At 47.1% G+C, this 57,671-nt stretch carries 53 protein-coding genes, 1 tRNA gene and 1 rRNA gene (1 of these 55 running past the window's edge); 28 read left to right on the forward strand and 27 right to left on the reverse strand.

Features of this window, described 5'->3' with window-relative positions:
• Positions 1 to 83 (forward strand): 5S ribosomal RNA (gene rrf / locus AACU59_RS18210); the annotation flags it as partial.
• Between the two features lie 29 nt (positions 84 to 112).
• Positions 113 to 189: transfer RNA gene (locus tag AACU59_RS17060), tRNA-Asp, on the forward strand.
• Between the two features lie 198 nt (positions 190 to 387).
• Here AACU59_RS17060 and add read toward each other — a convergent pair.
• The 6 genes from add to glnA form a co-directional block, all read right to left on the reverse strand.
• Positions 388 to 1,392 (reverse strand): adenosine deaminase, encoded by a 1,005-nt coding sequence (gene add / locus AACU59_RS17065; protein ID WP_094145040.1) that lies wholly within the window; start codon positions 1,390 to 1,392, stop codon positions 388 to 390.
• Between the two features lie 91 nt (positions 1,393 to 1,483).
• Positions 1,484 to 4,033 (reverse strand): EAL domain-containing protein, encoded by a 2,550-nt coding sequence (locus tag AACU59_RS17070; protein ID WP_443280678.1) that lies wholly within the window; start codon positions 4,031 to 4,033, stop codon positions 1,484 to 1,486.
• A 105-nt stretch (positions 4,034 to 4,138) separates the two neighbouring features.
• A complete protein-coding gene (gene glnG / locus AACU59_RS17075) occupies positions 4,139 to 5,542 on the reverse strand; it encodes a nitrogen regulation protein NR(I) (RefSeq protein WP_088731466.1) in 1,404 nt (467 codons plus the stop codon).
• A gap of 39 nt (positions 5,543 to 5,581) precedes the next feature.
• Positions 5,582 to 6,628 (reverse strand): nitrogen regulation protein NR(II), encoded by a 1,047-nt coding sequence (gene glnL, locus AACU59_RS17080; RefSeq protein WP_026028990.1) that lies wholly within the window; start codon positions 6,626 to 6,628, stop codon positions 5,582 to 5,584.
• 134 nt (positions 6,629 to 6,762) lie between these two features.
• Entirely contained in the window at positions 6,763 to 7,320 is a 558-nt protein-coding gene (locus tag AACU59_RS17085; RefSeq protein ID WP_237666572.1) for a DUF4124 domain-containing protein, read from the reverse strand.
• A gap of 172 nt (positions 7,321 to 7,492) precedes the next feature.
• Positions 7,493 to 8,902 carry a glutamate--ammonia ligase gene (gene glnA / locus AACU59_RS17090; protein ID WP_017043509.1) on the reverse strand — a complete coding sequence of 470 codons (1,410 nt, stop codon included), beginning with the start codon at positions 8,900 to 8,902 and terminating at the stop codon, positions 7,493 to 7,495.
• A 500-nt stretch (positions 8,903 to 9,402) separates the two neighbouring features.
• Here glnA and typA point away from each other — a divergent pair, with 500 nt between their 5' ends.
• The 4 genes from typA (at position 9,403) to AACU59_RS17110 (ending at position 13,685) form a co-directional block, all read left to right on the forward strand.
• Positions 9,403 to 11,226, forward strand: coding sequence for a translational GTPase TypA (typA, locus tag AACU59_RS17095; RefSeq protein ID WP_010319743.1), 1,824 nt, complete (start codon positions 9,403 to 9,405; stop codon positions 11,224 to 11,226).
• A 133-nt stretch (positions 11,227 to 11,359) separates the two neighbouring features.
• Positions 11,360 to 12,274: a virulence factor BrkB family protein gene (locus AACU59_RS17100; RefSeq protein WP_017045688.1), complete on the forward strand. Its 915-nt coding sequence runs from the start codon at positions 11,360 to 11,362 to the stop codon at positions 12,272 to 12,274.
• A complete protein-coding gene (gene dtd / locus AACU59_RS17105; protein ID WP_013855445.1) occupies positions 12,246 to 12,680 on the forward strand; it encodes a D-aminoacyl-tRNA deacylase in 435 nt (144 codons plus the stop codon). The genes AACU59_RS17100 and dtd overlap by 29 nt, the downstream gene beginning before the upstream one ends.
• Before the next feature lie 72 nt (positions 12,681 to 12,752).
• Positions 12,753 to 13,685 carry a bifunctional GNAT family N-acetyltransferase/hotdog fold thioesterase gene (locus AACU59_RS17110; protein ID WP_017043511.1) on the forward strand — a complete coding sequence of 311 codons (933 nt, stop codon included), beginning with the start codon at positions 12,753 to 12,755 and terminating at the stop codon, positions 13,683 to 13,685.
• On the opposite strand, the gene AACU59_RS17115 is transcribed toward AACU59_RS17110, so the two are convergent.
• The 4 genes from AACU59_RS17115 to hslR all read right to left on the reverse strand — a co-directional run bounded on the left by AACU59_RS17115 (position 13,646) and on the right by hslR (position 18,947).
• Positions 13,646 to 15,580, reverse strand: coding sequence for an AsmA family protein (locus tag AACU59_RS17115; protein WP_094145038.1), 1,935 nt, complete (start codon positions 15,578 to 15,580; stop codon positions 13,646 to 13,648). The genes AACU59_RS17110 and AACU59_RS17115 overlap by 40 nt on opposite strands.
• 107 nt (positions 15,581 to 15,687) lie before the next feature.
• On the reverse strand, positions 15,688 to 17,316 hold the full coding sequence (pckA, locus tag AACU59_RS17120; RefSeq protein WP_013855443.1) for a phosphoenolpyruvate carboxykinase (ATP): 1,629 nt from the start codon (positions 17,314 to 17,316) through the stop codon (positions 15,688 to 15,690).
• A gap of 337 nt (positions 17,317 to 17,653) precedes the next feature.
• A complete protein-coding gene (gene hslO / locus AACU59_RS17125) occupies positions 17,654 to 18,529 on the reverse strand; it encodes an Hsp33 family molecular chaperone HslO (protein ID WP_094145037.1) in 876 nt (291 codons plus the stop codon).
• Between the two features lie 31 nt (positions 18,530 to 18,560).
• Positions 18,561 to 18,947 carry a ribosome-associated heat shock protein Hsp15 gene (gene hslR / locus AACU59_RS17130; RefSeq protein ID WP_026028320.1) on the reverse strand — a complete coding sequence of 129 codons (387 nt, stop codon included), beginning with the start codon at positions 18,945 to 18,947 and terminating at the stop codon, positions 18,561 to 18,563.
• Positions 18,948 to 19,284: 337 nt separating this feature from the next.
• Here hslR and gspC point away from each other — a divergent pair, with 337 nt between their 5' ends.
• The 12 genes from gspC to AACU59_RS17190 are packed head-to-tail and all read left to right on the forward strand — an operon-like array spanning position 19,285 to position 30,508.
• Positions 19,285 to 20,181, forward strand: a complete 897-nt coding sequence (gspC, locus tag AACU59_RS17135) for a type II secretion system protein GspC (protein WP_228376488.1) — start codon at positions 19,285 to 19,287, stop codon at positions 20,179 to 20,181.
• A 38-nt stretch (positions 20,182 to 20,219) separates the two neighbouring features.
• Positions 20,220 to 22,250: a type II secretion system secretin GspD gene (gspD, locus tag AACU59_RS17140; protein WP_094145036.1), complete on the forward strand. Its 2,031-nt coding sequence runs from the start codon at positions 20,220 to 20,222 to the stop codon at positions 22,248 to 22,250.
• On the forward strand, positions 22,247 to 23,746 hold the full coding sequence (gene gspE / locus AACU59_RS17145) for a type II secretion system ATPase GspE (RefSeq protein ID WP_094145035.1): 1,500 nt from the start codon (positions 22,247 to 22,249) through the stop codon (positions 23,744 to 23,746). Before gspD ends, gspE begins: the two co-directional genes overlap by 4 nt.
• Positions 23,746 to 24,966 (forward strand): type II secretion system inner membrane protein GspF, encoded by a 1,221-nt coding sequence (gspF, locus tag AACU59_RS17150; RefSeq protein ID WP_094145034.1) that lies wholly within the window; start codon positions 23,746 to 23,748, stop codon positions 24,964 to 24,966. Before gspE ends, gspF begins: the two co-directional genes overlap by 1 nt.
• Before the next feature lie 50 nt (positions 24,967 to 25,016).
• Entirely contained in the window at positions 25,017 to 25,460 is a 444-nt protein-coding gene (gene gspG / locus AACU59_RS17155; RefSeq protein WP_010319321.1) for a type II secretion system major pseudopilin GspG, read from the forward strand.
• Positions 25,461 to 25,494: 34 nt separating this feature from the next.
• Positions 25,495 to 26,073: a type II secretion system minor pseudopilin GspH gene (gene gspH, locus AACU59_RS17160; RefSeq protein ID WP_013855434.1), complete on the forward strand. Its 579-nt coding sequence runs from the start codon at positions 25,495 to 25,497 to the stop codon at positions 26,071 to 26,073.
• Positions 26,057 to 26,419, forward strand: a complete 363-nt coding sequence (gspI, locus tag AACU59_RS17165) for a type II secretion system minor pseudopilin GspI (protein ID WP_017045697.1) — start codon at positions 26,057 to 26,059, stop codon at positions 26,417 to 26,419. Before gspH ends, gspI begins: the two co-directional genes overlap by 17 nt.
• Entirely contained in the window at positions 26,406 to 27,059 is a 654-nt protein-coding gene (gene gspJ / locus AACU59_RS17170) for a type II secretion system minor pseudopilin GspJ (RefSeq protein ID WP_088731482.1), read from the forward strand. The genes gspI and gspJ overlap by 14 nt, the downstream gene beginning before the upstream one ends.
• Positions 27,046 to 28,065 carry a type II secretion system minor pseudopilin GspK gene (gene gspK / locus AACU59_RS17175; protein ID WP_017048718.1) on the forward strand — a complete coding sequence of 340 codons (1,020 nt, stop codon included), beginning with the start codon at positions 27,046 to 27,048 and terminating at the stop codon, positions 28,063 to 28,065. Before gspJ ends, gspK begins: the two co-directional genes overlap by 14 nt.
• Positions 28,034 to 29,245, forward strand: coding sequence for a type II secretion system protein GspL (gene gspL / locus AACU59_RS17180; RefSeq protein ID WP_094145033.1), 1,212 nt, complete (start codon positions 28,034 to 28,036; stop codon positions 29,243 to 29,245). Before gspK ends, gspL begins: the two co-directional genes overlap by 32 nt.
• A 10-nt stretch (positions 29,246 to 29,255) precedes the next feature.
• A complete protein-coding gene (locus tag AACU59_RS17185) occupies positions 29,256 to 29,753 on the forward strand; it encodes a type II secretion system protein M (RefSeq protein WP_013855429.1) in 498 nt (165 codons plus the stop codon).
• Entirely contained in the window at positions 29,750 to 30,508 is a 759-nt protein-coding gene (locus AACU59_RS17190; protein WP_094145032.1) for a type II secretion system protein N, read from the forward strand. Before AACU59_RS17185 ends, AACU59_RS17190 begins: the two co-directional genes overlap by 4 nt.
• Positions 30,509 to 30,588: 80 nt before the next feature.
• Here AACU59_RS17190 and cysQ read toward each other — a convergent pair whose 3' ends face one another.
• The 4 genes from cysQ to AACU59_RS17210 form a co-directional block, all read right to left on the reverse strand.
• The gene (cysQ, locus tag AACU59_RS17195; RefSeq protein WP_010319313.1) at positions 30,589 to 31,416 is read right to left on the reverse strand and encodes a 3'(2'),5'-bisphosphate nucleotidase CysQ; all 828 of its coding nucleotides are present in this window, start codon (positions 31,414 to 31,416) and stop codon (positions 30,589 to 30,591) included.
• Between the two features lie 24 nt (positions 31,417 to 31,440).
• Positions 31,441 to 31,986 (reverse strand): ADP compounds hydrolase NudE, encoded by a 546-nt coding sequence (gene nudE, locus AACU59_RS17200; protein WP_047688019.1) that lies wholly within the window; start codon positions 31,984 to 31,986, stop codon positions 31,441 to 31,443.
• A 155-nt stretch (positions 31,987 to 32,141) separates the two neighbouring features.
• Positions 32,142 to 32,729: a Fe-S biogenesis protein NfuA gene (nfuA, locus tag AACU59_RS17205; protein WP_013855425.1), complete on the reverse strand. Its 588-nt coding sequence runs from the start codon at positions 32,727 to 32,729 to the stop codon at positions 32,142 to 32,144.
• 99 nt (positions 32,730 to 32,828) lie between these two features.
• On the reverse strand, positions 32,829 to 33,530 hold the full coding sequence (locus tag AACU59_RS17210; RefSeq protein WP_019282843.1) for an amidophosphoribosyltransferase: 702 nt from the start codon (positions 33,528 to 33,530) through the stop codon (positions 32,829 to 32,831).
• A 146-nt stretch (positions 33,531 to 33,676) separates the two neighbouring features.
• Here AACU59_RS17210 and bioH point away from each other — a divergent pair, with 146 nt between their 5' ends.
• A complete protein-coding gene (gene bioH / locus AACU59_RS17215; RefSeq protein ID WP_094145031.1) occupies positions 33,677 to 34,441 on the forward strand; it encodes a pimeloyl-ACP methyl ester esterase BioH in 765 nt (254 codons plus the stop codon).
• Between the two features lie 267 nt (positions 34,442 to 34,708).
• The gene (locus AACU59_RS17220) at positions 34,709 to 35,179 is read left to right on the forward strand and encodes a hypothetical protein (protein ID WP_026027513.1); all 471 of its coding nucleotides are present in this window, start codon (positions 34,709 to 34,711) and stop codon (positions 35,177 to 35,179) included.
• A 149-nt stretch (positions 35,180 to 35,328) separates the two neighbouring features.
• Here AACU59_RS17220 and AACU59_RS17225 read toward each other — a convergent pair whose 3' ends face one another.
• Positions 35,329 to 37,659: a Tex family protein gene (locus AACU59_RS17225; RefSeq protein WP_094145030.1), complete on the reverse strand. Its 2,331-nt coding sequence runs from the start codon at positions 37,657 to 37,659 to the stop codon at positions 35,329 to 35,331.
• A gap of 343 nt (positions 37,660 to 38,002) precedes the next feature.
• Between AACU59_RS17225 and greB the strand changes: the two genes are divergently transcribed.
• Positions 38,003 to 38,485 (forward strand): transcription elongation factor GreB, encoded by a 483-nt coding sequence (greB, locus tag AACU59_RS17230; RefSeq protein ID WP_010319306.1) that lies wholly within the window; start codon positions 38,003 to 38,005, stop codon positions 38,483 to 38,485.
• Positions 38,486 to 38,532: 47 nt separating this feature from the next.
• Here greB and AACU59_RS17235 read toward each other — a convergent pair whose 3' ends face one another.
• Genes AACU59_RS17235 through AACU59_RS17240 form a run of 3 tightly spaced genes read right to left on the reverse strand, consistent with a single transcriptional unit; the run spans position 38,533 to position 40,040 of the window.
• On the reverse strand, positions 38,533 to 39,573 hold the full coding sequence (locus tag AACU59_RS17235) for an AbrB family transcriptional regulator (protein WP_094145029.1): 1,041 nt from the start codon (positions 39,571 to 39,573) through the stop codon (positions 38,533 to 38,535).
• An 11-nt stretch (positions 39,574 to 39,584) separates the two neighbouring features.
• Positions 39,585 to 39,686: an NUDIX domain-containing protein gene (locus AACU59_RS18215; protein ID WP_158006725.1), complete on the reverse strand. Its 102-nt coding sequence runs from the start codon at positions 39,684 to 39,686 to the stop codon at positions 39,585 to 39,587.
• A 3-nt stretch (positions 39,687 to 39,689) separates the two neighbouring features.
• A complete protein-coding gene (locus tag AACU59_RS17240) occupies positions 39,690 to 40,040 on the reverse strand; it encodes a GlpM family protein (protein WP_019282840.1) in 351 nt (116 codons plus the stop codon).
• A 181-nt stretch (positions 40,041 to 40,221) separates the two neighbouring features.
• Between AACU59_RS17240 and AACU59_RS17245 the strand changes: the two genes are divergently transcribed.
• Both AACU59_RS17245 and AACU59_RS17250 read left to right on the forward strand, forming a co-directional pair.
• Positions 40,222 to 40,959, forward strand: coding sequence for a tRNA (adenine(22)-N(1))-methyltransferase (locus tag AACU59_RS17245; protein ID WP_094145028.1), 738 nt, complete (start codon positions 40,222 to 40,224; stop codon positions 40,957 to 40,959).
• Positions 40,960 to 40,968: 9 nt separating this feature from the next.
• The gene (locus tag AACU59_RS17250; protein WP_094145027.1) at positions 40,969 to 41,901 is read left to right on the forward strand and encodes a LysR family transcriptional regulator; all 933 of its coding nucleotides are present in this window, start codon (positions 40,969 to 40,971) and stop codon (positions 41,899 to 41,901) included.
• A 7-nt stretch (positions 41,902 to 41,908) separates the two neighbouring features.
• On the opposite strand, the gene AACU59_RS17255 is transcribed toward AACU59_RS17250, so the two are convergent.
• Complete coding sequence (locus AACU59_RS17255) at positions 41,909 to 42,199, reverse strand: putative quinol monooxygenase (RefSeq protein ID WP_013855414.1); 291 nt, start codon at positions 42,197 to 42,199, stop codon at positions 41,909 to 41,911.
• 3 nt (positions 42,200 to 42,202) lie between these two features.
• Positions 42,203 to 42,856: an oxygen-insensitive NAD(P)H nitroreductase gene (gene nfsB / locus AACU59_RS17260; RefSeq protein ID WP_094145026.1), complete on the reverse strand. Its 654-nt coding sequence runs from the start codon at positions 42,854 to 42,856 to the stop codon at positions 42,203 to 42,205.
• Positions 42,857 to 43,138: 282 nt separating this feature from the next.
• On the opposite strand from nfsB, the gene AACU59_RS17265 reads away from it, so the two are divergent.
• The 3 genes from AACU59_RS17265 to envZ all read left to right on the forward strand — a co-directional run bounded on the left by AACU59_RS17265 (position 43,139) and on the right by envZ (position 46,381).
• Positions 43,139 to 44,125 carry a DUF3187 family protein gene (locus AACU59_RS17265; RefSeq protein ID WP_088728569.1) on the forward strand — a complete coding sequence of 329 codons (987 nt, stop codon included), beginning with the start codon at positions 43,139 to 43,141 and terminating at the stop codon, positions 44,123 to 44,125.
• A gap of 151 nt (positions 44,126 to 44,276) precedes the next feature.
• Positions 44,277 to 44,996: an osmolarity response regulator transcription factor OmpR gene (gene ompR, locus AACU59_RS17270; protein ID WP_010319303.1), complete on the forward strand. Its 720-nt coding sequence runs from the start codon at positions 44,277 to 44,279 to the stop codon at positions 44,994 to 44,996.
• An 80-nt stretch (positions 44,997 to 45,076) separates the two neighbouring features.
• A complete protein-coding gene (gene envZ / locus AACU59_RS17275; RefSeq protein WP_094144451.1) occupies positions 45,077 to 46,381 on the forward strand; it encodes a two-component system sensor histidine kinase EnvZ in 1,305 nt (434 codons plus the stop codon).
• Positions 46,382 to 46,482: 101 nt separating this feature from the next.
• Here envZ and AACU59_RS17280 read toward each other — a convergent pair whose 3' ends face one another.
• From AACU59_RS17280 to gmk, 5 genes are all read right to left on the reverse strand, one after another.
• Positions 46,483 to 47,883: a uracil-xanthine permease family protein gene (locus AACU59_RS17280; protein WP_094144452.1), complete on the reverse strand. Its 1,401-nt coding sequence runs from the start codon at positions 47,881 to 47,883 to the stop codon at positions 46,483 to 46,485.
• 218 nt (positions 47,884 to 48,101) lie between these two features.
• On the reverse strand, positions 48,102 to 50,180 hold the full coding sequence (gene recG, locus AACU59_RS17285; RefSeq protein WP_094144453.1) for an ATP-dependent DNA helicase RecG: 2,079 nt from the start codon (positions 50,178 to 50,180) through the stop codon (positions 48,102 to 48,104).
• A gap of 207 nt (positions 50,181 to 50,387) precedes the next feature.
• A complete protein-coding gene (spoT, locus tag AACU59_RS17290; protein ID WP_094144454.1) occupies positions 50,388 to 52,508 on the reverse strand; it encodes a bifunctional GTP diphosphokinase/guanosine-3',5'-bis pyrophosphate 3'-pyrophosphohydrolase in 2,121 nt (706 codons plus the stop codon).
• Between the two features lie 39 nt (positions 52,509 to 52,547).
• Positions 52,548 to 52,820: a DNA-directed RNA polymerase subunit omega gene (rpoZ, locus tag AACU59_RS17295; RefSeq protein ID WP_013855406.1), complete on the reverse strand. Its 273-nt coding sequence runs from the start codon at positions 52,818 to 52,820 to the stop codon at positions 52,548 to 52,550.
• Between the two features lie 103 nt (positions 52,821 to 52,923).
• Positions 52,924 to 53,547, reverse strand: a complete 624-nt coding sequence (gene gmk, locus AACU59_RS17300) for a guanylate kinase (protein WP_017044367.1) — start codon at positions 53,545 to 53,547, stop codon at positions 52,924 to 52,926.
• Between the two features lie 391 nt (positions 53,548 to 53,938).
• On the opposite strand from gmk, the gene AACU59_RS17305 reads away from it, so the two are divergent.
• Entirely contained in the window at positions 53,939 to 54,613 is a 675-nt protein-coding gene (locus AACU59_RS17305) for a 7-cyano-7-deazaguanine/7-aminomethyl-7-deazaguanine transporter (RefSeq protein ID WP_026028324.1), read from the forward strand.
• Positions 54,614 to 54,718: 105 nt separating this feature from the next.
• Here AACU59_RS17305 and gppA read toward each other — a convergent pair whose 3' ends face one another.
• Positions 54,719 to 56,212, reverse strand: a complete 1,494-nt coding sequence (gene gppA, locus AACU59_RS17310; protein WP_017045714.1) for a guanosine-5'-triphosphate,3'-diphosphate diphosphatase — start codon at positions 56,210 to 56,212, stop codon at positions 54,719 to 54,721.
• Between the two features lie 7 nt (positions 56,213 to 56,219).
• Positions 56,220 to 57,530, reverse strand: a complete 1,311-nt coding sequence (rhlB, locus tag AACU59_RS17315; protein ID WP_026027733.1) for an ATP-dependent RNA helicase RhlB — start codon at positions 57,528 to 57,530, stop codon at positions 56,220 to 56,222.
• A gap of 111 nt (positions 57,531 to 57,641) precedes the next feature.
• On the opposite strand from rhlB, the gene trxA reads away from it, so the two are divergent.
• Positions 57,642 to 57,671, forward strand: the beginning of a protein-coding gene (trxA, locus tag AACU59_RS17320) for a thioredoxin TrxA (RefSeq protein ID WP_010319293.1). 297 nt of this gene lie beyond the right edge of the window; only the first 30 of its 327 coding nucleotides appear in the window; the start codon lies at positions 57,642 to 57,644; its stop codon lies off the right edge, out of view.

Genomic DNA, 57,671 nt, shown 5'->3' on the forward strand with positions numbered 1-57,671 from the left:
TCCATGCCGAACTCAGAAGTGAAACACAACAGCGCCGATGGTAGTGTGGGGTCTCCCCATGTGAGAGTAGGACATCGCCAGGCTTTGAATATTGTCTAACCAGACACGCTGCGGAGCGGTAGTTCAGTTGGTTAGAATACCGGCCTGTCACGCCGGGGGTCGCGGGTTCGAGTCCCGTCCGCTCCGCCACTTATTAAGAAGCCCTGCTAGTAATAGCTGGGCTTTTTTCGTTTGAGAAAAATAGCATTTTATTTTTTATCACTCTCAGGACAGTCGTGTGGTAGCTACACTTTGTTCAATCTATTCTTATTCTTTTCGGTCTCTATGTCTTAGGTATAAAAAAGCCGATGTATTAAACATCGGCTAGAGAGACATGGTTCAGGAGATTTAGCTACGCAAAGCGGCTTTGGCTGACAGTGCTTTTTTATCTGAGTCTGAAAGAAAGGCTAATTCTAATCCGTTAATTTGCGCTTGTCTGATCTGCTCTTGAGAAAGGCCTGCTTGAAGTGCTGCAACTTCATATTCATGTGGAAGTTCAATACCTTCAACCGCTGGGTCATCAGTATTTAAACAAGCAAGTATCCCATGCTCTAAAAACTGTTTTATAGGATGATGAGCAAGAGAGTTTACTGTGCTCGTTTGGAAGTTTGACGTTAGGCAAGACTCAATGCCAATACGGTGTTTGGCAAGATAATCCATTAGCTTAGGGTCATGGACGGCTTTTACTCCGTGTCCAATGCGTTCTGCACCTAGCTCTTTAATTGCTTGCCACATACTTTCTGACCCCGCCGCCTCTCCAGCATGTACTGTAACTCTTAGTCCTGCATCTCGTACTTGTTTAAAGTGAGAAATAAATCGCTCGCCCGGTTGCCCAAGTTCATCGCCCGCCAAGTCGACTGCAACAATGTGCTGCTTTTGAGTCAAAATAGCGTCTAGCTCCTGCTGACAAGCATCGGTGCCAAAAGTGCGGCTCATTATTCCTATTAGGTTAGCCTGAATACCGAAGTCTCGAACGCCCGCTTGTACCCCATCAACTACAGCCTCAACAACGCCAGCGATAGGCAGTTGATGTTTCATAGCCATATAGTAAGGAGAGAACCTCAGCTCGGCATAATCAATTTGAGCATTTAAGGCATCTTCGACATTTTCGTAGGCGACTCTTCGGCAAGCATCGAGATCACCCAATACAGCAACTCCCCAATCAAGTTTTGATAAAAAGGCGACCAATGATGGTTCTGCTTCGACGATTTGTACATAAGGTGTGAGCTCTTCTATGTTGCCAGCTGGCAGCGCTACACCAAATCGTTGCCCTAGTTCTAAGATAGTTTTGGTTCGAATGTTGCCGTCAAGATGGCGATGCAAATCAGTAAGCGGTAGATTTTTAGTTATCATTATGTTTTTCCGAAAGTGTGTATGGCATCAAGTATAAAAATCAATGTGGCCAGTGTCAGCTAGCAAAGAGTATTAAATCACCCAATTCTGTTTATTTGGTTTTTATGTTTACCATATCTGTTGACCATTCGTTAAAAGGGATAGCTTTACTAAACAGAAAGCCTTGTCCCTGAGTGCAGTTAAGCATGGTTAGGAGATGGACTTGCTCTTTGGTTTCAATACCTTCTGCCACAATTTCGACATTAAACCCACGAGTCATGTTGATGATTGCCGCAACGACTGAGCTACTGAGATTTGTCTGTTCGAGCTGCGATACAAACGCCCTGTCTATTTTTAGACAATCGAATGGAAGTTGATGTAAATAAGAAAGGGAGCTGTATCCAGTACCAAAATCATCTATCGCGATATGGATGCCCAGCTCTTTGAGTTTGTTCATGTTTGCTAAAATAACTGGGTCGTTATCAACAATTCTTGATTCTGTGATCTCTAAAGCGAGGTTATTGGGTTCAAGCCCCGTTCTTTCCAAAGTCGCTTTGAGTTCATAAACAAACTGAGGTTGAGATAGCTGGTTCACTGAGAGGTTGACGTGCATTTTAAACGTCGATCCCCATTTACCCATCTTGATGCCTTGCATCGTGTCAAAACACGCTTGATACAAGATTTGCTCACCAATCAGGCCAATAAAGCCGCTTTCTTCAGCAATAGGAATGAATTCCAAGGGGGGAATGATATCACCGCTTGGTGTCACCCAGCGTGCCAAGGCTTCAGCTCCGATGATATCTCCCGTTGATAAGTTTACAATTGGTTGATAATGCGGAATATATTCTTTGTTCTCTATGGCAAGCTTAATTTGAGTGAGCATTTGCGTACGTTTACGAGAAACATCGTCCATCTCTGGAGAGTAATAGCAGATCCTTGAGCGCTCTTGCTTGGCGTGGCTGAGTGCGATGCTACCATTACGTAACCATAGCGCCATAGTATTGAGTGTGTCATTAGGGAGTACGATGCCAATGGAGGCATTGACGACCACTTTTTCATTATGCATTGAGAATGGGACAGCAAACATTTGTAATATACTGTTAGCCGCGGATTGGGCTTCATTCTTTTGTTGTAAAGAGGGGATGTAAATAGCGAATTCATCACCACCTGTACGAGCAATACATGAGGTGCTTGCAAATAGTGTGCGTAATTTTTCAGCAATAATTTGTAATAGTAAGTCACCTTGTTGATGCCCCAAGCTGTCATTAATATCTCTGAATTTATCGATGCCGATAAGCAATAGGCTGCCATTAATTTGATTTAATTGACTAAAATTATCAATTAAACCTTCACGGCTATAGAGCTTGGTTAGGGAATCGTAGATCAATTGGGAATGCAATGCCTTAAATGAGGCTTTTAGGTTGTTGGCCATTTCATTGAATGAATAAACAAGCAAACTCGTTTCATAAATATTGCCAGCTTTCGGCATGTTACTTTCCCAATCCCCTTTTGCTAGATGCTGAGCAGCAGCAGCGGTAGCGGTAATTGGAGTGGTGATTCGATTAAAGGCAATGAGCCCTATACCAATGCCGATAAGGCTGACAATACCGCCAATAATCCAACTGTTTTGTTGGTTTTCTGGCAATCGACCAAGTAGATCGGTTTCTGAAATCGAGACGCCAATAAACCATTCGATGCCATGTTTATCTTTAAAGGGAGTGAGATGATTAAAATAGCGGGTGCCATCAACTACCGTTTCGAATTTGTTGAGTGTTGCTGACAGCATTTTGTCATGGTTATCAATATAATGTGCACTGGCTTGGATCACTGGGTTGGCATTTTCGATAGCCAGTAGTCGCTCTCCTTTTGCCGACAGTTCGGTCCCCCAAGAGACAACGGTGCTGGTATTGGAGTGAGCCACTAACCTTTTTTCTGGATCAATAATATATACGTTGGCATGAGTTTTTTGTTGCAGTGAGGTCAGAAACGCATTGAACGTATCGATTTTCACATCAGTCACCAAAACACCGATGAATTTGTTCATAGAGAAAACGGGTGCTAAAGCAGAGAGCGTGATCTCTTGGCGTTCATCAACATTAGTGTAGATTGGCGACCAACTTGGGCTTAAACTTTGTGCAACTGGAGTATACCAGGGGCGAGTTCTTGGATCATAATCGGCAATGGTGGAGCGAATATCTTGATTGATGGTTTTTCCTGAGTAGATCACCAAGTTTTGCTGAGTTCGATTATCTTTCACCATCAAGGTAAAACTATCACCAATCTCTTTGCGAAAGCCCACGTACTCCGCCTGTTCGCCACCAAATCCGATCACATCAATTTGTTCTAGCGGTCGATAAAGCGTTTCAAAACTGGCAAGCAGATATCCTTCTACTTTACTGACATCGTCCGCAGAATAGAACTGACTAAAGCCGATCGTGTGGCTTAAAGCGAGGCTGGCTTGAAAAGGTTCATCGAGAAAACTGATCAGTCGCTGCTCTACATTGGCATTTAATGATGAAAGCTGTTTGCTGCTAATGTCATCAACCATCTCTTCATAACTGTATTTTTGTACACCCACAATCACTCCAATCGTTATGAGGAAAATCATAACAAATGGTAGAACAACGGCTGTTTTCAACGTTATTTGATTCGTAAATGACATGTCGTGTCTTCTGCATCCATACAAATTATCGGTAAAACACGCAAGGTGGTGGGTGATTGCATTGTGCCAGAAAGTGAATCACTGCACCTGATCATTAAAAAATTATCAGTAAAGTTCTTTTAACTTCCTTGTCAACGTATTGCGCCCCCACCCAAGCACCTTAGCTGCGTCTTGTTTGTGACCATTGGTGTGATGAAGTGCTGCTTCCAAAAGTATACGTTCAAATTCAGGAAGTGCATAAGAAAGCAGCTCTGTTTCTCCTGAAGCTAATGAAGATTTAGCCCAACTTGCGAGTTGTTGTTGCCAACTTATAGCACTATCAAAGTCACTATTTTTCTTTTCCGACAATAATTCGGAAGGAAGATCACTGGGTAGCACCTCGCTGCCACTGGCCATTACAGTTAACCAGCGACACATATTTTCAAGTTGTCGTACGTTTCCCGGCCATTCAAGACGATTCAAAATTTCAATGCTTTTAGGATGCAGCGTTTTCATTTCTACGCCTAATTCTTTTGCTGCAGAGGCGAGAAAGTGCTTGGTCAGTTTTTCTATATCTTGGCTTCGCTCACGCAGTGCTGGGATATGAATACGAATGACATTGAGACGGTGGAAGAGATCGTCACGAAACTTTCCTTGATGAACGAGTTTTTCTAAGTTTTGGTGAGTGGCGGCGACAATGCGTACATCCACTTTGATTGCTGAATGCCCTCCTACACGGTAAAACTGACCATCGGCTAAAACACGCAGTAGCCGAGTTTGAATGTCGAGCGGCATATCGCCAATTTCATCTAAGAATAGGGTGCCACCATTGGCCTGCTCAAAACGCCCTTGGCGGACATTGTTTGCACCAGTGAATGCTCCTTTCTCATGACCAAACAGTTCTGACTCGATGAGATCTTTTGGAATTGCGGCCATATTGAGGGCAATAAACGGTTTTTGGGCGCGTGGGCTATGGCGATGAAGCGCGTGAGCGACTAACTCTTTCCCGGTTCCTGATTCACCATTGATCAAGACTGAGATTGAGGAACGTGATAAACGGCCAATCGCCCGAAATACCTCTTGCATTGAAGGGGCTTCTCCAATGATTTCCGGTGTACTATCAACGCCAATCTGTTGATTGGATTGTTCTTTGCGCTGCTCCTGACTATGAGCAATGGCACGTTCAACCAAGGTGAGGGTTTCATCGACATCAAAAGGTTTAGGCAGATACTCAAAGGCACCCTTTTGATAGGCATTCACCGCGGCATCAAGATCTGAGTGGGCAGTCATGATGATGACGGGCAACTCAGGAGATCGTGAATGAACTTGGTTTAGCAGCTCAATACCATTCATGCCCGGCATGCGAATATCGGAAACGAGCACATCGGGCGTTTCTCTTTCTAGCGCCAGTAACACACTTTCGGCATCGGAAAACGTTTCGCATTTTATGTTGGCTGATGAGAGCGTTTTTTCCATCACCCAGCGGATCGAACTATCATCGTCCACCACCCAAACGTATCCTTTACTCATAATGTTTATTCCTTAGCAGCAAACCCAATCAGACATCGGTCAAATGGGTAAATAAATAGTAAATGTGGTTCGACCTGGCCAGCTTTCAACATCGATTTTTCCATTGTGCTGATCGATCAGGTTTTGTGAGATAGAAAGACCCAGCCCCGTTCCACCTTCACGGCCGCTGACCATGGGGTAAAACAGTGTGTCTTGTAATTCGGTAGGAATGCCTGGGCCGTTATCGCTGATTTCTATGCGTGCCACTAACTTATGGCGCTGTCCGTGAATATTGGCTTGGTGCACTGTTCTGGTGCGAAGTGTGATTTTACCATGCGGATCATGAGATAAAATCTGTGCCGCATTGCTGACGATATTCAGTAATGCCTGCTCGATTTGATCGGTATCCATCAAAATATCGGGCAAGCTGGGGTCATAATCTCGTTCAATCACCAAGTGTGTGCTGGCTTCTAGCTCAATCAATTGGCGGACTTTTTCCAATATTACATGGAGATTTTCAGAGCACTTCTTGCCCGGTTTTTGTGGGCCGAGCAAACGATCAACGAGCGCGCGCAGTCGATCGGCTTGTTCAATAATAATTTGGGTGTACTCAGTGAGACTGTGGTCCGGCAACATTCTTTCTAGCAGTTGCGCCGCGCCGCGTAGCCCACCTAATGGGTTTTTAATTTCATGCGCCAGCCCGCGAACTAAGAGCTTTGCCGCTTGCTGTTGGGCGTGCTGATTGAGCTCTTGTGTTAACCGTCGTTGTTGGCCAATTTTGCGCATTTCGACCAAAAGCATCAGCTCGCGTTGCCAAGATATAGGGCTCACGGTCACTTCCAGCATCAGTGGCTTACCATCGACCACAAACGTAACATCGCTATCAGTAATACTTTGGCCACTTTGCAACGGCTGAGAAAGCAGCGCTAAATCAAGAGAAGCGTGCTGGATGAGTTTTGACAGTGGTTGGTTGATAATTCGCTTAGCACTTTGGGAGAAGAGTTGTTCAGCCGCTGGATTGGCATAACGGATACAAAGAGACTCATCGAGCATCAAGGTGGCGGTAACGATATTATTTAAAATCGTTTGGCTTAGCTCACAATTCACGTTTTCATCCTTGTCCGTGTTCCCAAATGATGCAATGCACAACTTTGGTGCATTGCATGGCTAAGTATGGCGCATCGGTGTCAGAAGAAAAAGTGAAACCTGTTGTTATATCGAGCTTATTGGCGAAGAGTTCATCACTTGATGCTGGCTCGATGTAAATGCACCGTCACAGGGTTAGACGATGCAATAATCTTGCCGTTTACAACTACTTGAATTAAAAAGCGATGCGTTCCTCTATCTAGATTTTTCAGCGTCCAAGTAGGTTGAGTGGTGGGAGCGCCATAGGCCTTGTCATTCATGACCAATTGCAACTGTTCACTGACGGTTAAGTTGCGATTGAGTTCGGCGTTGATTGAAATAACGCCCGCATTGCTGCGTAAGGTTTCATCGTCAGCCGGAGAGCGAATTGCAATGGTTAGCGGTTCTATTTTGTTGACATGGGTTGCGGATTTTTCCAGTGGCAGCTCTTTGGTAAGGTTAGTGACGGGGTGAGAGTTTTCAAAGGTTGGCTCAGGCGCATCGGCCTGAAAATCAGGAATCGAAATTTGCTTTGCTCCCTTATCTTGTGGGACATCGCTAAGATGCAACACGCCGTTCGCATCCACCCACGTATAGACGTTTTGTGCAATTGAAGTCGCGGAATAAAGCATGATGAGTGTTAGGAGTAAAGTTCGGATCAGATTCACAGGCATCCCCCTATATAGAGATGTTTTCACGTTAAGGGTATCGGCTTTTGAGTGCCGTTATTGTTGTAACGCTAATGTTACGACGTTCGGAATTAACCCCAAATATGAAAAAGGCTCACCTGCGAGGCGAGCCTAATAAATCCGTAACCTAAGTTACATTTTGTACTAAAGCTAAGAATTATACCGAGTAGTACAATTCAAATTCTAGTGGGTGAACGGCCATGTTGACGCGTTCTACATCTTTTGCTTTTAGCGTGATGTATGAGTTGATGAAATCATCAGAGAATACGCCGCCAGCGGTCAGGAATTCACGATCTTCATCCAGTGCTTTCAGTGCCACTTCAAGTGACTCGGCTACTTTTGGAATCTCAGCGGCTTCTTCTGCTGGTAAGTCGTACAAATCTTTATCCATCGCCTCTCCTGGATGGATTTTGTTCTTGATACCATCAAGACCAGCCATAAGAAGAGCGGCAAACGCTAGGTATGGGTTTGCTGCTGGATCTGGGAAACGAGCTTCGATACGACGTGCTTTCGGGCTTGGTACCACTGGAATACGGATAGACGCAGAACGGTTACGAGCCGAGTAAGCTAGCATTACCGGTGCTTCAAACCCAGGGACAAGGCGCTTGTACGAGTTTGTTGATGGGTTAGCAAATGCGTTGATGGCACGCGCGTGCTTGATGATACCGCCAATGTAGTAAAGCGCTAAGTCAGATAGACCGCCGTACTTGTCACCAGCAAATAGGTTTACACCATCTTTTGCAAGAGATTGGTGAACGTGCATACCTGAACCGTTGTCGCCAACAAGAGGCTTAGGCATGAAGGTCGCTGTTTTACCAAAGGCGTGCGCAACGTTGTGCACCACGTATTTGTAGATTTGGATCTCATCGGCTTTCGTGGTTAGCGTATTAAAGCGAGTGGCGATTTCGTTTTGACCTGCGGTCGCTACTTCATGGTGGTGAGCTTCAACGACGAGGCCCATCTCTTCCATGATCAAACACATGGCTGAACGGATGTCTTGTGATGAGTCAACCGGTGCAACAGGGAAATAACCACCTTTCACACCAGGGCGGTGACCTTTGTTACCACCTTCAATTTCAGCGCCAGTGTTCCAAGCCGCTTCGATATCATCAATTTTGAATGAGGCACCAGACATATTGTTGGTGTATTTCACGTCATCAAAAAGGAAGAACTCTGGCTCTGGACCGACAAGAACGGTGTCTGCGATACCTGTTGAACGCATGTAATCTTCTGCGCGTTTTGCGATAGAGCGTGGGTCACGATCGTAGCCTTGCATGGTTGCAGGCTCTAGAATGTCACAACGAATGTTAAGTGTTGCGTCTTCTGTGAACGGGTCAAGAACTGCACTTGATGCATCAGGCATCATCACCATGTCAGACTCATTGATTCCTTTCCAGCCAGCAACGGATGAACCATCGAACATCTTACCTTCTTCGAAGAAGTCTGCGTCGACTTGATGAGCAGGAATAGAGATATGTTGCTCTTTGCCTTTCGTGTCGGTAAAGCGCAGGTCAACAAACTTAACTTCGTTTTCTTGGATCAGCGATAGAACGTTTTCTACTGACATCTTGGATAACCTCCAGTGTTATTAAAGCGGTAATGGCCCGAATCGAATTGAAACTAGCATTGATTAATTTCATTCTAAACTTATTAATCGATGCTGTTTCTAACAAAGCTAAATTCGTGCCAATTAAATTAATCCTTTAATTTCAAGTGCTTTGGTTGTTCTTTGTCGAATTTAAATGCTTCTCTGCACCAAAAAGATCCTTATTTGCACTGTTTTGGTGCCTTGAGTTTTATGTTGCACCATTAACTACCAAAGCGCACACTATTCAGCCTAGGTTTACTAGGCTTGTCAATGCTGATTTAGTCCATTTTGATGCAATTTGTTTTAAAGCAAGTAGCGGACTAAGCTTGTGGTGAGCGAAAATCAGCGCGATAGATCACATATTTCTAGGTTTTTCGCCAAAATCTGGTACATTATTGACCGTTTTTTTAATCAAGTTCTATGCTCGTTGCGGCCTCATGCCGAAGCGAGTTACTCCCTTAATAAGTGAAGCAAAATCCATGGCTACTCCACAGATTGATAAATTAAGAAATATCGCGATCATCGCACACGTTGACCACGGTAAAACAACGTTGGTTGATAAACTGCTGCAACAGTCAGGTACGTTAGAGTCTCGCGGTAATACGGAAGAGCGGGTCATGGACTCGAACGATATCGAGAAAGAGCGCGGTATCACTATCCTTGCAAAAAATACAGCCATTAACTGGAATGATTTCCGTATCAACATCGTAGATACTCCAGGACACGCCGACTTCGGTGGTGAAGTTGAGCGTATCATGTCAATGGTTGACTCTGTTTTGCTGATTGTTGATGCGGTTGATGGCCCAATGCCACAAACTCGCTTCGTAACACAAAAAGCCTTTGCTCACGGTTTGAAACCAATTGTTGTTATTAACAAAATTGACCGTCCTGGTGCTCGCCCTGATTGGGTTATGGATCAAGTGTTCGACCTGTTCGACAATCTTGGTGCAACAGATGAGCAGCTCGACTTTAAAGTGGTTTATGCCTCTGCACTGAACGGTTGGGCGACACTTAACGAAGGCGAAGTTGGCGAAAACATGGAACCTTTGTTCCAAGCGATCGTTGACAATGTAGAGTCACCACAAGTTGACCTTGATGGCCCACTACAAATGCAAGTTTCTCAACTTGATTACAGCTCTTACGTTGGTGTTATCGGTGTTTGTCGTGTGACTCGTGGTAGCGTAAAAGCGAACCAACAAGTAACAGTTGTCGGCGCTGATGGTAAGAAACGTAACGGTAAAGTTGGTACAGTTCTGGGTTATCTTGGCCTTGAGCGTAACGAAGTTGAACAAGCTAACGCTGGCGACATCATTGCGGTAACAGGTTTAGGTGAGCTGAAAATTTCAGACACCATTTGTGATCAAAACTGTGTTGAAGCCATGGTGCCGCTATCCGTTGATGAACCGACAGTGACCATGACTTTCCAAGTCAATACCTCACCGTTTGCAGGTAAAGAAGGTAAATACGTGACTTCACGTAATATCCTTGAGCGTCTGCAAAAAGAGCTTGTTCATAACGTAGCATTGCGTGTTGAAGAAACCGACAACCCAGATCGCTTCCGCGTTTCAGGTCGTGGTGAACTTCACCTATCAATCCTGATTGAGAACATGCGTCGTGAAGGCTTTGAGCTTGCGGTTTCTCGTCCTGAAGTTATTTTGAAGGAAGAAGACGGCCAGAAAATGGAACCGTTCGAAACCGTAACGATCGATGTGATGGAAGAGAGCCAAGGCGGCGTGATGGAGAAAATCGGCCTACGTAAAGGTGAGCTGACGAACATGACTCCAGACGGCAAAGGCCGTGTGCGTCTTGATTTCATGATGCCTTCTCGCGGTTTGATTGGTTTCCAAACAGAATTCATGACCTTAACCTCAGGTTCAGGTTTGCTTTACCATACGTTTGATCATTACGGCCTACACAAAGGCGGTAACATTGGTCAACGTAACAACGGCGTGTTGATATCTAACGCGACAGGTAAAGCGTTGACTTACGCTCTATTCAACCTACAAGAGCGCGGTCGCCTATTTACTGAGCACGCAGATGAAGTGTACGAAGGCCAAGTGATCGGTATCCACAACCGTTCTAACGACCTAACAGTGAATTGCTTGAAAGGCAAGCAGCTGACAAACGTTCGTGCTTCTGGTACTGATGAAGCGCAAGTATTGTCACCTGCAATTAAGTTTACACTTGAGCAAGCACTTGAGTTTATTGACGACGATGAACTAGTGGAAGTGACCCCGCAGAGCATTCGTATCCGTAAACGTCATTTGACTGAAAATGATCGTAAACGTGCAAGCCGTGGCTAATACCGTCATGGTATAAGTTAACGAGTTAATCTAAGGGCGAGGAGTGTACTTCTCGCCCTTTGCTTATCTGCAATATAGTCAGTTTTAGGTATAGAATGGTGATTGATGATAAAAATAAGCAGGGAGAAGGCATTTGAAAATTAAAAAGCTTGGCAAACAATGTTTACTGTTTACGCGTTATTTACTCAGCCGGATGGATCATGACCGCGTCAATGTTAATGCGGGCTATTTGGCTTATATCACGTTGTTGTCGATCGTACCTATGCTTACCGTGCTGTTATCAATTCTCTCCTCATTTTCTATTTTTGCCAATGTCGGTATGGTTATTCAAGATTTTGTGATCACCCATTTTGTGCCTGCCGCAGGCGATGTAGTGCGAGAGGCGTTGCTCGAATTTATCGCGAATACAGGTAAGATGACGGCCGTGGGCGGGGTATTTTTATTCGTTGCAGCTTTAATGCTGATTTCCAATATTGACAAGAATTTGAACTACATTTGGCGAGTTAAAGATAAACGGCGCATGGTGCTCTCTTTTTCAATGTATTGGATGGTTCTTACGCTCGGGCCAATTTTAGTCGGCGCGAGTATTGCGGCAACCTCGTATATTACCTCACTCAAGATTATTGACAGCGAAGCACTCTCTGGTGCTTATAATTTGTTGCTGCGCTGGCTACCTTTTATTTTGTCATTCTCTGCTTTTGTCGGTTTGTACCTGCTGGTGCCGAATAAAAAAGTGCATCTTTCACACGCCTTGGTCGGGGCAATGGTGGCGGCTATTTTATTTGAGTTCAGTAAAAAAGGGTTTGCTGCTTATATTACTCAGTTTCCCTCCTATCAACTGATTTACGGCGCACTGGCGGCGATCCCTATTCTGTTTGTGTGGGTCTACTTATGCTGGATGATTGTGCTCGTTGGGGCGGAGGTGACGGCGACTTTGGGTGAAAAAGAGCACTGGAGCAATGAGCAAGAAATGCTAAACTCATTGCCTATCTCCGAGCAAATGATAAAGGGAAATCAGAGTGATAGCGTTGATCCAGAGAGTGAGTGAAGCGGCGGTACGTGTTGATGGGGAAGTGGTTGGCGAAATCAATCAAGGCTTACTGGTGCTACTTGGTGTCGAAAGAGATGACGATGAGGCAAAGGCCAAACGTCTAGTTGAACGTGTGACTCAGTACCGCGTGTTTGAAGATGAAGAGGGAAAAATGAACTTGAACGTGCAACAAGTGAACGGTCAGGTTTTAGTGGTGTCTCAATTTACATTGCCAGCCGATACCAAAAAGGGGACGCGTGCCGGATTTTCAAAAGGTGCACACCCTGCTGATGCTGAGCGTCTGTATGATTACTTTTCGGATTTGTGTGAGCACATTTTGCCAACTCAGCGTGGCCGCTTTGCACAAGATATGAAAGTCTCGCTGATTAATGATGGCCCAGTGACATTCTGGCTTCAGGTTTAATAAAGAAATGGATAGAGCCTCCTTCGTTGGGATCATGCGGAGTATGAGAGGCTGTGATTTAGGGATAACCAAATGTTTAAACTGATTACGCCAAGTACCGACAACCAACTGAATAAATACTACCATTTTCGCTGGCAAATGCTGCGTGAGCCATGGCATCTACCGATCGGCTCGGAGCGTGATGAGTATGATGGCATGAGCCACCACAGGATGATTGTCGATGGTCGTAACCGACCGATTGCTATTGGTCGCTTGTACATTACGCCAGATTGCGAAGGGCAAATTCGCTATATGGCGGTTAAAAGTAGCCGTCGCAATAAAGGTATGGGCTCTTTGGTGCTGGTGGCGCTAGAGTCACTGGCTCGTCAAGAAGGTGCAAAGCGCCTAGTCTGTAGCGCCCGTGAAGATGCGATTGCATTTTATGAAAAGAACGGCTTTGAACGCCGGGGCTCGCTCAATGATGAACGCGGGCCAGTGCGACATCAACAAATGGTCAAACCGCTTGATCCCATGGCCAATGTGATTCGCAAACCTGAATGGTGTACTGAACTGCAAGAACGCTGGGCCACGCACATTCCTATCAGCGAAAAAATGGGCATTAAGGTGACTCAATATACGGGCTACCAATTTGAGTGCAGCGCTCAGCTCAATCCGAATTTGAACCCACACAACACCTTATTTGCAGGCTCGGCATTTACCCTTGCCACCTTGACCGGATGGGGAATGGCATGGTTGCTGATGCGTGAGCGAAGCCTGAATGGCGATATTGTTTTGGTTGATAGCCGCATCCGCTATCGTCACCCTGTGGTGCATAACCCTTTAGCCTTCACTTCATTGGATGGCATCAGTGGCGATTTAGATCGTTTAGCCAGTGGACGTAAAGCGCGTATCGTCGTCAATGTCACTATCACCAGTGGCGGTAAACCCGCCGTTGAATTTACGGGAACCTATATGTTGATCCCCAATTACAAGGCATTGTTAGCCGCCGCATCATCGGCTGAGTAAGTATCGGTTTCTGGATCACACGAATAGATGGTGTGCTGTGTGTTGTGGAGCAGTTCGAAGTGCATCTCACGGCACATCTGTTGGAGGTTAAGGTTAAGTTGTCCTTTCTCCAACTTGACCAAATCCACGTGACCATCAAGGTTTGCCTTGAGCGTCTTTCCAACCAGCGGCGTTGTATTAATCATCATCCGCCCTCTGTCTGAGTGAATGACTAAACCTTCGAGCGTAAACGGCTCATGGCTGAGGTTTTGCTCAGGATCGCTTAGCGTTAATATGCCTTGTCGAATATTGAGCGTTGCTTCACCTGTGAGGGAGTGGGCGAAGGTGGCGTAGTCTCCGGCGAGGCCGTTGACCTGCGCTTCCAATTCACTGATACCCTCTATGGTAAAGGGAAGCTGGGTGACTTTATTGAGCACAGCTAGCGGTAGCCCATCGGCATGAATGTTGGTTTGCCAAGGCTGACTTAACGTTTGGAAATTCCAACGCGCAGTGGCATCGATATAGCCGTTTTCTAACGGCATGAATAAACGATCTAGGTACCATTGGCCTTGTTCGCTGCGCATCTCAACGACGCTTTGCGTGCTCAATAGTGAATCGTAGCTGGCGCTGTTTGCGCTGATATTGAGCGTGCCTTGCCACAATCCCAAGCGCTTCTTTTTTACGAGAGTTAACTGCTTCCCTTTGGCGTGGACACCAGACAATTGCCAATAAGGTGGCGCAAACAATTGAATGAGTTGGCTATTGGCGATGGTGAGTTGCTCGATGGTGAGGTTCTCAACCCACGGCCAATGCTGGCTCAGCGACGTAAAATCATCTTTGCTTTCGCTCACCCATTTTACACCGCGAATAGTGAGCTGTTGCAGCGATGCTGAGGTTGGGGTGATAACACCCGCCCATTGAATATCACCTTGCTTAAATTCACTACTAAAATCCTCAATGATCAGTTTACCCGGCTCGGTGCGCAGGCTAAAGGTCGGCTCCACCCACTGCTGACCTAGCCAAGTTGCATCGTCGGCTCGCAGCGATAATTTACCTTGTTGCTGCTGCCAAATATTGCTGTGTGGATAAATGTTCTCCAGCGAAATATCGACGTTACGCAAGCTGATATCCGCAAGCTCGATCTGACTGTTTAAAATATCTAAGCTATTGATATGGTCTATTTTGTCAAAGAGCTGAAACCAACCCGATTGGCGTAAGGAATGACTCATATCTCGGCTAAGATTGAGTTTTTCCAGTGTCACATTGATCAGCGACCAACCTTGAGGATACTGCTCGGCTTGACCTGAAATAGCCGCGCCGCGCCATGACAACGAGAGCCCATAGACAGTGCTGTTGGCAGGTTTGTAATCCATATCGAGCAGTAGGTTATTCAGCGCTTCTCCTTGCCAATAAAATTGTTCGGCTGAGAGTTGTATCTCGCCGAAAGGCAGAGCTGTTGGAGCATCCGGCCAATGTGGATTTTTAATCTGTAGGTTAACACCGCGCGCTAGCCAACCTTGTTGGGCGATGTCGGCGTGATTGAGCGCGATTTGGCTCACCGAAATGGGCCATGATCGCAAATCGGTAGGAAGGCCATTTTGTAGACTGATACCACTAAGTAGCACGCTATCAACGGCGATTTTTTGGTCGCGAATGAGCTGTGGGCTGAGCCAAATATCGGCTTGCTCTATCGGGATATGCTGCTTATTTTGCCGCAGTGTTAATTGGTTGAACTGAAAATGCAAAGGATACTGGTATTGAAGAGATTGAAACGTCACGTTTCCTTTCGAAAGCCGTTCAACGAGAGTTTGAGCAACGGGAGTAGCATAAGAGGTATGTAGCAGTGCAAACATACCCAGCATGAAAGTGAGAAATAGCGCGATGATCGCAATCAGCAATGCCAAAGCCTTGTTCATGGTGTCCTTACTCGTAAATCGTTACCTGCGACAGAGTGAAACAAATTACCTCACGCAGCAACAAAAAAAGCCCCTTATCAAAGGGGCTTGCTACTGACTTATCAGTTTTAGTCGAGTTGTGGGCCTGCGGCCACTAATGCTTTACCTTCTGCGTTATCAGTATACTTGGCAAAGTTATTGATAAAGCGCGAGGCGAGATCTTCAGCTTTGCTTGTCCATTGTAGAGGATCCACGTAAGTATCGCGTGGGTCGAGAATGGTTGGGTTCACACCAGGTAGTGAGGTTGGTACTTCAAGATTGAAGATTGGAATATGCTTGGTTGCTGCCTTCTCAATCGAACCATCTAAGATAGCGTCAATGATGGCGCGGGTATCTTGAATCGAGATGCGTTTACCGCTGCCGTTCCAACCAGTGTTGACTAGATAAGCTTCAGCACCAGCTGCTTCCATACGTTTTACCAGCACTTCGGCATATTGTGTTGGGTGGAGCGTTAAAAACGCTGCGCCAAAACAGGCTGAGAAGGTTGGTGTTGGTTCGGTGATGCCACGTTCAGTACCCGCTAGTTTTGCCGTAAAGCCAGACAAGAAGTGATACTTGGTTTGTTCTGGAGTCAATTTAGAGACTGGTGGAAGCACACCAAATGCATCCGCAGATAGGAAGATCACTTTATTGGCGTGACCACCTTTCGATACAGGCTTAACGATGTTTTCGATGTGGTAGATAGGATAAGAAACACGAGTATTCTCGGTTTTAGAACCATCATCAAAGTCAATCGAACCATCGCTACGTACTGTGACGTTTTCCAGTAGCGCATCACGGCGGATCGCGTTGTAGATGTCAGGCTCGGCTTCTTTGGAGAGCTTGATGGTTTTCGCGTAGCAACCGCCTTCAAAGTTAAACACGCCATCATCATCCCAGCCGTGCTCGTCATCGCCGATTAACGCGCGTTTTGGATCGGTAGAGAGTGTGGTTTTTCCTGTGCCAGATAGGCCAAAGAAAATCGCCACATCGCCATCTTTAGCCATGTTGGCTGAACAGTGCATTGAAGCAATACCTTGCAGTGGAAGGAAGTAGTTCATCATTGCGAACATCCCTTTCTTCATTTCACCGCCGTACCAAGTACCGCCGATCAACTGCATTTTTTCCGTTAAGTTAAACACAGTGAAGTTTTCTGAGTTCAGGCCTTGCTCTTGCCATTTGTCATTGGTGCATTTGGCACCATTCATGACCACAAAATCAGGTTCGAAGTTAGCTAGCTCTTCTTCTGTTGGGCGAATGAACATGTTTTTGACGAAGTGCGCTTGCCACGCCACTTCAGTAATGAAGCGCACGCAAAGGCGCGTATCTGCGTTGGCACCACAGTAACCGTCAAGAACGAATAGACGTTTAGCGGATAGTTGACGACCCACTAGTGCTTTTAGATCATTCCATACTTCTTGGTTAATCGGTTTGTTATCGTTTTTCGCTTGTTCAGATGTCCACCATAGGGTATCGCGTGTGGTGTCATCTTTGACAATGAATTTATCTTTTGGTGAGCGGCCTGTAAAAATGCCAGTATCAACGGCAACAGCGCCAAGTTCAGTGACGACGCCTTTTTCGTAGCCTTCAAGGTCTGGGCGAGTTTCCTCGGCAAATAACAGTTCATAGCTTGGGTTGCGAACCACTTCGACTACGTTGGTTATTCCGTATTTGGTCAGGTCTAGTTGTGCAGCCTTTGTATGTTCCATAACGGTCATAGGTGCTCCTTGTAAGAGATTTTGTAGGGATTTTGTAATAATGTTTGTAATTGTTATCTGCTCACCATGCTAGCAACGGGTGGGGGATAAAACAGGGACACAGTTCAAAAATTGCCCATGACACTCCTGTGGTTTTAGGTGTCCCGTCACATATTGGCGCAACTATTTTATCGCGTACGCAAACCTTTGCGCTAGATCAATAAGATTAATACTTTTAAAAAAATAAGTACGCCATTCTGTTTGTTTAAGGCTTGATTTTACTGGGTTTTGATCACAAAAAAAGCCAGCGTAAAGCTGGCTCTGATACGTTTTCTTCGTGCTTGTTAATTCATGCAAATTAATGAATTGTGTTGCTTCCTGAGGAGGCTTGTGCGTAGAGTGTTGCGATCTCAGCCTCTTCAAATGAGTAGTTGGTGCCACAGTAATCACAATGTAAAGAAACGGATCCTTCAGACGATAAAATGTCGTAAATTTCCTCTTTGCCTATTGTGATGATGGCCGCCCCACTGCGTTCACGTGAACAACCACAATGAAATTCCACGGGTTGTGGGGTGAACAACTGAACTTTCTCTTGGTTATACAGGCGATACAACAGATCAGTGGCTTCTAAGGTGAACAGCTCTTCGTTTTTTACGGTGTTAGTTAACTGCTCTAAGTGCTCAAAATCATCGGGCGTACCCGTTCCGTCCGGAATGGTTTGCAGCAACATGCCAGCGGCACAGGCTTTTCCATCTTGCGTACCAATGCGTATCCAAAGGCGTGTTTTCAACTGTTCAGAGCGGATGAAGTAACCTTCCAGCACTTCCACTAAGTTATCACCCTCTAAACCGACCACACCTTGGTAGCGCTCGCCTTTTTTGGGCTCGATAGTGATAACTAAATGGCCTTTACCCATCAAAGTGTGTAGGTCGGCATCATCGGCAATATCGCCTTTCCAGCGTGCGACACCACGCACTTTCTGTTCATTATCGCCATTGATAACGACTAAGGAAACTGGGCCACTGCCTTGCAGTTGCATGGTAATTGAGCCTTCAAACTTTAGCGTTGCGGTTAGCAAGGTCGTTGCGACGAGCAGTTCGCCCAAAAGTTTTTGTACTGGGGCTGGATATTCCTGGCTCGAAAGGATGTGTTGATACGCGTCGTCTAATTGTACCAACTCGCCACGTACGGATAGATCTTCAAATAAGTAGCGATTTAAAATGTTATTTGCCATTTAGCTATTTCCTCGGAACATGGTCCAGCTTTTATTGATGTTTAAATTTAATGATGTCACGACGTTCTTTTTTGTCTGGTCTGCGTTCGGGGCTTGGGTTGTGTGCGTTGAGCTTACGTTGCTCGGCATGATGGGCACGTTTGGCGATGCTTGCTGCGGTTTCCGAATACAGGGTTTGTGCTTCCGGCGCGCTGCGCCTTTGCCCTAACAGATTGATCACAGTGACGATTTTCTCTTCTTGGCCTTGGCGCAAGGTAATCGTTGCCCCAAGCTCGACAATTTTACTTGGCTTGGTGCGTTGGCCATTATAATGGACTTTACCACCATCGACCATACTGCGTGCGATCGACCGCGTTTTATAAAATCGTGCTGCCCATAGCCATTTATCCAATCTTATTTGCTCTGTCGCAGAACTCATACTACAAATGTGCCTCAAAGGGAGTTAGTCTTGTACGTTTTATGGCCTTTACAATGGTGTTTTGGTTCCAGATTTTCAAGCTACCCGACAAAATAATGTCAGTAAAAATGACGAGAATGTCTCCTATGATATATTAATGTGTTTTTGTAGCGCGATCTTCGCGGTCTTATGTATCTGTTCCATTTAAATGGAAGCATAGTTTAAATGAAATGGAAGTATAGTTTGAGGCCAATCCGCCGGTTTTCGTCTGGCTAACGGCTCATGAATGTGAAATATCATGGTTGAAGTAAGAAAATATCAGTAAGGACATCTTTTGAGGCGAATCGATTTTAGCAGTATGACCTCATCTCGCTTATGGCAAGCAGGTTTGCTACAAAAAATACCGCAATGGCAGAAACAAATCAGCCAATTTCTTACCTTAGTATTGCTGGTCACGTCGGCTTGGATTCTAGGAAAAATGGTGTGGCTGATTCAGCAAAACGCGGTTGATATAACGCCTTGGTCTCCAAGAGCAATCGCATCAACGCCGAATGCGGCGCGTTCGCTTGATCTCTCTTCTTTACAACAAGGAAGTTTATTTGGTCGCTATAGCGAGCAGAAGGTCGAAGCCGCACAGCCTGTGGTCAAAGATGCACCTAAAACCAGCCTTAGCTTATTATTGGTTGGGGTGGTGGCGAGCAATGAACCGAGTAAGAGTCTAGCGGTAATCGCAAATCGTGGCAGTCAATCGACCTATGGTGTTAACGAAGTCATTGAAGGAACCCGTGTCAAATTGAAAGCGGTGTTCAATGATCGCGTTATTATTGATAACTCAGGGCGCGATGAAACCTTGATGTTGGATGGAATTGACTATCATAAACCGAGTGTAGCAACGCCTGAGCGCGTTGTTGCATCGAATGTGCGTGGTAATAACCCAGCGTCTGCAGAAGAGAAGTTGGATGATATTCGCGCCGCTATTGCCAGCAATCCGCAAGAAATCTTTAAATATGTGCGCCTGTCGCAAGTGAAACGTGATGACAAAGTGCTTGGATACCGAGTGAGCCCCGGGCAATCTCCTGAGCTGTTTGAGTCGGTAGGGCTACAAGATGGCGATGTCGCAATCGCGCTAAATGGTCAGGATTTAACGGACCCAGACGCCATGAATAAGATTTTTCAGTCAGTCTCTGAGTTAACCGAAATGAACTTAACAGTCGAAAGAGACGGGCAATCCCATGACATTTATATCCAATTTTAGACAGACTGATGCATGAGCATGAGTTTAGGGAGTAAGACGTGAAGCATTGGTTAAACAAAACGACATGGTTATTGATGGGTGGCTTGTTGTCATCGCCGTTAGTCATGGCAAACGATTTTAGTGCCAGCTTTAAAGGCACCGATATTCAAGAATTCATCAATATCGTGGGCCGTAATCTTGAAAAAACAATCATTGTTGATCCTTCAGTTCGGGGGAAGGTCGATGTCCGCAGCTATGACACGCTTAATGAAGAGCAATACTACAGCTTCTTTTTGAATGTATTGGAAGTGTATGGTTTTGCCGTGGTGGAGATGGACAACGGCGTGCTCAAAGTGATCAAGTCGAAAGATGCCAAAACGTCTGCGATTCCTGTGGTTGGCGATGAAGGAAAAGAGAACGGTGATAGCGTGATCACGCGCGTTGTTGCGGTGCGGAATGTTTCGGTACGAGAGCTTTCACCTTTGCTGCGCCAGTTGATCGATAACGCAGGAGCGGGCAACGTAGTGCATTATGATCCGGCGAACATCATTTTGATTACAGGTCGTGCTGCGGTCGTCAACCGTTTAGCCGATATCATCAAACGAGTTGACCAAGCCGGTGACAAAGACATCGAAGTGGTGGAACTGAGTAATGCATCTGCCGCTGAAATGGTGCGTATTGTGGAGGCATTAAACAAAACCACGGATGCCAAAAATACCCCAGAGTTTTTGCAACCTAAGCTGGTGGCCGATGATCGTACCAATTCTATTTTGATCTCAGGTGATCCTAAAGTCCGTGAACGTCTAAAGCGATTGATCACTCAGCTTGATGTCGAAATGGCAACCAGAGGCAATAACCGCGTCATTTACCTTAAGAATGCGAAAGCGGAAGATTTGGTTGATGTGTTGAAAGGGGTGTCTGACAACTTGCAGGCCGAGAAACAGTCTGGGCAAAAAACAGGGCAAAGTTCACAACGCACCGAAGTGATGATTTCAGCACATGCGCCGACCAATTCGTTAATTGTTACCGCCCCGCAAGACATCATGAAAGAGCTAGAAGATGTGGTTGCGCAGTTGGATATTCGTCGCGCTCAGGTATTGATTGAAGCGCTGATTGTTGAAATGGCTGAAGGGGATGGCATCAACTTAGGTGTGCAATGGGGCTCACTCGACAACGGCTCTGTGATTCAGTATGGCAATGCGGGCGCGCCAATCGGTAAGGTAATGATTGGTTTAGAAGAAGCCAAAGATACCACCACCAGTAAAGCGGTTTATAATTCTGATGGTACTTTCTTGCGCAATGAAAACACCACTACCAAAGGGGATTACTCTACTTTGGCGTCAGCGCTCGGTGCGGTCAATGGTGCAGCCATGAGCTTAGTGATGGGCGACTGGACGGCCCTCATCAGCGCCGTGTCGAGTGACTCCAACTCGAACATCTTGTCATCACCGAGTATTACGGTGATGGATAATGAAGAAGCCTCCTTCATCGTGGGCGAAGAGGTACCTGTTTTAACAGGTTCGAGCGCGGGCGCAAATAACGATAATCCTTTCCAAACCGTAGAACGCAAAGAGGTCGGTATCAAGCTGAAAGTGGTACCACAAATCAACGAAGGCGACTCAGTTCAACTGAAAATTGAACAGGAGGTATCCAACGTATTAGGAGCGAATGGTGCCGTCGATGTCCGTTTTGCAAAGCGTCAATTAAATACATCGGTCATCATTCAAGACGGGCAAATGTTAGTTCTGGGGGGGTTGATTGATGAGCGCGCGGTCGAAAGTGAATCCAAAGTCCCACTATTAGGCGATATACCGGTTTTAGGCTATTTGTTCAAATCGACCAGTACCCAAGTTGAGAAGAAAAACCTGATGGTCTTTATTAAGCCGACCATCATTCGTGATGGCATGACGGCCGATGGCATCACTCAGCGTAAGTACAACTACATTCGTGCAGAGCAGCTTTATAACGCTGATCGCGGTTTGAAGTTGATGGCGAACGACAATATTCCTGTGCTGCCTAAGTTTGGCGATGAGCGCACCCATTCTGCGGAAGTACAAGCCTTTATCGAACAAATGGAAAAACAGCAATGACCGAAGTTTTGTCGCAACCTCACTATCGTCGTTTACCATTTAGCTTTGCCAATCGTTTTAAATTGGTATTAGAGCAGGTAGAAGACAACGAGCTGCCGACGTTATTTTATGTCGCTCCGCTGGCTATCGAGTCATTGGTCGAAGTGAAACGAGTCGTGAAACAGCCGCTCAACTTGGTTGAAATTTCACTGGACGAATTTGAAAGTAAGCTGACCCAAGCTTACCAACGAGACTCGTCAGAAGCGCGACAATTAATGGAAGATATCGGTGCTGACAGTGATGATTTCTTCTCATTAGCCGAAGAGCTGCCGCAAAATGAAGATTTGTTAGAGTCAGAAAACGATGCGCCCATCATCAAATTGATCAACGCCATGCTTGGCGAAGCGATCAAAGAGGGCGCGTCGGATATTCATATTGAAACCTTTGAGAAAATCTTGTCGATTCGTTTTCGTGTCGATGGGGTACTGCGTGAAGTGTTAGCGCCGAGTCGTAAATTAGCGCCGTTGCTGGTTTCACGCGTCAAAGTAATGGCTAAGCTTGATATCGCTGAAAAACGTGTACCACAAGATGGACGCATTTCATTACGCATTGGCGGTCGAGCGGTCGATGTTCGCGTGTCAACCATGCCTTCGTCTCACGGTGAGCGTGTGGTGATGCGTTTGCTAGATAAAAACGCCACGCGCTTAGATCTGCACAGTCTAGGAATGACGGCCGCCAACCACGAAAGCTTCCGTCAATTAATCAAACGACCGCACGGCATTATTTTGGTGACGGGCCCAACCGGTTCAGGAAAATCCACCACCTTGTACGCTGGTCTGCAAGAACTCAACAGCAACGAGCGTAATATTTTAACCGTGGAAGACCCGATTGAGTTCGATATTGATGGTATTGGCCAAACTCAAGTCAATCCTAAAGTGGACATGACTTTTGCGCGAGGATTACGTGCTATTTTGCGTCAAGACCCGGATGTGGTCATGGTTGGGGAAATTCGTGATTTAGAAACCGCGCAGATTGCGGTGCAAGCGTCTTTAACCGGACACTTGGTGATGTCGACTTTGCACACCAATACCGCCATCGGTGCGATAACACGTTTGCGCGATATGGGAATTGAACCCTTTTTGATCTCATCATCGCTGCTTGGCGTATTGGCACAACGCTTAGTGCGTACCTTATGTCCCGATTGCAAAGAGGCCTACCAAGCTGATAATGAGCAGAAAAAACTGTTCAATTGTAAGAAAAAAGAGTCGCTGACACTGTATCGTCCGAAGGGCTGTGACAAATGCAATCACAAAGGGTATCGAGGCCGAACGGGTATACATGAATTGTTGCTGATTGATGATGAGGTACAAGCCTTAATTCATAGCGAAGCCGGAGAGCAAGCAATTGAAAAAGCGGTGCGGGCGAAAACACCGAGCATTCGTGATGACGGGCTTGATAAAGTGCTGAAAGGCATTACCTCACTTGAAGAAGTGATGCGAGTGACGAAGGAAGCATAATGGCGGCATTTGAATATAAAGCGCTCGACGCCAAAGGCAAACAAAAAAAGGGTGTTATTGAGGGGGACCATGCTCGGCAGGTTCGCCAGCGCTTAAAAGATCAAGGGCTTATACCGATTGAACTCATTGAGACGCAAGCGAAAGCGGCTCAGCGTGAGCAATCGCCTTTGAGTTTTAAGCGCGGTATCAGTACACCGGATTTAGCGCTCATTACTCGCCAGTTATCCACTTTAGTGCAGTCAGGCATGCCACTGGAAGAGTGTTTGAAAGCGGTATCTGAACAATCGGAAAAGCCGCGTATTCGCACCATGTTGGCCGCTGTTCGTTCCAAAGTGACCGAGGGTTATACCTTGTCAGACAGCTTGGGTGATTATCCACATATCTTTGATGACCTGTTTCGTTCGATGGTTGAAGCGGGCGAAAAATCAGGTCATTTGGATTCGGTGCTTGAGCGTTTAGCAGACTATGCTGAAAATCGCCAAAAAATGCGTTCCAAGTTACAACAAGCGATGATTTATCCAGTGGTGTTGGTGGTGTTCGCGGTGTGTATTGTGGCTTTTTTGCTGGCGGCTGTGGTGCCTAAAATCGTCGGACAATTTGTCCAAATGGGGCAAGAATTACCGAAGTCGACTCAATTTTTACTCTCCTCAAGTGATTTTATCCAGCATTGGGGTGTCCAATTGCTGGTGCTATTGGTGATCTTGCTTTATCTCGTCCGATGGTTGTTAAGCAAGCCAAATTTGCGGTTGAAGTGGGATAAAAAAATCATCGGCATGCCGTTGATTGGCAAAATCACTCGCGGTCTCAATACTGCGCGTTTTGCGCGAACTTTGTCTATTTGTACCTCCAGTGCGATTCCTATTTTGGATGGGATGCGTGTGGCGGTGGATGTGATGTCCAATAAATACGTCAAGCAACAAGTATTGTTGGCGGCTGACAATGTTCGCGAAGGGTCGAGCTTGCGTAAAGCGCTTGAGCAAACCAAGTTATTTCCACCGATGATGCTGCATATGATCGCCAGTGGTGAACAAAGTGGTGAGCTCGAAAGTATGCTGACGCGCTCGGCCGATAACCAAGACGCGAGTTTTGAATCGACGGTCAACATCGCATTAGGTATTTTTACCCCGGCATTGATTGCATTGATGGCTGGGTTGGTACTGTTTATCGTGATGGCGACCTTGATGCCGATTTTAGAAATGAATAATTTAATGAGTCGTTGATCATGACTGAATTCTGCAATGATAACGACCAAACTATGTTGGAGATTGGAATGAGAACAAAAACAAATAAACAGTCGGGCTTTACTTTGCTTGAAGTGATGGTGGTTGTGGTTATTTTGGGTATTTTGGCGAGTTTTGTGGTGCCTAATTTGCTCGGTAATAAAGAAAAAGCTGACCAACAAAAAGCGATTACCGATATTGTCGCACTCGAAAATGCGTTGGATATGTATAAATTAGACAACAGCGTGTACCCAACGACAGATCAAGGCTTAGAAGCGCTAGTGACCAAACCGTCGAATCCTGAGCCACGCAACTACCGCGATAACGGTTATATTCGCCGTTTGCCAAATGACCCTTGGGGCAACCCTTATCAATACTTAAGCCCTGGTGATAACGGTACGATTGATATCTTCACGCTGGGTGCTGATGGTCAAGAAGGCGGCGAAGGCGCCAGTGCCGACATAGGCAACTGGAACATGCAAGATTTCCAATAAGAGAGAGGGCGGCCTTAGCCGCCCCATTTATCTGATGCTATCTCAACGCGGTTTTACCCTACTCGAAATACTGCTGGTGCTCGTGCTGCTCTCGCTCAGTGCTGTGGCCGTTATATCGACGCTACCTAGCACGAACAACGATGATGCGAAACAGTACGCGATGAGCCTTTATCAGCGTCTACAACTGAGCAATGAAGAAGCCATTCTCAGTGGCAAAGATTTTGGTTTGCGGGTCGATGAAAAAAAATCGCATCTGGTTTTTCTATCGATGGAGGACAAGGGATGGCAGCCGCTAGAGAGCAAGAAAATGGCTTCACAGCTCCAACTGCCTGAGGGGTTATCTCTCCAGTTTGAGCTGGGAGGAAGTGCATGGAAAAACGACGATCGACTCTTCAAACCGGGCAGTCTGTTTGATGACGATAAGTTTGCTGATGAAAACGAACAGAAAAAGCAGCTACCACCACAAGTGTTTATTTTATCCAGTGGTGAGCTTACCCCTTTTGTCCTGAGCATCCATCTTAATCAGCAAGATGCAGAGCAAGGCTGGCGAGTGGTAGTGAAAGAAAACGGGGAAATCACGCTGTTCGCTCCGGGAGATGCGATCGATGGGTAAACAAAAAGCGATGACGCTGTTAGAAGTCTTGGTGGCGCTGGCTATTTTTGCCACCGCTTCCATCAGTGTGATCCGTTCGGTCAGCCAACACATCAATACCGTGAGTTATTTGGAAGAAAAAGCGTTTGCCGCCATGGTGGTCGATAACCAGATGGCGCAAGTGATGCTTACTCCTCAAAACGTACAAGCGAAAAATGGCAGTGAAGTATTGGCGGGTCGAACCTGGTATTGGAAAGTCACTTTAGTACCCACTGCGGATAATTTATTGAAAGCTTTTGATGTCAGCGTGGCTAGTGAAAAAGAAGGATCACCTTTGGTGACAGTGAGAAGTTATGTCGCCAAATAAACGGAACAAAGGTTTTACCCTGATTGAAGTGCTGGTGGCGATTGCGATTTTCGCTAGTTTGAGCGTTGGTGCTTACCAAGTATTGAACCAAGTCCAGCGCAGTAATGAGATTTCAGCCCAACGTAGCCAGCGTTTGAACGAATTGCAGCGCGCCATGGTGTTAATGGATGGCGATTTTCGGCAGATGGCAACGCGTCAATTTCGCACCAATGGTGAAGAGCCAAGTCAACAGATGCTGATTTGGAAAGAGTACTTGCTCGACTCCGATCAAAAAGGAGTGCTGTTTGCACGATTAGGTTGGCATAACCCACAGCAGCAATTTCCACGCGGGGAAGTCACTAAGGTCGGCTACCGAATTAAAGAGGGCGTGTTAGAGCGTATATGGTGGCGTTATCCTGATACTCCTGCAGGGCAAGAAGGGATCATCACGCCATTGTTACATGATGTTGAGTCACTATCGCTGCGCTTTTATAACCAAGATAAATGGAGTGAAGAGTGGAGTGATGCCTTGAAAATCCCACAGGCGGTGGCCGTGAAATTGGCGCTGAAAGATTATGGCGAGATTGAGCGTATCTACCTTACTGCTGGTGGTGGCATCAATTCGACCAATAAAGAGGCTGATAATAATGGCGCACCCTAATCGAGCCCAACGCGGTGTGGCGTTAATCGTTATCTTGCTGTTGTTGGCGATTATGGTGTCGATTGCCGCAACCATGTCCGAACGTTTATTCACACAGTTTCAAAGAGCGAATAATCAAATTAGTTACCAGCAAGCCTATTGGTATAGTGTGGGTAGTGAAGCTTTAGCCAAAGTTGCTATCGAGCAGAGCTACAAAGACAACGAAACGATTAACTTAAGTCAACCTTGGGCGATGAAAGAGCAAACGTATCCATTGGATTACGGCACTCTGAAAGGGCGCATCCTTGATAAACAGGCTTGTTTTAACCTGAATGTACTCTCGAGAGCCAGACCTGCGGCAGGGAGTGTCGAAAAACCCTATTTAGTGCAAGTGTTGCAACGGTTATTGGAAGAGCTTGAGGTCGACAGCTATCAAGCCGAAGTGATTGCCGATTCGGCTTGGGAGTATATTGATGGCGATTCAGATGTGCAGTCCTCTTATGGCGTAGAAGACAGCCAGTATGAATCAATGTCTCCTGCTTATCTGGCGGCGAATAGTTTACTTGCGGATAACAGTGAGTTGCGCGCGGTTCAGCAGGTGAGCGGTGATGTAATGAATAAAATAGCGCCTTATATCTGTACTCTCCCCACTGATGATTGGCGTTTGAATATCAATACCTTGGAACCCGATCATGCCAAGTTATTGGTGGCGATGTTCAGCCCGCACTTAAGTGAAGGGGATGCAAAAAACTTACTCGAGAGCCGACCATTTGATGGCTGGGCTTCGGTAGACAATTTTCTCGCAGAGGCCGCATTGGCTGCTGTGGAGAGCAAAGTGAAAGAAGAAGCGAAACAGTACCTAGCTGTCGATAGTGCTTATTTTGAACTGGATGCTCAAATCTTGGTTGATGACTCGCGAGTTCGTATTCGCAGTTTATTGTTTAGTGATAATAGAGAAACCGCAACGGTCATACGCCGTCGCTTTGGAGGGATCAGTGAGCGAGTTTCTGACCGTTCGGCTGAGTAGTCAACAAGACGCTGAAATACCTTGGCTGGTGTGGTCAACACAGCAGCAAGAAGTGATTGCCAGCGGTGAAATATCCGGATGGGAGCAGCTATCTCAGCTCTCTAGCTATGCGGCTGAACGCGCCACGATTGTGCTGCTCGCTGCCAGTGATTTAGTTCTGACTGAGGTCGCGATTCCATCAGGGGCGGCTCGTCGCTTAGAGTCAATGTTGCCTTATCTAATCGAAGATGAGATCGCACAAGATGTGGATGAGCTGCATTTTTCAATTTTGCATAAAACTGCTTCCACTGCTTACGTTGTCGGGGTGGATCGTGCTTGGTTGCGTACCCGCTTAGATGAGCTCAAAGCCGCGGGTTTTGACGTGAAAAAGGTATTACCGGATGTGTTGGCTATCCCGGCATCAGAGGGGTTGTCGGCACTGCAGATCGGCCAAGAATGGTTAATCCGTAAAGGTGAGTATTTAGGGGTGAGCATTGAACCGCAGTGGTTAACGCTGTTTAGTGCTTCAGAATGGGTCAAGCAAGAGGGGCACTATTTACCGCTAGAGGCGTATACCCCGCTCCCTGAGCTGACATTGGCTGAAGGGCAACATTGGCAACAGGCCGAGCCTCATTTAGTCATGGCGTTGCTGACTCAGCAAGCGATAGCGAGCAAAGTGACTTTACTGACGGGAAGTTTTAAAACCAAGTCCTCGTTTTTGAAGCATTGGCAAGTATGGCAAAAATGCGCATTAGCGGCCGCGGTGTTGATTGTAACTTCAACCAGCCACCATCTTTTGCAAGCAGGGCACTACGAAGCGCAAGCCGATGCTTATCGAGCGGAGAGTGAACGTGTTTTTCGCGCGATTTTCCCTGATAAACAGAAAATACCCACCATCAGTTACCTGAAAAGACTGATGAATGATGAAGCGGCTCGGCTCTCTGGCGGCGAAGCCAACGGTTCGATGTTGGAGTGGTTGTCCAAGCTGCCCAGCAGTGTCGGCAGCGTACCGAACATGCAGTTGCAAAGTGTTAAATATGATGGCAATCGGGGTGAAATTCGTCTTGAAGTTCAAAGTAATGATTTTGAAAGCTTTGAACAAGCGCGCCTTAAATTGGAAAAGCAGTTTGTGGTTGAGCAAGGGCAGTTAAACCGCTCGGGTTCTGTAGTCAATGGTACCTTCATACTGAAAAGCCAGTAAGGTGAGTGACATGAAAAATAGCCTGAGTGCACTTCAACAACGATGGGCGGCTTTTTCCCCTCGTGAACAGAAATTACTGTTAGGTGGTGTGTCGCTGTGTGTGGTTGCGATCATTTATTGGGGCATTTTAGCGCCACTTAATCAGAAAACCGAGCTTGCGCAAGCCCGGATTATCAGTGAAAGACAATTGCTTAATTGGGTGACGGATAAGGCCGATGCCATTACTCAATTGCGCGCACAAGGTGGTGGGGTGGCAACGACGCAACCGCTCAATCAAGTCATCTCATCAAGTGTGCAGCGTTTTCAAATTGAGCTTATTCGTATTCAACCGCGTGATGAAATGATGCAGGTTTGGATACAACCACTTCCTTTCTCTAAATTGGTGGATTGGCTTGCCTTTCTAAAAGAGCAGCAAGGTGTCGATGTCGAGTTTATGGACATCAATCGTGCTCAGCAAAGTGGCGTTGTCGAAGTAAAACGCTTACAACTGAAGCGAGGTGGTGAGTGAAAAAGAAATTGCTCTATAGCGGGTTCCTTGTAATGGTTTTTCTCATCAGTGTGGTCGCGCATATTCCTGCCTCCTTGGTGATGAATCAACTCTCCTCTTCCGAAGTCATGCGTGTCACTGGTGTTGACGGTACGGTGTGGTCTGGTAGTGCTCAACAACTGTTTTGGCAAGGGCAAAATGTCGGCGATCTCAGCTGGGACATCCAAGTATCGCAACTGCTGATGGCCAAGTTTGAAGTGGCGGTACGCTTTGGACGCGGTAGTGATATGGGAGTTCGTGGCAAAGGCAATCTTGGTCTGGGGTTTTCTGGCCCTTATGCGGACAAGGTTGTGGTTTCTGTCGCGGCTAATAAATTGGCGACGCTGTTTCCGCTGCCTGTACCAGTGACTTTTCAGGGGCAAGTCGAATTGTCCCTGAACCATTACCGCTATGATAGCCCGTGGTGTGAATCTGCCGAAGGCTCACTTGCGTGGACTCATGGCCGAGTTGACTCACCTTTAGGAGAGCTCTCGCTTGGTCCGGTAGTGACAGATCTGCAATGTCAAAGCAATCAGATGACATTGAACGGTCAGCAAAACAGTGATCAAATGAGCAGTGAATTTGCCCTGCAGCTGCAACCAGACATGAGTTACAGTGCGAAAGCGTGGTTTAAACCTGAAGCGCAATTCCCACCCGAAATGGCGGAGCAATTACAGTGGATTGGAGCGCCAGACAACCAAGGTAAATATCTGTTTAATTATCAAGGCCAGCTTTGATTGGTTTTTTAACCGTAATCATTTCATACCCCAATAAAAATGCTGAGTCTATTGATCAGCATTTTTATTGGTAATGGCCGTTATGGTTTGACTTGTAAAATGGTATTCCAAGGCAAATCGGCATCCCCTAATACAATAAAGTTGGGGTTTTCTAACGTTTCACGCTCATTGTAGGACAGCGGTTGCAGTTGCGTGTTGAGGATGCGTCCGCCCGCCTCTTCTACGATGCATTGCGTGGCGGCGGTATCCCATTCACCGGTTGGGCCGAGACGCAAATAGCAGTCGACAGCACCTTCTGCGACTAAACACGCTTTCAGCGCTGCCGAGCCCAGCGGCACTAGCTCATAATTCCATGCGCTGCTCATGCAACTTGTAATGCGGTTAATATCTTGGCGGCGACTGATCGCAATCGCGATGGATTGCCCAACGGTTTCGTGCTTGTGTGTTTCAATACGCAAGCTTTCAGACATGTCGGGGATCTTCCATGCGCCTTTGCCTGCGTAGGCGTAGTAGGTCACGCCAGAAACGGGCCCATAGACGACGCCCATCACTGGTTGGTTTTCTTCGATCAGTGCGATAATGGTGGCAAAGTCACCACTGCGCGCAATAAACTCTTGCGTACCATCAAGCGGGTCAACCAACCAGTACCGCTGCCATTGGCTGCGTTTTTCTAGGCTAATGTCCGCCGCCTCTTCCGACAAAACAGGAATATCTGGCGTGAGTTCACTCAGTCGTTCGCAGATCAGTTTATGCGCAGCAAGATCGGCACTGGTGACAGGGGTGTGGTCACTTTTGGTGAACGCTTCGTAGTTTTTCTTTTCGTAGATATCGAGAATCAATTGCCCGGCAGAGCGAGCGATTTCAATTACGTCAGGCAGTAAGTAAGATAAATTATTGGCTGTTGGCATCATCAATCCTATAGCTCTACTTTGTTATTTTAGGCTGCGCAGAGCAAGCAGTAGTGCGGTAATGCTTCGGGCTTCACAGAAATCGAGGTGAGTCAGTAGCTCTTCTGCTTGGGCCAGAGGCCAGCGAATGACCTCTAAAGGTTCGGGTTCATCGCCTTCCATTACTTCTGAGTATAGATCTTGTGCTAAGAAGAGTGTCATTTTGCTCGAAAAGTAAGAGGGGGCAAGTACCACCTCTTTTAAGGGGGTTAAGATGGTTGCGCCAAAACCAATTTCTTCTTTGAGTTCACGATTTGCTGCTTGTTGCGGGCTTTCTCCTTGGTCAATCAAACCCTTAGGGAATCCGAGCTCATAGCGTTCAGTGCCAGCGGCATACTCTCGAACCAGCAGTAAATCTCCTTGTGCCGTTACTGGCACCATCATGACTGCATGCCGGCCGCTCGGTTTCATTCGTTCATAGGTGCGCTGTTCGCCGTTAGAAAAGCGTAAATCTAATGATTCGATGGTAAACAGGGTCGATTGGGCTGCCGTTCTTTGGGCTAAAATTTCGGGCAGTTTTCTGGTTGGCATACACTAATTCCCGTAAGGCAAATGACTTTTCTAACTATATGAGAAAATGACCTTAATTGAAAAGGACTTGAGCGCGGCAAATGATTTTAAGTATAAAAAAGCCGAGAATCTCATCTCGGCTTCGTTTTTCTGTAATCCACGTATCTAGCGATTCACTAGTAGTAAGAGTGCTCACCACGATCGTGTTCAGTAGCATCGCGCACCGCGGTTAATTCGCCTTCAAATTGTTGAAGCAGTTCTTTTTCAATGCCTTCTTTGAGGGTGACATCGACCATTGAACAACCGTTACAGCCGCCACCAAAGGCGACAATCGCAATACCATCTTCGGTGATTTCAACCAAGCTGACATGGCCACCATGGCCAGCTAACTGCGGGTTGACTTGAGTTTGAATCGCATATTCCACACGTTCAATCAGGCTTGCGTCATCAGACACTTTACGCATCTTCGCATTCGGAGCTTTAAGTGTCAGTTGTGAACCCATTTTATCTGTGACGAAATCGATCTCTGCGTCTTCTAAAAACGGCAAGCTCAGTTCATCGACATACGCAGAAAAACCTTCAAAGGCAATTTCAGTATCAGTCGCTTCCACTGCCTCGGGTGGGCAGTAAGAGACGCCACACTCTGCATTTTGAGTGCCTGGATTGACTACAAAAACTCGGATGTTAGTACCATCAGGCTGTTGCCCAAGCAACTTGCCGAAATGGGTTTGGGCTGTTTCGGTAATAATAATAGAATTTGACACGACGAATACCTGAGTAAATTTATAGGTTATTACTTGCCATTCTACTCCTGAAACACGGCGGATCCAGTCCTTTTTACGCGCTAAATAAAACCGTGTTGGTTAATCTTTAGGTTCAGGAGTGCGGCATATGCAGTAAATATCAATCCTTTCGACACCGACTTCAAGCAGTAATTGACAGATTTGCTGCACGGTGCTGCCCGTGGTCACTACATCATCAACAAGTGCAATGTGCTTGTGCGTGGGAAGGTGCCGTAGTGTGAATGCATGTTTGAGATTTTGTTTGCGCTGTAATTTAGAAAGCCCTTGCTGCTGGGGCGTTGCGCGATTGCGTTTGATCAACTGGTTATCGCAGCTAGCCCCCAGTTGTTGACTTAATTGAGAGGCAAGTAGTGCGCTTTGATTGAAGCCGCGTTTTAAGCGCCGTTGCCAGTGCAACGGAACGCTGGTGATGAGCGGGGCGGGAGTGTCGATACGTGGCGTCAGTAAGGCACTCAAATGGCGAGATTGCCAAAATTGACCTTCATATTTGAGTTGATGAATGGTGTGACTGAGCGGAAAAATATAGTCGCCGACACAGTATAGGCGTTGCCAAGGCGGAGGATTTGCTAAACATTGCCCACATTGAGGCACGGTAATAAGCGTTGGCAGGCCGCACTGTTGGCAGCGAGGTTGTGGTGCAAAATAGGTTAGGCAGGTCTTACACCAAGCCCCAGTTTGGTGAGTTTCAATCGGTAAACGACACAGTAGACACTGACGGCTTACCAAGCGAGTGATGGTTTTTTGAACCCAATGCGATAACATAACTCAACCAAAGCTGTGAAACGAAGTATGGTTATACTCTTGCAACTTGAATCAGTCTTTGTGTTGACCGTGATTTCAAGTCAGTGAGTGTATGATCGGTATTTTTTCAGCGAAGAAGTGTGAATTTAGTGGGGGAATTTGTGAGCATGGCCACAGCGTTATATTGGCAAGCTTCAGGCGAGGGCGATGATCTTGTCTTGGTGCACGGTTGGGGGATGAATGGTGCAGTATGGCAGCAAGCGGTCGATGTGCTTAAAGGACATTTTCGTGTGCACGTGGTTGATTTGCCTGGTTATGGTCACAGCGCTGCTAGCCACGCCGCTGATCTAGAAGAGATCGCGCAAGCGCTAATCATGCAAGCGCCTAAACAAGCCATTTGGGTTGGTTGGTCTTTGGGTGGGTTAGTGGCGACTCATATGGCACTGCATCACCCAAGTTATGTGAGCAAATTGGTCACTGTGGCGAGTTCTCCCAAATTTGCGGCACAGAAACCGTGGCGTGGCATTCTCCCTCAAGTGCTCAGTGCCTTTACTGAACAGTTAATGGACGATTTTCAGGCTACTGTTGAGCGCTTTATGGCGCTGCAAGCGATGGGCAGCCCTCAGGCAAAGCAAGATGTGAAATACCTAAAACAAGCGGTGTTATCACGGCCCGCGCCGAACCCACAATCATTGTTAGCGGGTTTGGTCATATTGGCGGAGGTGGATTTGCGCCAGCCGTTGACAGCACTCTCGATTCCCATGCTTCGTCTGTATGGTCGGCTTGATGGTTTGGTGCCGGTTAAGGTAGCGCAAGAGTTGCAAAAAATCTTGCCCAATAGCGAGCAGTACATTTTTGGCAATTCCTCCCACGCACCGTTCATCACTGAACTGGACGATTTTTGCCAGCAGCTCATCGCCTTTGCACGTTAAGGCATTGATACCCATGCAATGTCTTTCTACTTAAAGCTACAGCTGTGTTGGCTTACCTCAATCACATCGTTGATCTCTCTCATGGGGATTCACCCGCTTGCTGTCTTTATCTGCAGCATCCTGAAACGTCAAGTCGTTGGGTGCAAATGTTAAATTAAAAATAAATTTGCTAAAAGTTTGAGCAATCTGGTCGATATAAAGTCTAACCCAGTAGTGCTGAGCGAAAGCAGGTCTATCGGGGCGGGCGATACTGAGGAGGTTTCGGCTATGATGGTGTCACCAACGAACGTAAGTGTGCCACTTATCGCCCCATCGGTTAATGTGCAAACGGAACAGGCCGCGCGTGACAATCGGATCCGCGCCCCTGTGATGCCAACCGTCGAACTGGCTAAAACCAACGCTGAGCGTAAGGTAAAGGCGGATGATAAAAGACGAAAACAGTCGTCATGGGACCCTTCAGAGCATCCAAGCTATGAGGTTGGCACCGAATACGAAACATCGACTTCTTATCAAGAGGAGCAGAAAAGCGAGCTCGAAAGGCTGTTTGACTTGCTCGCTCTCGCCACCTACAGCAAGGATCAAGGTAAAAGCTATACGATGCGGTTTAGGTTACCTAAACACATTATTGATGCTGCGATAACCGAAGGCAAAATGGCGCGTCGGCGAACTGTAATTAAGTACTATTATGGTCACGCGGTTGCACCCAATACGCCTTCTGAAGTGATTGCGGTGTTGTAGGTCGATGAATGCGACTTATCGCGATAAATAAAATCCCCACTTAGGCGTTGGCCGCAGTGGGGATTTGTGTTTTTTGCGGCTCTGATATGAGCGACGCGGTTAGGTGCTTTTCACTGTGATTCGTTTATCCAGTAAGTTACGCATCGCCGCTATTTTTTTGCTTTAGCAAAGGCGGCGGCGAAAGCTCCACCCATCGCAGCGTTTTGTTGTGGCTCTTCACGACGGCGTTGCGGTTGGCCACTATTTTGATGCGAACGCGTGTTGCTACTTGTTGCGCCAGAGCGTTGGCTGCGGTTATCTTGACCCGGCTCATCGTTTAAGCGCATCGAGAGTGCAATGCGTTTTCGCTGCACATCGACTTCCATTACTTTGACTTTGACGATGTCGCCCGCTTTCACCACTTCACGCGGGTCGGCAATGAAACGATCAGTCAGCGCAGAGATATGCACTAAGCCATCTTGGTGAACGCCAATATCAACAAAAGCACCAAAGTTGGCCACATTCGATACCACGCCTTCCAAAATCATCCCAATTTCCAGATCTTTCATTTCAGTCACGCCGTCAGCAAAGGTCGCGGTCTTAAACTCAGGGCGTGGATCGCGGCCCGGTTTATCGAGCTCTTTGATGATGTCAGTGACAGTCGGTAGGCCAAAATGCTCGTCGGTATAATCGACGGCGTGTAAATTGCGCAAAAACTCACTATTGCCGATCAGTGCTTTGATCTCTTTGCTATTTTTTTCGGCGATGGCTTTCACCACTGGATAAGCTTCTGGGTGAACCGAAGAGGCATCGAGTGGATTTTTACCATCCATAATGCGTAAGAAGCCCGCACATTGCTCAAATGCTTTTGGCCCTAAGCGCGCGACTTTTTTCAGTGTAGCGCGTGAGGCGAAGCGTCCATTTTCATCCCGATAATCAACGATGTTTTGCGCCAGTGCGTTAGACAAGCCAGCCACGCGTGTTAACAGCGCGGCAGAGGCAGTATTCACATCCACGCCTACCGCGTTGACGCAGTCTTCAACAATCGCATCTAAGCGTTTAGCGAGCATCGACTGGCTGACATCGTGTTGGTATTGGCCCACACCGATCGATTTCGGATCGATTTTCACCAGCTCGGCAAGTGGGTCTTGCAGGCGGCGAGCAATCGACACCGCGCCGCGTAGCGACACATCCATATTGGGGAACTCTTTGGCCGCCAACTCAGAGGCTGAATAGACCGATGCCCCCGCTTCGCTGACAATGATTTTCTGCACTTTCAGGTTGCCGCGCTTAATGACATCGGCGACAAAAGTATCGGTTTCGCGCGATGCGGTACCGTTGCCAATCGCAATCAAATCGACGTTAAATTGGCGTACCAACTGCTCAACAATTTTCGCTGATTTGTCATGTTGGTTATGCGGTTGATGCGGATAAATCGTCTCGGTCGCCAGTACTTTACCCGTGGCGTCCACTACCGCAATTTTCGAACCCGTTCGCAAACCAGGATCCAAGCCGAGAGTGGCGCGTGGACCAGCCGGTGCGGCCATCAACAAATCTTTTAAGTTGGTGGCAAACACTTCAATCGCTTCGATTTCGGAACGCTCTTTCATTGCGCCCATCAGTTCGGTTTCCATGTGCATTGACACTTTAATGCGCCACGCCCAACTGATCACTTGTTTGCGCCACCCATCGGCAGGGGCGCTACTTAAGTGAATGCCATAGTGTTGTGCAATCAGCGTTTCGCAATACGATTGGCGCACGCCCTCTTCTTGCTCTGGGTCGGCATTCATGCTCAAGCTTAAAAAGCCTTCATTGCGGCCGCGAAGCATGGCCAATGCGCGGTGTGAAGGCACTTTACTGAGTGTTTCATTATGCGCGAAGTAATCTTTAAATTTCTCCCCTGCTTGCTCTTTGCCTTCGACAACGCGAGAGACCAATTCGGCACTGCGCGTCAAATGGCGGCGCACTTTGTCCAGCAGGTTGGCATCTTCAGCAATGCGTTCCATGATAATGGCGCGTGCACCGTCCAGTGCTGCTTTGATATCACTGAGCCCTTTCTCGGTGTTCACATAGTGTGCGGCCTCGGTTTCAGGGTCGGTTTGCGCTTCATTCCACAGCTTGTCTGCCAGTGGTTCAAGCCCTGCTTCAATCGCAATTTGACCTTTAGTACGACGCTTAGGTTTGTAGGGCAAATAGAGATCTTCAAGGCGAGTTTTACTATCCGCTTGGTTGATCTCTTGTGCTAGCTCGGCGGTGAGTTTGCCTTGTTCTTGAATCGATTTCAGAATGGTTTGGCGGCGATCATCGAGCTCGCGCAGATAGGATAAACGGCTGTCTAAGGTACGCAGTTGGGTGTCGTCTAGCCCACCCGTGACCTCTTTACGGTAACGGGCGATAAAAGGAACGGTGTTTCCGTCATCAATAAGTGTGACAGTCGCTGTCACTTGCTCAAGACGCACATTTAGCTCTTGTGCGATCAATTTGCAGATAGCTTGGCTCATCCGTGGTTTCTCTTTTGTAGTTCAGTAGCACCACCACTCAGGGTGGTTTGAATAGGGTAACTATTGGGGCACGTTAGACTTATTTCTAGTCTAACGGCGCGCTGTTATGAGATTAGTGAGATAACCTTCTACCCGATTGTGCCAAATAGGTCACGTAACGCGTGTGATTTTGATGTCATTTTTCAGCGTTGGCAGCGCTAAAGCCGAAGATGAGTTTGGTGGCTAAAGATAAGTTCAGTCAGTTGGTACCGAGCGAAAATGACAGTATAGTAGCAAGCCATCGTGATGAATGTATAACCCGCGGCGACCTTGAATGTGCGGCGCTGTGTAATGGGAAAAAATCTTGAAGACCAAACTGATTACCCGTGAGGGCTACAATAAATTAAAGGCAGAGCATGACCATCTTTGGCATGAAAAACGGCCAGAAATTACCAAAATAGTCACTTGGGCTGCTGGCCTAGGGGATCGCTCTGAAAACGCAGACTACACCTTTAATAAGCGTTTACTGCGCCAAATTGATCGCCGAATTCGTTTTTTGAGAAAATTTTTACCGGAAGTGACGATAGTTGATTATTCGCCTCAACAAGAGGGGAAAGTGTTTTTCGGTGCTTGGGTGGAAATTGAAAATGAAGCGGGTGATGTAAAGCGCTTTCGCATTGTGGGCCCAGAAGAGATTTACGGTGACGCGAAAGATTACATCTCCATCGATTCACCGATGGCGCGTGCTCTGCTGAAAAAAGAGGTTGATGACGAGGTGCAAGTGCCCACGCCCACCGGCATCAAAGAGTGGTTTATTAACTCGATTGAGTATGAAAAAGGGCAGTGAACGGAGTATTCGGTTCAAAATATTCCTCGGTCGCTCATTTTTCTCACTCACTTGCTTCGCAACGCCTCTAACGGCTTTTTCAACACAGCGGGTAGCGAGTAGAGCAGCAGTAGCCGTAGGGCGTGGTTGATCATCACAAACGCGGGTTCCATGCCCAGCAGTAGGGCGACGGCGGTCATCGCTTCTACGCTGCCGGGGACCCAAGCTAAAAGTAATACCACCCAAGATTTATCCAGCAGTAACGCAAACAAGCCAGACACGGCGACGGCGACCAGCAGACCAATCAGTGTAACCATCACACCCGCGCGCGAATAAGCCATGGCTTCGCGCAATGTGGTATCGGCAAGGCGTGCGCCAATCAAAATGCCCAGCAGTGCGGTGGCGAATACTACCATCCATGTTGGAAGTTGTAGCGCAATGCCTGTCGAAAAACTATTGAAACTGGCCGTGACCAGCAGTGCCGCCAACATATAGGGCGCAGGAATACCGAGCAAGGTCGAGCCTTTGCCCAGCAGTAGACTAAGCAGCGCAAGCGCAAAGAAAATCAACCACGCGTAAATCGTCAAACTGCTCTCAACGGGGGCAACGTCGGGCGTGCTATTGGAGATAAAAAGAGCCAGTAAAGTGAGGATCATCAAGCGCACCGAGTGCGAATAAACCACTTTGGTTGAAGGAGTCTGGCTTGATTCGCTGATCACCAAAATCGCTGCCATCGCGCCCGGTACCGCACCGAGTAGAGATTCAAACGGTGACCAACCTTCTCTTTTGCGGAGCCAAAGAAAGCTGCTGGCGATCTGCAAGCTTAAGCAGCAAACCAAACCGATAATCACCGGTAGGGTTAAGGTTTCGCCCAGTTGACTTAAACTGATGCTCGCCCCAACGCTGATGCCGAGCACAATTTGCACCGTCAACAATAACCCGTTAGGAACGCGAATGGATAAGAGGCGTTTTTTATGCAGCACAATGACTAAAGCTGCGGCAATAAACATTTCAGAAAGCGGAATGGCGAGCAGGCTTCCCACACTCGCCGCAACAGCTGCGATCACCACAATGTGAATAAACAGAGTAAAAGAAGCTCTTTCGAACATTATGACTTTCCTTAATAAATTGTGCAGCGTAAATGCCATCGTTCCTCTAGCACTTCACGTTGTAGTGCTTGCGTTTGGCTTTCTCCCGTATCGATATGACCGTCGGGGATGATGGTTTAGGCTATCGCAGGGTTTAAACGTGTCCAACTTACTAACAATAATGCAGCGAATGCCAACCACACCAAAGTGGCACATACCAGTGTACTGGTGAGAGGTAGCCAATAACTGAAGTAGTATACTGCCAACAGATATGTCGCATACGGGATAAGCGAGTAAAGGCCAAACAACGCGGTGGTGCGCAGGTCTTCCATCGTGCGTTCGGTGCCGACAATGTAATGCGCAATCAGAGCGAAGGTAGGAAACAGCGGTACAAGACCAGCAATAAAAAAGCTTTTGCTTTTGGAGAGCAGGGCGATGATCAACACGGCAAGCGCACCAAGCAGGCACTTGAAAAACAGAGCTGCCATGACATTTCCTTTTGTCAGAATAGATTAAGTGTTGCTCACTATAAATCACTGATAGGTTAACTAGAAATGTTCATTGATGGGTTTGTTATTTTCTATGCAACATTTCTTCAAATCCAAGTAAAATGGCCGCCACTCTTTTTATTCGGCGGCGTGTTGTATCATGCGGCTTGGTTGGGCAAAGATGAAATTAGGAAAACGGCTCACGCAACTAGTACAGCAGATCAACCGCCACTACGATCATATTTGGGATTGCTGCTGCGATCACGGTCTGCTTGGCGCGGCGTTACTGAAGCGCTGTCCAAATAGTGTGGTGCATTTTGTAGATATTGTGCCAGCGTTGATTGAAAAGGTGACGCTTGATTTAACGCGCTATTTCCCTGTAACGGCAGCGTTACCGCGCTGGCGTGCACATTGCCTTGATGTGCGCGATTTGCCGCTTGATAACCATTCTGGCTCGCATCTACTGATCATCGCTGGGGTTGGCGGTGATTTAATGAGTGAATTCATTGCCGCGCTGGTTGAGCGTTATCCGCATCGCTCGTTCGATTTTCTGCTTTGTCCTGTGCATCACGGCTACACCTTACGTGAACAGTTGATGACACTGGGCGCGAGATTACAACAGGAACAACTGGTGGAAGAGAATCGGCGTATCTACGAGCTGCTGAACGTGCAGATTAATCCGCCTGCAGTACGAGGCAAAGAACCAAAATTACCACCCCTTAGTTTGGTTGGCGAATCGATTTGGCAAGTGGCCAATGATGAGCAAAAAATGATTGCCCAGCGTTATCTGACGCAATTGCAACAGCATTATCAGCGTAAAGCGCAAGGCGGCGATGTTAGCGCGCAAAAGTGTTGGCAAGCCTATCAGCCGATTAATATCACTTGTCATGGAAATTTTAGCGATGGAAATAGCCAATAGGCGGAGAATATGAAAGCACTCAATGATCTGAACTTGTTTGTCGAAACCGCACGCCAAGGCAGTTTTTCTAAGGCGGCCAACAGCGTATCGCTGACCACGGCCGCGGTCAGTGCCGCCATTCGCCGCTTAGAAGAGCAGGTGCAGTTTCCGCTCTTTGTCCGCTCGACACGTCATATGCGCTTAACCCAAGAGGGGGAGATTTTCCTCGCCAAAACTCAGACAGCCCTTGCCACGTTGCAAGAAGGGCTCGATCAGATAGCATGCGCGCGCGGTCAACTGGCGGGGAAGCTGCACCTCAGTGCCCCTTCGGATTTGGGGCGCAATTTACTGCTGGATTGGATCGATGAATTTATTGCCTTGCACCCGAATGTCATTGTCAAACTGGATCTCTCTGATCGCTTAGCGGATATGTATGCTCACCCGATGGATATTGCGATTCGTTATGGCCATCCTGCTGATTCCAATTTGGTTACAATGCCGCTGTGTGAATCAAACGAGCGCGTGTTGTGCGCTTCGCCAGAATATTTGGCAACGCATCCACCTATCCTCCATCCTGACGATCTGCAACATCACAATTGTCTTTGTTATATGCTGGCTGACACGCTGCATAATAAGTGGGTTTTGAGCCGAGAGGGCGAAACGCAGAGTGTGGTAGTGCAAGGAAACCCCGCATGCAACGATGGTGACGTGGTACATCGATTGGCTGTTAAAGGCAAAGGCATTGCCAATAAGTCATTAATGGATATCAGTCAGGATATTATTGATGGGCGCTTAGTACGCATTTTACCGCAATGGGAAAGTGGGCCAGTGCCAATTTATATCGTGTGCGCAGACCGACGTTTGATCACCCCAACCATTCGCGCTTTTCAGGAATTTATTCGTGGAAAAGGCTGCCAGCAACGACAAGCGGTACTGACAGCCATCAAACAGCGTGAGAGTTAATCCCGCATTAGCCAACAAACGTTAGCGGGCGGATTTGTAGGTATTCCAATGCCTCTTGCTCGCTAAGCTGTTGTTGAAAGTGCTGAAAATGCGCACTCTGCTGGTGTTGTTGCAAGCTCTCCTCTGAGCACCAAATCTCCTGCATCAAGAATAACCCGTCAATCGAGTTATCACGATAGAGCTCATATTGGCAGCAGCCTGTTTCGTTGCGGCTCGGTTCAAGCAGCGCTTCAAGCATAGCTTGCACTCGCTCTATTGAGTCGGGAAGGGCTTTGATTTCGGCTAATAAGTGGATCATGGCTTATAACTCAGTAAAGACGGTTTGCTCTGGCCAGCGAGATTTCGGCAGCTTGGCGTTGAAATCTTCTTCGCTGTGGTAACCGAGCGGTACAATCACTAAGCTGGTGAACCCTTTTTCAGTCAGGCCAAACTCTTGGTTGAGCACCTCGGCATCAAACCCTTCAATGGGGACAGCATCAATGCCCATCGCAGCCGCTCCGAGCAGCAGTGTTCCAACATTTAAATAAACTTGTTTTTGCATCCAGTGTTCGGCGTCATTGAGCGTTTCTCGATGCAAGTTAACAAAATAGCTGCGTCCGCCGTGCATGCCTGTTTTGGCTTCTTCATTGGCAAAGCGGCCATCTTTCCCTTCGTTTTCCAGCAGCGTCAATAAGTAGTTATCATCAATATCGGTTTTGGCGCAAAACACCATCACGTGAGACGCATCCAAAATTTTGCGTTCGTTAAAGGAAAATTGACCTTGCGCCGCTTTGGCGATACGCGTTTTGCCTTCCTCGCTAGCCGCCAAAATAAAATGCCAAGGCTGCGAATTGACGCTAGAGGCGCTCATGCGTACCAGTTCTTTAATATCAGCGACTTGCTGTTCAGTCAGTTTACGGTTGGTGTCAAACGCTTTGGTGGAATAGCGCGCTTGCGATGCTTGAACAATATTCATTTTTCCCTCCTAGGGAAGATAACATTCGAGATGGCGCTAAGATAACGGACTGAGTCCAAACAAGAAACCGCCTCTTGCTTAATTCATTTTCAAAAAAAATTTGATAATCCGAATTTGAAAACGCCCTAGCTTGCGGAAAAAGTTAGCACTATCTCATGATATTTCTGAATTAGCGCATACACTTAATGTGTACGGTAGATCATCATTAAGGGATATGGTCACTCACTAAGCGTTAATGATTGTCTAATATATTCAAAAGGTTGCTTTGGCCGGAGAGTATGCATGACGGAGTGTAAGTGCATTTGTTGGTTTATTCTCTTTTCTCTTCCCATCCACTCGGCGTGGGCGGATATTGACTACGGGCCTGCGCAAAGCTATGTGCAATCGCCACTGCATACCAATAGCCTTTCTGCACAACTTCGCTCCGGCTTTTCGATGCAAGAGGAAGAAGTGGAGCTCTATACCAGCGCGACTATCGCCAGCATTTGGGCGATCACGCCTGACTATACGCTGGATTATTACCAGAATCAGATAGCGATGGGCGGTAAATGGCAGCTCTCTTCTAAGTGGCAGGCTGAGCTTAATTATCGTTGGAACTTTGCTGCCAATAATCATTTAGATGGCTTAACCATTGCTTTTCATGATGGGTTTGGCATTGATCAAAACGGGCGTGAGGATGTCGATAACGATCGCTTCATCATTCAAATGCCAGAGTACGGCATTGATCAGGAAGCGTTCCGAGGCGAGACATTGAGCCGTGCGTTGACCAGTTATTTACAGTACCAGCTGGTGGATAAGTCTCATCACGGTTTGTCATTGGGAGTTTCACTCTATTACAACGATCCACACCATGGAATATTCAACCTATCCGAGTTTGAACAAGCGGTGCAGCTTAATTATGGCTACCGAAGAGGTAAGCATGCACTTGATACGCTGTTGGCTATCACCTTTCGCAACCCGACCAATGTACCAGGCCAAACACAGTATCATTCGAGTACTTGGTCGATGGGTACCAGTTATCGATATCAGTGGTTAGAACGCCATTATCTGATTGGGCAGGTCTCATTCTATCAAGGCCTTTCAACGGGGGAGGATGACTTTTCTAAACCATCGACCGAGTTTATTTTGGGGTATCGTTATCAAATGAGCCATTCAGCGATTGAAGTTACTGTGGTCGAAAATATGTTTAATGCCAACAACAGCACCGATATTGCCTTTGGTTTAGGCTATCGCTATCGTTTTGGCCGCTTTGATAAAGAGCCGAACTGACAAACGATGTCATCCGCTTAGTGTCTAACAACGAAGCGCGACAAAAGACATAAACGTTAACAATTCTTTGCATGATTTTAGCCGCAACGGTGTTACATTTTACTCGCTCGGTTTGATATTGGCTGAAGCTCAGAATTAGGTGGGATCTCAGATGCAAGAAAACTATAAAATTTTAGTGGTGGATGATGATGCGCGTTTACGTGCATTGCTTGAGCGTTACTTGTCAGAGCAAGGTTTTCTGGTGCGTAGTGTCGCCAATAGCGAACAGATGGATCGCCTGCTCACTCGTGAAAACTTCCACTTAATGGTGCTTGATTTGATGTTACCGGGTGAAGATGGTTTGTCTATTTGCCGCCGCTTGCGTAACGCCAATAACATGTTGCCGATTTTAATGCTGACCGCCAAAGGCGACGAAGTGGATCGTATTGTTGGCTTGGAGGTGGGTGCGGATGATTACCTGCCCAAACCGTTTAACCCGCGTGAATTACTGGCGCGAATCAAAGCCGTGCTACGCCGCCAAGTGATTGAAGCCCCCGGCGCGCCAAGTGCTGAAGAATCGGTGGTTGAGTTTGGTGAGTTTCGCCTGAATTTAGGTACCCGAGAAATGTTCCGTGGCGATGAGCCGATGCCGCTCACTTCCGGTGAATTTGCCGTATTGAAGACCTTAGTCACCAATGCGCGTGAGCCAATGTCGCGCGATAAGTTGATGAATATGGCAAGAGGGCGTGAATACTCCGCAATGGAGCGCTCGATTGATGTACAAATCTCGCGTTTACGTCGCATGCTTGAAGTGGATCCAAGCAAACCACGCTACATACAAACGGTGTGGGGCTTAGGTTACGTCTTCGTTCCAGATGGTAAAGAGTCTTAAATTTCAATCAGCTCCTGTCGGTTAACCCACAGGAGCTTTTTTGTCGCCTTTTTGATAGTACGTTCATAGCGGGTTTTCCTATGCGCATTCGCAGTTCCTTTACTCAATCGATTTTGCTCTTCTTTTCATTGCTGATCGCCAGCCAAGTGTATTCTTATTACGCCGTATTTAACTATGCTTTGATGCCCAGTTTGCAGCAGTTCAATAAGATTTTGGGCCATGAGATCAACCTAATGCTGGACGATGCGGCGAACAATACATCGAAGCTGGGAATGGACGCCTTACAGCGCCGCCGAGTGTTAGAACAATTGGGCGTCACCATTCATAGTGAAGAGAGTGAGATGGCCCAAGAGTATCACGATGCCATCAGCATTGATTTGATGAGCGAGGAGATGAGCAATGAGCTCGGCTCGCCGACCGATGTGCGGATGATTTTGGGTAAAGAGAGTTATATTTTATGGATGAAAGTGGACTCTTTTCCGGGGTCATTAATACGCATCCCTCTCTCTGAGCTGCAAAAAGAGGATTTTGCGCCACTATTTCACAATAGTTTGGTGATGGCGTTACTGATCGTCTTAGGAGGATGGCTGTTTATTCGTCTGCAAAATCGTCCCTTAATTGCCTTAGAAAAAGCCGCCAAAGCCGTTGGCCGAGGTGAGAATCCGCCACCATTGCCACTCAAAGGCGCTTCTGAAATTCGCGCGGTGACGTTGGCGTTTAATCAAATGTCGAAAGGGATCCAAGCGCTTGAAGAGGATCGCTCATTATTGATGGCGGGGATCAGCCACGACTTACGTACGCCGCTAACTCGTATTCGCTTAGCCACGGAAATGATGTCTCCAGAAGAAAGTTATCTCGCTGAAGGGATCATCAGTGATACGGAAGAGTGTAACGAGATCATCAGTCAGTTTATGGACTACCTTAAACCCGTCAATAAACAGACCTTTACCGCGGTTGATCTCAATGAGATCGCCAATGATGTCGCCACTGCCGAAGGGGGCTACGAGATCAAAATCGATGTCGCGCTGCATTTAACAATGCAGCCAGCCTTTGGCAATGCGATCGCCATTAAACGCGCGGTGAGCAACTTAGTGGTGAACGCCATTCGTTATGGTAATGGTTGGGTTAAGGTGAGTACGGGCAGTACCGCAGATAACAAAATGGCTTGGGTTTGTGTGGAGGATAATGGCCCGGGTATTGATCCTAGCCAAGTGAGTAAAGTGTTTGAACCTTTTACGCGTGGTGATACCGCGCGCGGCAGTGAAGGCACAGGGCTTGGTTTGGCGATAGTGAAACGGATTGTTAGCCAGCATCATGGCAGCGTTGTGGTGAGTAACCGCAGTGAAGGTGGCCTCAAAGCGCAACTGAGCTTCCCGACCAAATAGGCTTAGTCACTCAATAACACAATGGGCTCAACTGAGCCCATTGTGTTTACGGTTTATGCCTTTTCGGCTGCTGGTCGAAGTTTTTGGACACATCCATGCAATCAGTTGGTTTTGAGCTCTTCGAGTTCTTCTTCTTCTTCTTCGTGTGGCAATTTTTCAGGCAGCAGCAAGTTGAGCAAAATAGCGGTGATACCACCAGCCGCTACGCCGGATGAAAAAATGCTCTTAATGAACTCGGGCATAAATTGCAGAATCTCTGGCTTTTGCGCAATGCCTAACCCCATCGAAAACGACAGCGCCATGATTAAAATCGCGCGGCGGTCGAGATCCACTCGGGAAATAATCCGCACACCCGCGGCTGCAATGGTGCCGAACATGACGATGGTTGCACCGCCAAGTACCGGTTCAGGAATCAATTGTACAAAGCTTGCCACGCCCGGGAACAGGCCGAGTAACACCAACATGGCGGAAATAAAGTAACCCACATAACGGCTGGCAACCCCGGTGAGCATAATCACGCCATTGTTTTGGCTAAAGGTCGAGTTGGGAAAACTGTTAAAGACCGCCGCCAGCGCTGAGTTCAAACCATCAGCCAGCACACCACCTTTAATGCGCTTCATGTAAATCGGCCCTTTGACGGGCTCGCCCGACACTTCAGAAGTGGCGGTGATATCACCAATCGCTTCCAATGCGGTGATCAAGAAAATCAGTACCAGAGGAATAAAGAGTGACCAATCAAAACCCAAACCAAACTGCATAGGTATTGGTAGAGCAATCAGGGCGGTTTCACTCAGTGAATCAGTGTTCACCATCCCCATCAAGTAGGCCATGATATAACCAACGAACATCGCAATCACAATCGATGCTACGCGAATGTATGGGTTACTTGAGCGGTTGAGCAGCACGATAAGTCCAAGCACGGTTCCCGCCAGCGCCAGTTTGTCTAAGCTGCCAAAAGTGCCATCGCTGAGCGCAGCATAGCCGCCACCCATAGAAACTAAACCAACTTGTACCAGTGTTAAGCCTATCAGGGTAACCACAATGCCCGACACCAGCGGCGTGATCACGCGGCGCGCGTATTGCAGCACTCGTGATAATAGGATTTCAGCAAAAGAGGCGACTAAAATGGTGCCAAAGATCGCCGCCATCATAGTGCTGATATCTGCACCACCCGCTTTTAATGACAAGCCTGCGCCAATAATTGGCCCAAGAAAGTTAAAACTAGTGCCTTGGATAGAAAGTAAACCGGAGCCAATCGGGCCAATGGTGCGGATCTGGATAAAGGAGGATAAGCCAGATGCAAACAGCGACATGCTGATGATGGTGTTAGTCTGTTCGGCAGAAACACCAAGTGTTTGGCAAATAATAAGCGAAGGGGTGATGACCGCAACAAACATGGCTAGCAAATGTTGTAAAGCGGCGAAAATGGTTTGGGGTAGCGGTGGCCTATCGTTGAGTTGATAAACCAAATCAGACTTACGCGAAGCGTTGTGGATAGTCATACTGTTTTCCTAATGGTGCGTTGTTATCTTAGCGTTCGCTGAGTGGGAGCACTAAGTGGAGCAGACACGTCATCTGTGATTGCTGTTAATCAGAATCTGCTCGGACTGGATAAGTGAGTAGTTCACTAAAAAAATTGGCGAAATTATAGAGGGTTTACGCAAGAAAGCAAACGTTTGCTTTGCTGTGTAAGGGAGAGGGGAATACAGAACGAACAATCTTATGCTTTGGCGTAGATGTCCTTCTCTCCTAACCAGCGATCGATAATGGCGGTCGCGTGGCTTGGATAATGGTCGTGTAAGTAGCGAGCAATGCGCTGTACTTCAGGAATTAAACGTTGGTCACGGACTAAATCCGCAATTTTGAAATCCGCAAGGCCGGTCTGTTTGGTACCAAGCAGCTCACCCGGACCGCGAATTTCTAAGTCTCGTTGGGCAATCACAAAACCGTCATTGCTCTCACGCAGTACGCCCAAGCGTTTTTGCGCGGTTTTCGATAGTGGTGCATGGTAGAGCAATACGCAGTGGCTAGCGACAGAGCCTCGCCCTACGCGGCCGCGTAATTGGTGCAACTGTGCTAAGCCCAACCGTTCAGGGTTTTCGATGATCATCAAGCTCGCATTCGGCACGTCAACGCCAACCTCAATCACCGTTGTGGCAACCAGCAAGTGCAGTTCATTGTTTTTAAAGGCTTGCATCACCGCTTGTTTTTCGCTCGGCTTCATTCGGCCATGCACCAAACCGATTTTGACATCGGGCAGAGTGCGTTGTAGTTCTTGCGCTGTGTCGGCGGCGGCTTGCGCTTCTAGCACCTCAGACTCATCAATCAAAGTACAGACCCAATAAGCCTGTTTTCCTTCACTCAAACAGGCATGACGTACGCGCTCGACGATATCATCACGCTTTGTATCTGGGATTGCGACAGTTTGAATCGGCGTTCGTCCCGGTGGCAGTTCATCAATAACGGAGGTTTCTAAATCAGCGTAAGCAGTCATCGCTAAAGTTCGTGGGATCGGCGTTGCGGTCATGATCAACTGGTGCGGATATGCGCCTTGCTTCGCCCCTTTCTCACGCAGTTCTAAACGCTGGTGGACGCCAAAGCGGTGTTGTTCATCAATGATGACGAGCGCAAGGTGATGAAATTCAACTTGTTCTTGGAAAAGAGCGTGAGTACCCACTATCATTTTTGCCTCACCGCTGGCAATGCGAGCTAGTTCTGTTTCTTTCGCTTTGCCTTTTAATTTACCCGCCAGCCAGCCGACTTGGATGCCCATTGCTTCAAACCAGTTGGCAAAGTTAATCGCGTGCTGCTCGGCCAGCAATTCCGTCGGTGCCATTAATGCTACTTGATAGCCATGTTCGATAGCACGTGCGGCGGCTAATGCAGCGACCAAGGTTTTCCCTGAGCCCACATCACCTTGTACTAAACGCATCATGGGGTGAGCTTGTGCCAGATCGGCTTCGATCTCTGCCACAACACGTGTTTGCGCTTTAGTGGGAGAGAAAGGCAGTTGTGAAAGCAGTTGTTGTTTGAGTTTGCCTGACCCAGCTAGTGGCAATGCGATATCTTGCTGGCCTTGATGGCGTACAGCCAGCATGGAGAGGTTTTGCGCCAATAGCTCTTCCATAATTAAGCGAACCTGCGCCGGGTGTTTACCTTCATCAAACAGTTGCAGGTTAATGCCCGGTGGCGGCCGGTGAATGATGTGCAGCGCTTCAGAGAGCGTAATTTGGTGATCATACAACCCGGCAGGTAGCAATTCTTGTACGGCGGCTTTGTCGAGTAAACTTAATGCTTGATCAGTGAGTGTGCGTAGCGTGAGTTGGCGCAGGCCATCGGTTGTTGGGTAAACGGGTGTTAAGTTAGCTTCGACATCTGGCTGTTGCTGAGGAGCATAAAATTTATAATCAGGATGAACAATTTCAAGGCCGAATCCACCACGCTTAATTTCACCGTAAGCGTGCACTAACTTACCTTCAGAAAAATTGTTTTTCATCCCAGCTGTAAAGTTAAAAAAACGCAGCGTAATGGTGCCGTTACCATCGCTTATTTTTACTGTGAGCATTTTGCGTTTGCCAAAAACCGTATCCACCGCCATGACTTTACCTTGCACGGCAGCCCAAAGCCCGGGATGCAATTTAGCAATAGGGTAGATCCGTGTGCGGTCCTCATAACGTAAAGGGAGATGGAACAGCAGATCTTGCACACTGATTAAGCCAACCTTTTCCAGTTTTTCAGCCACTTTAGCGCCCACGCCAGAGAGTGAGGTGAGAGGAATCGCGGACAGTAGCTGTGACATAACAAGGCTCATTAACAGTATCGTTATGTATTATTCAACCATCGAACTGTTTTTTTGTACAGCATAAAATCATGTAATGGTCGATAAGCGGCAGGCCATCGGCTAATTTGAATAGTGACGCCTAAAATGCAAGATGGGGGTAGGGTGTCGGAAAATAAAAAACCCCATGAGTGGTTAGCCGCAAGGGGTTTTATTTGTTTGGATCGCTTAATTTTTCCGGCGTCGCACTTTCAGCGCATGAGGCATCACACGAATTTTTTTCATGATGTTTGCTAAGTGAATGCGATCTTTGGTGGTCAGCAGCACAGTGACAGTATACAAACGACCATCACGCTCTTCGGTGGAGAGGCCATGAATGTTGGATCCCGTTTTCGAGATCACATTGGTCAGTTCCGCTAACGCACCTTGGTGGTTTTGCATGTCCACTTTCAGTTCGGTGATGAACTCTTGCTCGTAATCTTTAGACCATTCAACCGCCATGTATCGATCCGGCTCTTTTTGGTAGCCACGAACATTAGGGCAGGTTTCACGATGCACCACTAAACCACGGCCCGGTGATACATGCGCAATGATGTGATCGTCTGGGATGGGGTGGCAGCAGTTAGCAAACGTGAGCAAAATACCTTCAGCGCCGCGGATCGGCAGTTTCTTTTTCGGTTTGCCATCATTGCTTTCCACTTCGGTCAGCTCATCAGCATCGCCAAGCAGACGACGCGCAATGACAATACTCATCAATTCGCCTAAACCAATCGCAGCTAGCAGATCATCGATACTGGTCATTTTTAATTCGTTAATCACATACTTGATGTTCTCTTCGCTGATGTCATTGAGCGAGAAATCACCGAGTGCATGATTGAGTAAACGTCGGCCAAGTGTGATTGACTCTTCACGGCGCATGGTTTTGAGCACTTGGCGTATTTTAGTGCGAGCGCGAGACGTCACCACATAGTTGAGCCAAGCGGCATTAGGGCGAGCTCCAGGCGCGCTGATGATTTCGATTGTCTGGCCGTTTTTCAGCGATTTACTTAACGGATAAGGGTTTCGATCAACACGAGCTCCAACACAGGTATTGCCGACATCGGTGTGCACCGCGTAGGCAAAATCAACCGCAGTCGCCCCGACAGGCAGCTCAACGATGCGGCCTTTGGGTGTGAAGACGTAGATTTCATCAGGGAAAAGATCCGACTTAACGTTCTCAATAAACTCAAACGAGTTGCCAGCGCTTTGTTGTAGCTCAAGTAGGCTTTGCATCCAGCGTTGAGCTTTAATTTGCGCAGTCGTTCCCGTACGCTCGCCATTGCCTTTATAAGACCAATGAGCAGCAACACCTTTGTCAGCCATTTGTTCCATGTCTTCAGTGCGGATCTGTACTTCAACTGGAACGCCGTGTGGGCCGACCATCGAGGTATGCAAAGATTGGTAGCCGTTCGCTTTGGGCACGGCGATGTAATCTTTCATGCGCCCCGGGCGAGGTTTGTACAAGCTATGAACTTGGCCTAATGCGCGATAACAAGTGTCTGCGCTATCCACTACTACTCGAAAAGCGTAGATGTCCATAATGGTGTGGAAACGCTGCTCTTTAGTTTTCATCTTGTTATAGATGGAGAACAGGTTCTTTTCACGGCCAACCACGCGTGCTTTCAGACCGAAATCTTGCAAGCGGCCTTCAATTTCACTGTGGATGCGTTGGATCATCTCTTTGCGGTTACCGCGAGCGGATCTCACCACTTCTTTCAATACGCGATAACGATTCGGGTACAATGCTTCAAAGCCAAGCTCTTCTAGCTCAGTCTTGATGTTATGAATCCCTAAGCGGTGAGCAAGAGGCGCGTAAATCTCTAACGTTTCACGGGCAATACGACGCTTTTTATCCGGGCGCAATGCGCCAAGGGTACGCATATTGTGTGTGCGGTCAGCAAGTTTGATGAGAATAACGCGAATGTCTTGCACCATTGCCAGCACCATCTTACGAAAGTTCTCGGCTTGGGCTTCTTTACGATCACGAAATTTCAACTTGTCGAGTTTAGAAACCCCGTCTACCAATTCCGCCACGGCGTGACCAAATTGTGCTTCAAGATCGTCTTTAGTGACATCGCAATCTTCGATGACATCATGTAATAACGCTGCTTGTAGCGTTTCCAAATCAAGGCGCATATCAGCCAAAATTCGAGAAACCGCAACAGGGTGAATAATGTAAGGTTCGCCGCTAGAACGGGTTTGCCCTTCATGGGCTTCACGTGCGACCACATAAGATTGACGCAGAGCCTCAATTTGAGGCTCTGTTAGGTATTCTTGGACAACGTCTTTAAGGCTATCAAATAGATACAAATTATAGGCCCGGAAGGTTGTTGAATTTGAATGGCAGAATTAACGGTTGTGAGCGATGCTGCTTACGGCGGCCAATTCTGCGGCTTCTTGCTCTTTCTGCTCTTGGCGCTCACGAGCATCAAGCACATCTTTCGTGATAAGACCTTCTTCGATTTCGCGCAGAGCGATAACGGTTGGCTTATCGTTCTCTTCTGGCACCAATGAATCTTTACCGCCAGTTTGCATTTGACGAGCGCGGCGAGCCGCAATCAGAACTAGGTCGAAACGATTGCCCACTTTTTCAACAGCGTCTTGAACAGTTACGCGTGCCATGAGAACTCCAAATAGTTAACTAAAAATTTTTAAATGACGAGAAAGTATACAGTCTAATCTTTGTTTATACTAGCGATAGACTTTGCCTTGTTTGAGCGGGTGATTATTCCGCCAGTAGCGCGTTGAGCATGCTGTTATATTTAGCAGCTTGCTTGTCTTGCTTCAATCGTTCAGCACGTAAAATAGCTCTGAAATCCATTAATGCCACATCGAAATCATCATTTATGATGACATAGTCGTATTCGGTGTAATGCGAGATTTCAGCTTGAGCTTCATTCATACGTTTAGCAATGACGGCTTCGCTGTCTTGACCACGAGCATTCAAGCGGCGTTCCAATTCTTCTTTTGAAGGAGGAAGGATAAACACACTTTTTGCATCCGGCATTTTGTCGCGTATTTGACGCGCGCCTTGCCAGTCAATATCAAGAAAAACGTCAATGCCTTTGTTGAGGTTATTTTCAATCCATACCTTAGAGGTGCCGTAGTAGTTGCCAAATACTTCAGCATGTTCGAGAAATTCACCTTTAGTAATCAACTCTTCAAACAGCTCTTTTTGTACAAAATGGTAATGAACACCATCTTGTTCGCCCGGGCGCATGCCGCGTGTGGTATGTGAAACAGAGACTTTCATCGCATAGGTTGGGTTGGTTTCCAACATCGCAGAGATCAAGCTTGATTTGCCTGCACCACTGGGTGCAGAGACGATATAAAGAGTACCTTTGCCCATCTGTTCTGTTCCACGTTAGGTTAGGATTGAATGCTGATATTTGCGTCTATCAGCATGTTAAAAGATAGCACTGACCCAGAGAGTTTCATCCTAGAAAATGAAAATAAGGCCAGAAAAAATGGAGGCGAAGAGTAGCACGTTCCCATGGATGTCTACAACAAAAAGGTCGGCCTTTAGCTGTGAAAGGGGAATTTTAAAACGGTGATATTTTCTTCAATGGGTAAACGTTTGCTCTTATTTCAAGGCTTGTCGAGGGGGTTTATTGCTGTATAATCGCCCGCCGCTGAGCTCGTGATTTGAATATGAACGCGTGTTAGGCCTATAAATTAATGCAAGACTAATTCTTCGATTTGGGTTCCCTCGCCCCCAAAACAAACTAAAAAGGTACACAATGAGTTACTTTACCCTTGCGCAGCAGCGCAAAGCTTTGGCACTTTTAGTGCTATTTCATTTGATCATTATCGCATCAAGCAATTATCTGGTTCAGTTGCCCTTTACTGTCTTCGGTTTACATACCACTTGGGGCGCATTTACTTTCCCATTCATTTTTCTGGCAACGGATCTCACTGTACGCATTTTTGGTGCAGCGTTGGCCCGTAAAATCATTTTCTTAGTGATGTTACCGGCTTTGATTGTTTCTTATGCACTCTCGGTACTATTTTTTGAAGGTCAATTCCAAGGGCTTGCTCAGCTTCATGAGTTTAATCTGTTTGTTGCGCGTATTGCGATTGCCAGTTTTATGGCGTATTTGCTAGGGCAAATTATGGATGTGCATGTGTTTAATCGTCTGCGCCAGATGAAGCAGTGGTGGGTTGCGCCAACATGTTCTACGTTATTTGGTAATGCATTAGACACGGTCGCTTTTTTTGCGATTGCTTTCTATCAAAGCCCCGATCCGTTCATGGCTGAACATTGGACCGAAATTGCCTTGGTTGATTATGGTTTTAAACTGGTGATCAGTTTAGGCCTGTTTGTGCCGATGTACGGTGTGCTGCTCAATTACTTGATCCGGAAGCTGACAGCGGTCAACCCTGATTTTCGAACCGTTGGGATCAATGCTCAGTAGTTGAAATGTTCAGTAGTGGAGTAGCAAGCCATTATACTAGGAAGAGAGAAAATCAAAGCCCGAGCAAGTGCTGCTCGGGCTTTTTTATGTGTCTGCATCTTATAACTATGATGGGTCGATAATGAGTGGCCAACCAATGTCGCTTTGACGGTTTGCTTCAATATCCAGCTCGGCGGTGGTGAGAGGATTGGCCGCTAACCATTTGGCGGATAACCGAAGAGTCAGTTGGTCACCTTGAGCTTGCAGTGTAAATTTAGGCTGTAGAGCCTCGTTACGACGATGGCTGAGCAATACGGCAAGGCGCAGTAAACGTAACACCCGCTTGGCGCTGTTGCCCGACAGAGCGTACTGCTCTGGCAATGAAGAGAGCTGCTCGCGATAACGACGAGCAATTTCGCCTAGAAAGTGTTTCTGTGCACGGGTATAGCCGGGTAAGTCGAGGTTTTGTAACAGGTAGGCGCTGTGTTCACCGCCTTTTTTTAAATCAATCGCTAACCCTATTTCATGCAATTGTGCAGCGGTAGTGAGCAGCATTTCAGCTTGCGGTTCCGCAATCCAATCTTCCCCCCCACACTGTTTGAGCAGCGATTGGGCAAGTTGAGCCACTTGCTTGGCGTAGTCAACATCAATTTGATATCGCACCTGAACGCTATTGATGGTACGCGTTCGAATGTCATCTTGGCGCAGCTCTTCGACCATTTCATACACTAAGCCTTCACGCAATGCGCCGCCAGCTAAAGTCATCGATTCAATCTCGAGCAGTTCAAAGATGGCAATTAAAATCGATAGGCCACTTGGGAAAACTAACGCTCGCTCTAAAGTTAAGCCTTCAATATCAAGCTCTTCCAAGTGATCGGCGAGCATCGCTTGTTTTTGCAAGCGTTTTAGTTTGGTATGAGTGATCACCTCATCCATCCCTTGCGCTAACATAATTTCTTGCAACGCTTGTACTGTGCCACTGGCACCCACGCACACATCCCAACCTAACTGTGTGTACTGCTCAAGGATAGGCGCTAACGTCTGTTTTGCCGCATCGATCGCTCGATTAAAGTTAGCCGCGTTAAGCTGTCTGTCTTTAAAATGGCGCTCAAGCCAAGTGACGCAGCCCATTTTTAAACTGGTTAACGCTTTGGCATCGAACCCTTCACCAATGATGAGTTCAGTACTGGCCCCACCAATATCGACAACCAAGCGTCGTCCTAAGCCACCTGAAGTGTGCGCCACTCCTTTATAGATAGTGGCCGCCTCTTCTTCACCGGAAATAACCTGAATGGGGTGGCCGAGTATTTGGTTGGCTTGAGTTAAAAACAGCTCAACGTTGGTGGCTGTACGCAGTGTGGCAGTGCCAACAATACGGATATTGCTGGCGGGTATATCTTGTAGTCGTTCCGCAAATAAACTGAGGCAGTCCCATCCTCGCTGCATCGCTTCTTGGCTAAGAGCGTTGTTATCATCTAACCCGGCGGCCAAGCGTACTTTGCGCTTTATTTTGGCCATCGTTTGTACACTGCCATCAATATGACGCACGATGAGCATATGAAAACTGTTCGACCCAAGGTCGATGGCAGCGTAGAGCGGCGAGGAGACGGCTTTACTCATAAATGGATTACGAACCCTTATTACTTTGATGCGGTTGACGTGGGCGACGACTTTGTGGCTTACGGTTGCCAGTACGAGGGCCATTGTTATTAGTACGGCGCTGCTGAGGATTACGAGAACGCAGACGAATTGGCGGTGGTAAGTCTTCAATCAACGCCGATGCATCGTAATCAGAAACAGGAACCGCGTGCCCGGTATACTCTTCAATCGCGGTTAGGTTAATGGCGTACTCTTCACAGGCAAAACTAATCGAATGACCACTCTCTCCTGCGCGACCTGTACGACCAATACGGTGCACGTAGTCTTCACAGTCATCAGGTAAGTCGTAGTTGAATACGTGTGTGACTTGAGGAATGTGTAAGCCTCGCGCTGCCACGTCGGTTGCAACAAGAATGTCGACATCACCGGTAGTGAATTGCTCAAGGATCTTTTCACGTTTCTTCTGTGGTACGTCGCCCGTTAGCAAGCCGACACGGTGCCCATCTGCAGCTAAATGACCCCAAATAGAGTCGCAGCGGTGTTTTGTGTTGGCAAAAATGATGGCGCGATCTGGCCAGTCTTGTTCTATCAGTGTCTGTAATAGCGCCATCTTATGTTCGTTCGACGGGTAGAACAGCTCTTCTTGGATGCGATGGCCAGTTTTTTGTTCTGGTTCGACAACCACGTGCTCAGGGTTATGCATGTGCTCGAACGCCAATTCTTGAACGCGATAAGAAAGCGTGGCTGAAAATAGCATGTTCAGGCGTTCTTTAGGTTCAGGCATACGGCGAAACAGAAAACGAATGTCCTTGATAAAACCAAGGTCAAACATGCGATCGGCTTCATCCAGCACAACTGCTTGAATATTATTCAAGTTAAACACGTGTTGTTTGTAGAAATCGATGATACGTCCTGTTGTACCGATCAATATGTCGACACCATCTTGCAGCTTAGACAACTGCTTATCGTAGCTTTCACCACCGTAAGCCAGCGCAGCTTTGATACCAGTACTGGCAATCAGAGGTTCGGCGTCGTTATAAATTTGAATCGCTAACTCACGAGTCGGAGCCATAATAATGGCACGCGGCTGCGTCGGTTTTCGCCCTTCATGTTCAGGGGTTGTTAGTAAGTGGTTAAAAGTAGCAGCGAGAAACGCAAGCGTTTTACCAGTCCCTGTTTGGGCCTGGCCTGCAATGTCTTGGCCGGTGAGCAGTACCGGCAACGCCAAGGCTTGGATCGGGGTACAGTAATCGAACCCTTTTTTTTCCAATCCTTCAACAACTTGAGGATGTAATCCCAAATCGGCGAACTTTTGCTCTGTGATATGTGTCTTTTTCATCGCCATAGAATATCAGCTTAAGCTTGCAATACGAAAGTAAATACATTCCAATAGAGCATCTATTTACTGGTTAGCTTATAATCAGTGCAGAAAAACATATTGGAGTGGAAGATGAGCGATAAGATTTTGCAGCTTACAGAT

The organism is Vibrio sp. V23_P3S9T160 (genome assembly GCF_963886625.1).
GTDB lineage: Bacteria > Pseudomonadota > Gammaproteobacteria > Enterobacterales > Vibrionaceae > Vibrio > Vibrio anguillarum.

What these genes read in the sequence shown, in the direction of transcription:
- add (WP_094145040.1), bottom strand. Translation starts at nt 1,392, where the DNA reads ATGATAACTAAAAATCTACCGCTTACTGATTTGCATCGCCATCTTGAC.
- AACU59_RS17070 (WP_443280678.1), bottom strand. Translation starts at nt 4,033, where the DNA reads ATGTCATTTACGAATCAAATAACGTTGAAAACAGCCGTTGTTCTACCA.
- glnG (WP_088731466.1), bottom strand. Translation starts at nt 5,542, where the DNA reads ATGAGTAAAGGATACGTTTGGGTGGTGGACGATGATAGTTCGATCCGC.
- AACU59_RS17085 (WP_237666572.1), bottom strand. Translation starts at nt 7,320, where the DNA reads ATGCCTGTGAATCTGATCCGAACTTTACTCCTAACACTCATCATGCTT.
- glnA (WP_017043509.1), bottom strand. Translation starts at nt 8,902, where the DNA reads ATGTCAGTAGAAAACGTTCTATCGCTGATCCAAGAAAACGAAGTTAAG.
- typA (WP_010319743.1), top strand. Translation starts at nt 9,403, where the DNA reads ATGGCTACTCCACAGATTGATAAATTAAGAAATATCGCGATCATCGCA.
- AACU59_RS17110 (WP_017043511.1), top strand. Translation starts at nt 12,753, where the DNA reads ATGTTTAAACTGATTACGCCAAGTACCGACAACCAACTGAATAAATAC.
- AACU59_RS17115 (WP_094145038.1), bottom strand. Translation starts at nt 15,580, where the DNA reads ATGAACAAGGCTTTGGCATTGCTGATTGCGATCATCGCGCTATTTCTC.
- pckA (WP_013855443.1), bottom strand. Translation starts at nt 17,316, where the DNA reads ATGACCGTTATGGAACATACAAAGGCTGCACAACTAGACCTGACCAAA.
- hslO (WP_094145037.1), bottom strand. Translation starts at nt 18,529, where the DNA reads ATGGCAAATAACATTTTAAATCGCTACTTATTTGAAGATCTATCCGTA.
- hslR (WP_026028320.1), bottom strand. Translation starts at nt 18,947, where the DNA reads ATGAGTTCTGCGACAGAGCAAATAAGATTGGATAAATGGCTATGGGCA.
- gspC (WP_228376488.1), top strand. Translation starts at nt 19,285, where the DNA reads ATGACCTCATCTCGCTTATGGCAAGCAGGTTTGCTACAAAAAATACCG.
- gspE (WP_094145035.1), top strand. Translation starts at nt 22,247, where the DNA reads ATGACCGAAGTTTTGTCGCAACCTCACTATCGTCGTTTACCATTTAGC.
- gspF (WP_094145034.1), top strand. Translation starts at nt 23,746, where the DNA reads ATGGCGGCATTTGAATATAAAGCGCTCGACGCCAAAGGCAAACAAAAA.
- gspG (WP_010319321.1), top strand. Translation starts at nt 25,017, where the DNA reads ATGAGAACAAAAACAAATAAACAGTCGGGCTTTACTTTGCTTGAAGTG.
- gspH (WP_013855434.1), top strand. Translation starts at nt 25,495, where the DNA reads ATGCTATCTCAACGCGGTTTTACCCTACTCGAAATACTGCTGGTGCTC.
- gspI (WP_017045697.1), top strand. Translation starts at nt 26,057, where the DNA reads ATGCGATCGATGGGTAAACAAAAAGCGATGACGCTGTTAGAAGTCTTG.
- gspJ (WP_088731482.1), top strand. Translation starts at nt 26,406, where the DNA reads ATGTCGCCAAATAAACGGAACAAAGGTTTTACCCTGATTGAAGTGCTG.
- gspK (WP_017048718.1), top strand. Translation starts at nt 27,046, where the DNA reads ATGGCGCACCCTAATCGAGCCCAACGCGGTGTGGCGTTAATCGTTATC.
- AACU59_RS17185 (WP_013855429.1), top strand. Translation starts at nt 29,256, where the DNA reads ATGAAAAATAGCCTGAGTGCACTTCAACAACGATGGGCGGCTTTTTCC.
- cysQ (WP_010319313.1), bottom strand. Translation starts at nt 31,416, where the DNA reads ATGCCAACAGCCAATAATTTATCTTACTTACTGCCTGACGTAATTGAA.
- nudE (WP_047688019.1), bottom strand. Translation starts at nt 31,986, where the DNA reads ATGCCAACCAGAAAACTGCCCGAAATTTTAGCCCAAAGAACGGCAGCC.
- AACU59_RS17210 (WP_019282843.1), bottom strand. Translation starts at nt 33,530, where the DNA reads ATGTTATCGCATTGGGTTCAAAAAACCATCACTCGCTTGGTAAGCCGT.
- bioH (WP_094145031.1), top strand. Translation starts at nt 33,677, where the DNA reads ATGGCCACAGCGTTATATTGGCAAGCTTCAGGCGAGGGCGATGATCTT.
- AACU59_RS17220 (WP_026027513.1), top strand. Translation starts at nt 34,709, where the DNA reads ATGATGGTGTCACCAACGAACGTAAGTGTGCCACTTATCGCCCCATCG.
- AACU59_RS17225 (WP_094145030.1), bottom strand. Translation starts at nt 37,659, where the DNA reads ATGAGCCAAGCTATCTGCAAATTGATCGCACAAGAGCTAAATGTGCGT.
- AACU59_RS17235 (WP_094145029.1), bottom strand. Translation starts at nt 39,573, where the DNA reads ATGTTCGAAAGAGCTTCTTTTACTCTGTTTATTCACATTGTGGTGATC.
- AACU59_RS17240 (WP_019282840.1), bottom strand. Translation starts at nt 40,040, where the DNA reads ATGGCAGCTCTGTTTTTCAAGTGCCTGCTTGGTGCGCTTGCCGTGTTG.
- AACU59_RS17245 (WP_094145028.1), top strand. Translation starts at nt 40,222, where the DNA reads ATGAAATTAGGAAAACGGCTCACGCAACTAGTACAGCAGATCAACCGC.
- AACU59_RS17250 (WP_094145027.1), top strand. Translation starts at nt 40,969, where the DNA reads ATGAAAGCACTCAATGATCTGAACTTGTTTGTCGAAACCGCACGCCAA.
- AACU59_RS17255 (WP_013855414.1), bottom strand. Translation starts at nt 42,199, where the DNA reads ATGATCCACTTATTAGCCGAAATCAAAGCCCTTCCCGACTCAATAGAG.
- nfsB (WP_094145026.1), bottom strand. Translation starts at nt 42,856, where the DNA reads ATGAATATTGTTCAAGCATCGCAAGCGCGCTATTCCACCAAAGCGTTT.
- AACU59_RS17265 (WP_088728569.1), top strand. Translation starts at nt 43,139, where the DNA reads ATGACGGAGTGTAAGTGCATTTGTTGGTTTATTCTCTTTTCTCTTCCC.
- ompR (WP_010319303.1), top strand. Translation starts at nt 44,277, where the DNA reads ATGCAAGAAAACTATAAAATTTTAGTGGTGGATGATGATGCGCGTTTA.
- envZ (WP_094144451.1), top strand. Translation starts at nt 45,077, where the DNA reads ATGCGCATTCGCAGTTCCTTTACTCAATCGATTTTGCTCTTCTTTTCA.
- AACU59_RS17280 (WP_094144452.1), bottom strand. Translation starts at nt 47,883, where the DNA reads ATGACTATCCACAACGCTTCGCGTAAGTCTGATTTGGTTTATCAACTC.
- recG (WP_094144453.1), bottom strand. Translation starts at nt 50,180, where the DNA reads ATGTCACAGCTACTGTCCGCGATTCCTCTCACCTCACTCTCTGGCGTG.
- rpoZ (WP_013855406.1), bottom strand. Translation starts at nt 52,820, where the DNA reads ATGGCACGCGTAACTGTTCAAGACGCTGTTGAAAAAGTGGGCAATCGT.
- gmk (WP_017044367.1), bottom strand. Translation starts at nt 53,547, where the DNA reads ATGGGCAAAGGTACTCTTTATATCGTCTCTGCACCCAGTGGTGCAGGC.
- AACU59_RS17305 (WP_026028324.1), top strand. Translation starts at nt 53,939, where the DNA reads ATGAGTTACTTTACCCTTGCGCAGCAGCGCAAAGCTTTGGCACTTTTA.
- gppA (WP_017045714.1), bottom strand. Translation starts at nt 56,212, where the DNA reads ATGAGTAAAGCCGTCTCCTCGCCGCTCTACGCTGCCATCGACCTTGGG.
- rhlB (WP_026027733.1), bottom strand. Translation starts at nt 57,530, where the DNA reads ATGAAAAAGACACATATCACAGAGCAAAAGTTCGCCGATTTGGGATTA.